The organism is Bradyrhizobium australafricanum, from assembly GCF_020329495.1.
Classification (GTDB): Bacteria; Pseudomonadota; Alphaproteobacteria; order Rhizobiales; family Xanthobacteraceae; genus Bradyrhizobium; species Bradyrhizobium australafricanum.
The window spans coordinates 1-55,039 of record NZ_JAGKJL010000049.1 but is presented as its reverse complement, the minus strand read 5'-3'; the positions used below and the strand labels follow the sequence as shown (position 1 = coordinate 55,039).

The following is a 55,039-nucleotide window of genomic DNA, read 5'->3' as shown; positions in this document are numbered from 1 at the left end:
ATCGGGCCTGACGGCAGCCCGTTAACGATTGCGGATTTGCCGGCCCCCGGTACCAAACGGTGGGTCATCCGCCGCAAGGCCGAAGTCGTCGCTGCGGTCCGCGGCGGCCTGCTCTCCCTCGAGGAGGCCTGCAGCCGCTACACGCTGACCGTCGATGAATTCCTTTCCTGGCAGTTCTCGATCGACCAGCACGGTCTGGCCGGGCTGCGCACCACCCGCATCCAGCAATATCGGCAGTAATTCGGCGCCGATCCTGTGGCATTTGACGAAAACCGGCCTCGCCTTGCGAAGCCGGTTTTTTTCATGTCCGCGATTTTGCCGCGGTCCTTAACCGGCGTTAACCATATGGAAACCATACCCTAGGCAATATTTGCCCAGTCGGACCCGCGCGGGCCGAATCCCTGGGGGCCGTTGGTGCAAAGTCTGGTTGCTTTCCTGAGAGGTCTTGGTGCGGCCCGCCTCGCGGCCATGATTGCAGTCACCGCGGCCCTGATCGGCTTCTTCGCCTTCGTCATCATGCGCGTCACCACGCCGCAGATGACCACCCTCTTCACCGATCTGTCGACCGAGGATTCCTCTGGAATCATCAAGGAGCTGGAGCGCCAGGCGATCCCGTTCGAGCTGCGCAATGACGGCGCCGCGATCATGGTGCCGAAGGACAAGGTGACGCGGCTCAGGATGAAGCTCGCCGAGGGCGGCATGCCCAAGGGCGGCGGCGTCGGCTATGAGATCTTCGACAAGTCGGACGCCTTGGGCACCACGAGCTTCGTCCAGAACATCAATCATCTGCGCGCGCTGGAGGGCGAGCTCGCCCGCACCATCCGTGCCATCGACCGCGTCCAGGCCGCGCGGGTCCATCTCGTGCTGCCGGAGAAGCCGCTGTTCTCGCGCGAGACGCCGGAACCATCAGCTTCGATCGTCCTCAGGGTGCGCGGCGCGCTGGAGCCGCAGCAGATCCGGGCGATCCGCCACGTCGTCGCCTCCGCGGTCAACGGACTGAAGCCGCAGCGGGTCTCGATCGTCGACGAGGCCGGGCAACTGCTCGCCGACGGCGCCCAGTCCGACGCCGACGCCGCGGTCGGCGACGAGCGCCGCGCCGCTTTCGAGAAGCGGATGCGCAAGCAGGTCGAGGACATCGTCTCCTCGGTGGTCGGCGCCGGCCGCGCCCGCGTCCAGCTCTCCGCCGACTTCGACTACAACAAGATCACCCAGACCTCGGACAAGTTCGACCCCGAAGGACGGGTGCTGCGCTCGACCCAGACCCGCGAGGAAAGTAGCCTCACCGCCGACAATTCCGGCCAGGTCACCGTCGCCAACGAGCTGCCGGGCAGCCCGAACCAGGACAACGCCGCCCGCGCCCGCGACCAGAGCAAGAAGAGCGAAGAGACCAACAATTACGAGATTTCCCGCACCACCAAGACCGAGGTGACCGAGGCCGGCCGCGTCAACCGCATCTCGGTCGCGGTGCTGGTCGACGGCAGCTACTCCAAGAACGAAAAAGGCGAGCTGGTCTATCAGGACCGCACCAAGGAGCAGCTCGACCGCATCGCCGCTTTGGTCCGCTCCGCGATCGGCTTCGACCAGAAGCGCGGCGACCAGGTCGAGGTCGTCAACCTGCGCTTCGCCGAGCCGCCCGCCGCGCAGCCGATCGCCGAGCCGACCGGCCTGCTCGGCATGCTGCAATTCACCAAGGATGACGTGATGTACGTCATCGAGCTCGGCGTCATGATGATGCTCGGCCTCGTCGTGCTGTTCATGGTGGTCCGTCCGCTGGTCAAGCGCATCGTGGCGGCCGACGTCATTCCGGCGCTGACTGGCGCGGGCATGCCCGCGCTGGCCGAAGCCCATGCCGAGAGCGCCGCAACGCCGGGTCAGGCGCTGATCCCGAGCGGCAGCGGCGCGGCGCAATTGATCGACGTCGCCCAGATCCAGGGCCAGGTCCACGCCCAGGCCGTGCACCGGGTCGGCGAGCTCGCCGAACGCAATCCGAACGAAACCGTCTCCATCGTCCGTCAATGGCTGAGCGAGCCGGTAGAGAACTGACATGGCCGCCGTACCCCAGACCACCAACGCCAACGACATCGCCACCGTCCTCTCGACACTGGCGAACCGGCAAAGCGCCCGGCCCAAGGGCAAGCCGCTGCCCGGTCCGAAGCGCGCGGCGATCCTGATGCTCGCGCTCGGCGAGCAGTATGGCGGCAAGATCTGGTCGATGCTCGACGACGAGGAAGTCCGCGAGCTGTCGGTCCACATGTCGACGCTCGGCACCGTCGAGGCCGACGTGGTCGAGGACCTGATGCTGGAATTCGTCTCGCGGATGTCGGCCTCCGGCGCGCTGATGGGCAATTTCGACGCCACCGAACGGCTGCTGCAGCAATACCTGCCGGCCGAGCGCGTCTCCGGCATCATGGACGAGATCCGCGGCCCGGCCGGCCGCAACATGTGGGAGAAGCTCTCCAACGTGCAGGAAGAGGTGCTCGCCAACTACCTCAAGAACGAATACCCGCAGACCATCGCGGTGGTGCTGTCGAAGCTGAAGCCGGAGCACGCCGCGCGCGTGCTCGCGATCCTGCCCGAGGACATGGCGCTCGACGTGGTCGGCCGCATGCTGCGGATGGAAGCGGTGCAGAAGGAAGTCATCGAGCGCGTCGAGCAGACGCTGCGCACCGAGTTCATGTCGAACCTGTCGCAGACCCGCCGCCGCGACGCCCATGAGGTGATGGCCGAGATCTTCAACAATTTCGATCGCCAGACCGAGACCCGCTTCATCACCTCGCTGGAAGAGGAGAACCGCGAATCCGCCGAGCGCATCAAGGCGCTGATGTTCACCTTCGACGATTTGATCAAGCTCGATACCGCCTCGGCCCAGACGCTGATGCGCAACATCGACAAGGACAAGCTCGGCGTCGCGCTGAAGAGCGCCAACGAGGAGGTGCGCAGCTTCTTCCTCGGCAACATGTCCTCGCGCGCCGGCAAGATGCTGATGGACGACATGGCCGCGATGGGTCCGGTGCGGCTGCGCGATGTCGACGAGGCCCAAGCGCTTCTGGTCAACCTCGCCAAGGACCTCGCCGCCCGCGGCGAGATCACGCTGACCAAGAACCGCGCCGACGACGAGCTGGTGTATTGATGGCCGCGCCCGCAAAATTCCTGTTCGACACCGATTTCTCGGCGCCGGACCGCGCGCGCGAACGCGCGCCGACGCCGGCCGAGGTCGCACAGAAGGTCGCCGACGCCGAGGCTCGGGCCTATCGCGCCGGCTACGAGGCCGCGCTGCGCGAGGCCAAGGTCGAGAGCGACCGCCGGGCCGCGCAGGCGCTGGAAGAGATCGGCACCGCGATCAAGGGCATCGCGGCGCGCTTCGCCGGCATCGAGACGCGGATGGAGACCGAGGCGGTGGACGTCGCGGTGGCGGTCGCCCGCAAGCTCTGTTCGGAGCTGATCGCGCGCGAGCCGCTCGGCGAGATCACCGCGCTGGTCTCCGACTGCTTCTCGCATCTGGTGGCGACACCGCATCTCGTGGTCCGCATCAATGACGCGCTCTACGAGGCGGCGCACGACAACATCGAGCGGATGGCGGCGCATTCCGGCTTTCAGGGCCGGCTGGTGATCCTCGCCGAGCCGACGATTGCGACCGGCGACTGCCGGATCGAATGGGCCGACGGCGGCGTCGTGCTGGAACGCGCCGCGATCGAAGCAAAGATCAACGAACTCGTCGGGCGCTATCTGGCGTCCCGCGGCCAGGCCGGCTGAAGGCGATTGAGGGCTGAACCATGACCGACACCGACACCCAAGTCCCGCTTCCCGATCTCAATTCCGTCGACGCGCCCACCATCGACGACATCGGCTACAACGAGGACGAACATGCCGCGCGCATCGCGGCCGATCTGGAGGCCGTGTTCGACGTGCCGGTGCAGGTCTCGGCGGTGCTCGGCCGCTCCAAGATGGACGTCGGCGACCTCTTGAAACTCGGACCGGGCACCGTGCTCGAACTCGACCGCCGCGTCGGCGAGGCGATCGACATCTACGTCAACAACCGCCTGGTGGCGCGTGGCGAAGTGGTGCTGGTGGAAGACAAGCTCGGCGTGACCATGACCGAAATCATCAAGGCAGAACGCTCTTAATAACTCAGGCGGTCACGCGCGGGACCTGCGCGACCAGACGAACAGGAGATCATCATGCGGCTTCTCATCGTTGGCACCCTGAAGGGCCAGCTCACGACCGCGACCAAGATCGCGATGGACAACGGCGCCTCCGTGACCCACGCCGAGGCCGCCGAACAGGCGATGAACGTGCTGCGCGGCGGCAAGGGCGCCGACCTCCTGCTGGTCGATGTCGGTCTCGACATCCGCGACCTCGTGATGCGGCTCGACGCCGAGCACATCCACGTGCCGATCGTCGCCTGCGGCATCTCCAACGACGCCCGCGCCGCGGTCGCCGCGATCCATGCCGGCGCCAAGGAATACATCCCGCTGCCGCCGGACCCCGAGTTGATCGCAGCGGTGCTGGCCGCGGTCGCCAACGACGCGCGCGATTTGATCTACCGCGACGAGGCGATGGGCCGGGTGATCAAGCTGGCGCAGCAGATCGCGGGCTCGGACGCCTCCGTCATGATCACCGGCGAGTCCGGCACCGGCAAGGAAGTGCTGGCGCGCTACGTCCATTCCCGCTCGGCCCGCGCCAAGCGACCGTTCATCTCGATCAACTGCGCCGCGATCCCCGAGCACCTGTTGGAATCCGAGCTGTTCGGCCATGAGAAGGGCGCCTTCACCGGCGCGGTCGCGCGCCGCATCGGCAAGTTCGAGGAAGCGACCGGCGGCACGCTGCTGCTCGACGAAATCTCCGAGATGGACGTTCGGCTGCAGTCCAAGCTGCTGCGCGCGATCCAGGAGCGCGTGATCGACCGCGTCGGCGGCACCAAGCCGGTCCCGGTCGACATCCGCATCATCGCGACCTCGAACCGCAACCTCTCGGAGGCCGTGCGCGAAGGCAGCTTCCGCGAGGACCTGCTGTTCCGCCTCAACGTCGTCAACCTGAAGATTCCGCCGCTGCGCGACCGCCCGGCCGACATCCTCGAGCTGGCGCAGCATTTCGCCAGGAAGTATGCCGAGGCCAACGGCATGCCGGTGCGTCCGATCTCGACTGATGCCCGCCGCGTGCTGACCGCGAACCGCTGGCAGGGCAACGTCCGCGAGCTCGAGAACACCATCCACCGCTCGGTCCTGATGGCGCAGGGCGACGAGATCGGCGCTGAGGCGATCCTGACCCCCGACGGCGACCGCCTCGACCTCGCCAAGACCGCGCCCGCGGTCGCGCACGCCACGCTGGCCGCCGAGCAGGTCACCCGCGCGCTGGTCGGCCGCACCGTCGCCGATGTCGAGCGCGACCTGATCCTGGAAACGCTGAAGCACTGCCTCGGCAACCGCACCCATGCCGCCAACATCCTCGGCATCTCGATCCGCACGCTGCGCAACAAGCTGAACGAATATGCCGACGGCGGCATCCCGATCACCCCGGCCGGCAATGGCGCGCCGGACTATCAACGCATGGCGAACGCCGGCTGAACACGGGAAGCGGCGGGATAAGTCCCGCCGTTTTCCGCGCCTCACGAATAGCTGGGTGCGTCGGGCTTGCGGAAGATCCGGATCGGATCGCCGGGCGTGATGTCGCGACCCGTGAACGTCACATAGGCATAGAGCGCGAGATAGGCGACGGCGATCGCACCGACGAGATAGAACAGCCAGGTTCCCACGCGCTTCATCCAACCGTCACCTCTCCGAAACATCCGCGCCATTTAATGCGCCGATTGGGAAAGCGCCACGGCCAACATGCCGCGCCGGCCTCGGCGCCGTTCATCCCTTGAATCTTGCGGCAGGTTGCCTTATTCAATCTCCTATTGCGTTTACATTCTTAGACAACTGGAGAGTGATATGGCCCTTTATGCGCAGACCAGCGGCACCCTGTCCACGACCTCCGCGACTTTAACGCCGATGCAAGGCCTCAACCTGACGATTCCGGAGGGCGTCGGCACCACCGCGATCATCACCCTTAACGTTCCGAATCCCTACGCCACGGGCAACGATATTCCGGGCGGCGTGTTCGGCGTCACCGTCAATGGCACGGTCTCGCCGGTCGTCGCAAGCTTCACCTATAACGAGACCCCGTCGAGCTTTGGCCGTATCCCGACCACGCTCGTCGTTGGCATTCCGCTGGCCAATGCAGCTCAGACCGTCCAGGCTGTATGGGCTGGCGTCCGCGGCAGCAATGTGATCATCGACAGCCCGGCATCGCTGAGCGCAGTTTTCTAAAGTCCGGTCCGGATAAGCACGGCGCGCTAGCGCGGCCCTCGAACATGAACATGACGCGACGGCAGGCTGACCTCAGCCAGCCGTGCGGCGTCTTCCTCATGGTCGATCGCGACATACTCGCCGCGCCAATATGCCAGCGCGGCGGTTCGCTCGGAGGCAATCACGTCGAGCACGCGACCGATGACGATCACGTGCGAATGCCGTTCGATGGTCTCCTCGACCTCGCAATCAACCGCGGCCAACGCGCCGACCAGCAGCGGGACGCCTGACGCGCGCGTCGTCCACTCGGCTCCGGTGAAGCGGTCCGCGCCCTTCAGGCCGCTCTTGCCGGTGAAGCGCTCGGCGATGTCGCGCTGATCCGCGGCCAGGATGTTGACGCCGAACACGCCGTGGCGCGCGATCAGCGGCCATGACGAGGCCGCGCGGTTGACGCTGACGATCAAGGACGGCGGCTCGACCGACAGCGACGACACCGAGGTCACCGTCATTCCCGAGATATCCTTGGCCCGACCGGCCGTGATCACGCTGACGCCGCCGGTGAGGTGACGCATCGCGCCGCGGAATTCGGCGGCCGCAACCGCGGGCTCGATCGAAACATCGCGGACGACGGAATTCATGGCGACCTCACAGACTGTCTTCGCTGCCTTCGAGCAGATGCTTCAGTATCTCGCCCTCCAGTGCGGCGAGTTCGGCCGAACCGCGCCGGCGCGGCCGCGGCAGGTCGATCGCGACATCCTCGGCGATGCGGCCGTCCTCGATGACCAGCACGCGGTCGGCGAGCGCGACCGCCTCGGCGACGTCATGCGTCACCAGGATCGCGGTGAAGCCCTGGTCGCGCCAGACCCGCTCCAGCAATTGCTGCATCGAGATCCGCGTCAGCGCGTCGAGCGCGCCGAGCGGTTCGTCGAACGCCAGCACGCGGGGCTGGCTGACCAGCGCCCGCGCCAGGGCCACGCGCTGCTTCTGCCCACCCGACAGCACCGACGGCCACTGGGTGCGCTTGTCGCCGAGGCCGACCTCGACCAGCGCACGCTCGGCGCGCGCCTGTGCGTCGGCGGAGGCGCGCTCGCGCCCCAGCCCGACCTCGACATTGGACAGCACGCGCGCCCAGGGCAACAGCCGCGGTTCCTGGAACATGACGCGGACGTCCTGCGCCCTCGGCTGTTCGCCGAAGGCGATGCTTCCCGCTGTCGGCGCGTCGAGGCCGGCGATGAGACGCAGCAGCGTGCTCTTGCCGCAGCCGCTACGGCCGACGATCGCGACGAACTGGCCGGCCGGGATGTGCAGGTCGATGCCGCGCAGCACCTCATTGTCGCCGAACGCCTTGCGCAGGCCGCGGATGGTCAGCGACAGGCCGCGGGCCGCGCCTTCCGGCACGCGCCGCAACTGCCGCGCCTTCACGACGATCTCGGTGCGGTCGACCGGCTCGGCTTCAGCGGTTTCGAAACGAAGCGCTTCTTGCATTCTCATTCTCACTTCTTCTGGAAGGCGGGATGCCACGACAGGGTCAGCCGCTCCAGCGCCCGCGAGGCGCTGTCGGCGAGCTTGCCGAGCAAGGCGTAGATCAGGATCGAGAGCACGACGACGTCGATCAGCATGAACTCGCGCGCCTGCATCGCCATGTAGCCGAGGCCCGACGAGGCCGCGATGGTCTCGGCGACGATCAGGGTCAGCCACATGATGCCAAGGGCGAAGCGCAGGCCGACGAAGATCGAGGGCAGCGCGCCGGGGAAGATCACCCGGCGGAACAGCTCACCGTCGGTCATGCCGTAGATGCGGCCCATCTCGATCAGCTGCGGGTCGACGGTGCGGATGCCGTGCAGCGTGTTGAGATAGATCGGGAAGAACACACCGAGCGCCACCAAAAACAGCTTTGCCGACTCGTCGATGCCGAACCACAGGATGACGAGCGGGATCAGCGCCAGATGCGGAATGTTGCGCACCATCTGCAAGGTGGTGTCGGTGAGCTTTGCCGACAGCTGCGACAGCCCGTTGGCGAGGCCGAAGGCGAAGCCGATGCCGCCACCGATCAAGAAGCCGATCGAGGCGCGCCAGAAGCTGACCCAGATGTTGCGGACCAATTCGCCGGACAGCAGCAGCTTCCATCCGGCCACCGCGACGTCAGTCGGCGCCGGCAACACCCGCGAGGGCACGTAGCCGGTGACGCAGGCAAGCTGCCACACCAGCACGATCGCCAGCGGCACGATCCACGGAATCAGACCGTCGACCTTTGGAAGTTTCGGGGCGCTGGAGCTGTTTCCGTTCCGATGGGATCGGAACGGAGCTCCAGATTTTTGTTTTGACGCGTTTTCTTCACGCGAACCGGCATCCACTTCGCTCGAAAACGCCTTGCGGCGCGGGAGACTGTCGATGAGACTCATGATTGCGATGCCTGCTTCTGCGGACGATAGTCGTTGCCGATGGTCTCACCGAACGGCCCGGTATTGACGCGGATCGGCGTCACGTTGCCGCCCTGCGCCAGCGACAACAGTGGGAACACCAATTCGGCGAAGCGATAGGCTTCCTCGAGATGCGGGTAGCCCGACATGATGAAGGTATCGACGCCGATCTCCTGATACTCCTTGATCCGCGCGGCGACGGTCTCGGGGTCGCCGACCAGCGCGGTGCCGGCCCCGCCGCGCACCAGGCCGACGCCGGCCCACAGGTTCGGGCTGATCTCGAGCTGGTCGCGGCGGCCGCCATGCAGTTGCGCCATGCGTTGCTGGCCGACCGAATCCATCCGCGCAAAGATCTTTTGCGCGGCGGCCACCGTGTCGTCGGTGACGTACTGGATCAGCTCGTCGGCGGCGCGCCACGCCTCCGCATTGGTCTCGCGCACGATCACATGCAGGCGGATGCCGAACGAGAGCTTGCGGCCGCGCTGCGCCGCCACCACCTTCACCTTGGCGATCTTCTCGGCGACCTGCGCCGGCGGCTCGCCCCAGGTCAGATATTTGTCGACGGTATCGACCGCGACGTCGATGCCGGCATCCGAGGAGCCGCCGAAATACAGCGGCGGCCGCGGCGACTGCACCGGATTGAACAGCAGGCGGCCGTCCTCGATCCTTATGTGTTCGCCTTCGACATTGACGGTCTTGCCCGCCAGGAGATCGCTGTAGACGTTGAGGAACTCGCGGGTCACCGCGTAGCGCTCGTCATGATCTAAGAAAATGCCGTCGCCCTTGTTCTCGATCGGATCGCCGCCGGTGACGACGTTGATCAGCAGGCGGCCGTTCGACAGCCGGTCCAGCGTCGCGGTCATGCGTGCGGCGACGCTCGGCGACTGCAGGCCGGGCCTCACCGCCACCAGATAGCGCAGGCGTTCGGTCCAGGGCGCGACGGCCGAGGCCACCACCCAGGAGTCCTCGCAGCTCCGCCCGGTCGGCAGCAGCACGCCGTAATAGCCGAGCTGATCGGCGGCCTGCGCGATCTGGCGCAGGTAGTTGAAGTTCACCTCGCGGCCGCCGATCGAGGTGCCGAGGTAGCGGCTGTCGCCGTGGGTCGGCAGGAACCAGAGGATGTTGGCGTTGGTTGGGGTGCTCACGTGCCCGGCCTCCATGCGACGTCGGAAATCTTGATTTGTTTCGGGATCAGGCCGAGCGCGAAGAACGTGTCGGCGACCTGCTGCTGGTCCGCGACCACCGCATCGGTGACCGGCTTGATGCCGTAGGCCTGCCGCTTCAGCGCGACCTCGACCACCGGCACCGACAGGCCGATGCTCGGCGCCAGCTGCTCGGCAACGGCGTGGATATCGCCCTTGGCCCAGTCATCGACCTCGCTCAGCTGCGCCAGCACGAGCTCGACGATCTTCGGATCGGCCTGCAGGAATTTCTTCGAGGCGAAGTAGAACTGATAGTTCGCGACGATGCCGGTGCCGTCGGCGACGGTGCGGGCGCCGGTCGCAGCTTCGGCCGCGGCCTGGAACGGATCCCAGATCACCCAGGCATCGACCGCGCCGCGCTCGAACGCCGCGCGTGCATCGGCCGGCGCCAGGAACACCGGCTCGATCTCGGAATATTTGACGCCGGCTTTCTCCAGCGCCTTCACCAAGAGATAGTGGACGTTGGAGCCCTTGTTCAGCGCGACCTTCTTGCCCTTCAGGTCAGTGACCGACTTGATCGCGCTGTCCTTCGGCACCAGGATCGCCTCGCCCTTCGGCGCCGGCGGCTCGTAGGCGACATACTGGATCGGCGCGCCGGCGGCCTGCGCGAAGATCGGCGGCGCCTCGCCGGTATTGCCGAAATCGATCGCGCCGACATTGAGCGCCTCAAGCAGCGGCGGCCCGGACGGAAACTCGGTCCACACCACCTTGGTGCCGACCGCCTTCAGCTTTTCCTCGAGCGAGCCCTTGCTCTTGAGCAGCACCAGCTTGCCGTATTTCTGGTAACCGATGCGGACCACCTTCTCCTGGCCGTAGGAGACGCCGACGGTTGCGGCGACGATGCTGAGCGACAGCACCGCGCGGGCGATCCAGCGTCGGAATAAACGCGTCATGGGACTATCCTCTGCATTGAAATGACCAAACGCGCGCCGATCAGGTCTGGGGATTGCGCCAGACGATGTCGCGGATCGCGATCTGCTTCGGGATCAGGCCGAGCTTGAAGAAGCGGTCGGCGACGCCCTGCTGGGTCGCGATGATGTCGTCGGTCACGGGTCCGACCGAGAAGCCCGCCCGCTTCGCCGCGATGGTCTGGATATCGAGCGGCACGCTGGTGACGGCGGCCAGCGATTTGGCGACCTCATCGGGATGCGCCTGCGCCCATGCCGCGCTCGACGTCGTGACATCGACGATCTGCTGCAGGATCGCGCCGCGATTGCGGGCGAAGTCGCGGTTGGCGATGTAGAACGAGTTGGTCTTGGTGATGTCGCGCGTCTTGACCAGAATGCGGCCGTTCTGCTTGGTCTCGGCGATCGCGAAATACGGATCCCAGATCGCCCAGGCATCGATGCCGCCATTGGCGAAGGCCGGCCCGGCGTCCGGCGGCGTCAGATAGACCGGCGTGATGTCGTCATACGTCAGCCCGGCCTTCTCCAGGGTCTGGATCACGACGTTATGGGCGCTCGATCCCTTGGTGAAGCCGACGCGCTTGCCTTTGAGATCGGCGATTGACGCGATTGCCGAATTCTGCGGCACCAGGATGCCGGACCCGTTGATGATGGGCTGGGCCGCGGCATAGACGATGGCGGCGCCGGCGGCCTGCGCGAAGATCGGCGGGGAATCGCCGACCGCACCGTAATCGACGCTGCCGACATTCATCGCCTCCATCATCGGCGGGCCCGAGGAGAACTCGACCCATTTCACGCTGATGCCCTGTGGCTTGAAATGATTTTCCAAGGCCTCGCGCTGGCGCGTGATGACGAGCACGCCGTTCTTCTGATAGCCGATACGAATTTCCTTCGCGTCCGCCTGCGCCTGCGCACCGCGTGACAGCGCAGCGGCGGCGGCTGTGACGAGCGACAGCTGGAGGAACTCACGACGCTTCATTCCAAAATTCTCCTGACGATCAAGCGCGCTATCGCGCTGCACGATCATGCGATGTCAGGATGATGGGGCGTACGAATGAAGCTGTCGAGCACCGCACAAAAATAGCGATGCCAGCACTTCGGTGCTGGCATCGCGCGTGCCGTTTCTTTTAAGGCGCGGATCGCGTGTAGCGAATTATTTTCCTCACGGAAACGCGAGGTCGCTGCACAGAAGCGTTTTCGAGCGAAGTGGGTACCGGTTCGCGTGAAGAAAACGCGTCCAACAAGAATCTGGAACATCGGCTCTGATTATCAGAGCCGATGCTGCAGCAATCGATCAGCCCGCAGCGGTGGCTTTCGATCCGACATTGACCGCGAGTTTACCATAGCGGTCCGTGAACGCCTGGGTGTCGATCTCCTCGAGCTGGATCGAGCCGTCGAGTACGCCCTTCTTCCAGGCATCGTGCTCGGGATCGCGCTGGAACTCCGGCATCACTTCCTTCGCGAACAGCTCGAGCGACTCGCAGATGTGCTCATGCGTGTTCTTGCCGGCCTGGTTGAGCAGGATCACCTGATCGATATGCGAGGAACGGAAGCGCCGCAGCTTCTTGCGCAAGGTCTCGGGCGAGCCGATCAGGCCGCCGCGCAGCGCGGCCTCCTGCGCCTCCGGATTGTCGCGCTTCCACTTGTTGTACTCGTCCCACATGTTGACGGTGCCGGGCGCCGGCCGCTGCCGGTTCTGCGCCTGGCCGTAATAGCGCAGCGCGAACTGGAAGAAGGTCGCGCCGTCGGCGCGCCTGCGCGCCTGTTCATCGGTCTTTGCGCACATGAAGAACGAGACCAGCGCCATGTTCGGATTGATCTCGTAGTCGGCCAGCTTCTTCAGCCGCTTGGTGATCGCGTTGTAATAGGCGTGCACCCAGGCATGTGCCGCCTCGGCGCTGACGAACTGAAAGCCGAGCGCGCCAAAGCCGTTCTGCCCGGCGCGTTCGATGGTCGGCAGTTGCGAGCACGCCATCCAGAGCGGCGGATGCGGCTTCTGCACCGGCTTCGGCACGACATTGCGCAGCGGGATATCGAAATATTGTCCGTGATGCTCGGTGCCGACCTTGCTGAACATCGGGAAGATCGCTTGCACGGCTTCCTCGAACACCTCGCGCTTGGTCTCCATGTCGCGGCCGAACGGCGTCAGCTCGGTGATCGAGGCGCTCTCGCCCATGCCGAACTCGCAGCGGCCGTTGCTCAAGAGATCGAGCACCGCGACCCGCTCGGCGACGCGGGCGGGATGATTGGTGGTGAGCTGGAAGATGCCGTGGCCGAGCCGGATGTCTTTGGTGCGCTGGCTCGCGGCGGCAAGGAAGGATTCCGGCGCCGGCGAGTGCGAATATTCCTCCAGGAAGTGGTGCTCCACGACCCAGGCGTAGTCGTAAGCCAGCCGGTCGGCGGTTTCCAATTGCGTCAGCGCATTCTGGTAGAGCCTGAGCTCGTCGCCGTCGTTCCAGGGGCGCGGCAGTTGCAGCTCGTAAAAGATGCCGAATTTCATGGAGTCACTCCCAAGGTCGCTTGCTCGACCACTTATCGTGGTCTCGACCGCTTGTTGTTTTGGGGCAGTCTAGTGGCGCTCCGGATCAAGTCTAGCCTCGGGGGCGAAACCCCAATTCCGCGCAGCGGGAGACGGCTTGATCGGAACGCATGAATGTTTAGCTTGTGCTGGCCTGAGTCGCGGCGCTATCGGTCGCGCGCTCACTCTTCCGAAAGCCCATGACCACCTTCACGCCGCATCAGGACACTGCGCTGAAAGCCGTCGCCGACTGGCTGAAGGCCAAGCCCGGCCAGAACGGCACGCCGCCGGTGTTCCGCCTGTTCGGCTATGCCGGAACCGGTAAGACCACGCTGGCCCGCCACATCGCCGAAGGCGTCGACGGCGAGGTGAAGTTCGCGGCCTTCACCGGCAAGGCGGCGCTCGTGATGCGCAACAAGGGCTGCGACAGCGCCTCCACGATCCATTCCCTGATCTACCGCGCCCGCGAGTCCGGCGTCGAGCAGCCGAGCTTCGAGCTCTGGGACGACGCGCCGGCATCGAAGGCGAAGCTGATCGTGATCGACGAGTGCTCGATGGTCGACGCCGAACTCGGCCGCGATTTGATGTCGTTCGACTGCCCGCTGCTGGTGCTCGGCGATCCCGCGCAATTGCCGCCGATCCAGGGCGGCGGCTTCTTCACCGATGCCGAGCCCGACGCGATGCTGACCGAGGTGCACCGCCAGGCGCAGGACGATCCGATCGTGCGGATGTCGATGGATATCCGCGAGGGTCGCGAGCTCGAGATCGGCCGCCATGGCGAGAGCGAGGTGGTGTCACGCAAGGAGCTCGATCCGGACCGCGTGATGAGCGCCGACCAGGTGCTGGTCGGCCGCAACAACACCCGCCGCGCCTACAACATGCGGGTGCGGCAGCGGCAGAACATCGAGGATCCGCTGCCGGTCGCCGGCGACAAACTGGTCTGCCTGCGCAACAACCGCAAGAAGGGCCTGTTCAACGGCGGCCTGTGGCGGGTCAAGGCGCGCGCGCAGTCGAAATCCAGGATCATCACCATGCGCGTGATGCCGGACGAGGATTTCGGCTACAAGGTCACCAAGGTCTCGGTGCGCGGCGAGTGCTTCGACGGCGGCGTCGAGGGCGTGCCGTGGGAGCAGCGCAAGCCCTATGACGAGTTCGACTACGGCTACGTGCTGACCGTGCACAAGTCGCAGGGCTCGCAATGGGACGACGTCGTGCTGTTCGACGAGAGCTTTGCATTCCAGGACTCGCGGGCGCGGTGGCTGTACACGGGGATCACGCGGGCGGCGAAGCGGCTGAGCATCGTAGTGTGATCGTCCCGCAGGCGCCGACGTCATCCTGACAGCAGATGGGTGTGTGACACCAACATTCAGCGTCGTCCTGGCGAAAGCCAGGACCCATTACCCCGGCTGCTTGTTGCTGCGCGACGCTGGGGCCACGATCTCCCCTAAAGTTACATTTCGTGGTTATGGGTCCTGGCTTTCGCCAGGACGACGGGCGTGGAGAGGCCGCAGGCAAGAATCCATCACCGTCATCCCTGAACCTCGCTGATTTCCCTCACGAAACCGTGTGGCCGGCGCCGTAACAAAGCATCCCCTCGCCCGTATTTTGAAGCGTCGGAGCCGCTCGGCCTGATTGGCCAAAGCCGGCTCCCGCTCTAGACTGGCTCCAATTGCGATCCCACGAGGAACCCATGCCCAAAAGCTCCCTCAGCCGCCTCTCGCTGTGCGCCGCCGCGATCGGCGCGCTGGCCGTCACAGCTTTTGCCGTTGCGCCCTCGCTTGCCGCCGAGGACGCCGTGATCATCCCGCCGCCGGCCGCGAGCGCGGCGGAATCCGGCATCAAGACCGCGGTGCTGGCCGGCGGCTGCTTCTGGGGTGTGCAGGGCGTATTCCAGCACACCGCCGGCATCGTCAGCGCGGTGTCCGGCTACTCCGGCGGCAGCAAGGCAAGCGCCGATTACGAGAAGGTCTCGACCGGCACCACCGGCCATGCGGAATCGGTCGAGATCAAGTACGACCCGCAGAAGATCTCCTACGGCAAGATCCTGCAGATCTTCTTCTCCGTCGTGCACGACCCGACCCAGCTGAACCGGCAGGGCCCGGATTCCGGCACGCAATATCGCTCGGCGATCTTCACCACCAGCGACGAGCAGAAGAAGGTGGCGGACGCCTATATCGCCCAGCTCAACGCCGCCAAGGTCTACAAGAAGCCGATCGTCACGAAGGTCGGCGCGCTGGAGGCGTTCTATCCGGCGGAGGGCTACCACCAGGACTATCTGACGCTGCACCCGAACCAACCCTATATTGCGTATAACGACATCCCGAAGGTCGAGAACCTGAAGAAGATCTTCGCGGAGAACTATATCGAGAAGCCGACGCTGGTGGGCAGCACCAAGGTCACCAACTGAGGCGACGCTTCCCGTCATTGCGAGCGAAGCGAAGCAATCCATGCCGCGGCAAGCGGAAAGATGGATTGCTTCGTCGCTTCCCTCCTCGCAATGACAACCAACAAGGGAGTTTCCATGTCCGATACCAAGACCGACGGCAAGGTCCGCAAGAGCGAGGCCGAGTGGCGCAAGGAATTGACGCCGATGCAGTACGCCGTGCTGCGCGAGAAAGCGACCGAGCGGCCCTTCACCGGCGAATACGAGCATGATCCCCGCAAGGGCACCTATGTCTGCGCCGGCTGCGGGCAGACGCTGTTCGAGTCCGATCAGAAGTTCGATTCCGGCTGCGGCTGGCCGAGCTTCTCCAAGCCCTCGGTCGAGAGCCATGTCGACGAGGAGCGCGACATGAGCCACGGCATGATCCGCACCGAGGTGCTGTGCTCGAAATGCGACGGCCATCTCGGCCACGTCTTCAACGACGGCCCCGGCCCGACCGGCCTGCGCTACTGCATCAACTCGGCGGCGCTGAAGCTCGACGAGAAGAAGTGACGGCGCCCCCACCACGCCGCGCCCCACGCGACCAACAGGCCGGTCGCGCGGGGCTTTGTTTTGGCTCCGGCCCCCGGCAACATCCTCGTGATCGGCTGATGGCCTTAACGACTCGTAGGCCGGAATGTGCTTTGCTCGGTATTCGCGGGGCCGTAGGCGTCTCGCCGTGCGGCTGCCGCCTGTTCTGAGGAGGGCGCCATGTCGCTTGGACTGATCCTCATCATCCTTCTGCTGATTATCCTGCTCGGCGGCTATAGCGGCCGAATTCGCGGCTATGGCTATGGCCTCGGCCACTCCGGAATGGGCCTTTTCGGGGTGATTTTGATCGTGGTCGCGATCCTGGCCTGGCTCGACAAGATTTGAGCACCATAAACCATTGAAATAAAAGAATTTATCTGACCGCCCCCCGTGCTATGCGCGGATTCAGCATGTGCCCTGTCAGGGGCTCTTCTGGGGTCGCATTTTTGTCAAAGAGGCCTATATTAGGGGTCGAAATGACATGTACGGCGCGCCGCCGATAATAGGCCGCCGTCCCCCAAAATCCCTTTCGCAACGCCAACTGAAAAGAACACAAGAGGTCGTCGACCATGCGTCCCCTGCGTCCGTTCAACTATAACACATCCGCCGAACTGTTCCCCGCCGCGATCCGCAAGAAGAAGCGGGCGGGTTTCGCCTACCGCCGTTTCGGCACCGCTGCCGAGGCCGTGCAGTTCGCGATGGAGCAGCTGCCGGCGGACTCGCTGAACGGCGCCTATCTCCAGGTCGAGGAAGCCCGTTTCGACCAGAACGGCATCCGCTCGCTCTATGAGAGCGAGGCCTTCCCGCTGCCGCGTCGTCCGCGCCCGGCCGCCAGCCAGACCGACGCTGACGCCGCATAAGCTTTCTGCTCTTCGCTCAACGAAAAGCCCTCGGATCGATCCGGGGGCTTTTGTTTTGAGAGTTAAAATCTCGGCTGCTTGTCGAGCCAGCGCCGCAGCATCCGCACATTGCGGATATTGGCGCGGAACATGACGTCGAAGGCATCGCCCGCCACCGGTACCATGCCGATCACGCCGTCGACGGCGACGTTGGCGAGCATCCGCGCGGTGATGTGCCAGGGCGCGCCCAGCAAACGGGCCTCGCGCACCAGCCACAGCGAGATCGCGGTGGTGATGATATCCCCGACCACGGGGATCAGGCCGATCAGCCCGTCGATGCCGTAGCGCACATTGGTGCCCGGCACGATGAAGGCGACGTCGAGCAGCTTTGCGATCATCTCCAGCCGCTGCAGCCGCTGCTCGCGGGTGAGATTGCCGAACGGGTTGGCGGTGGAGTTGCGGAAGTCGAACTGGAAGCCTTCCTGAAAGGCTCCCTGAAAACCTTGGAACTGCGGATGCAGCGGACCGTCGGCGAGCTCGCGCCCATCCTGGTCGATGACCTTGCCGCGCGCCTGCGCACCGCCAAAGGGCGGCCGTGATCGCGCGGCGTGGGGCGTGAAGATGTCGTCCTCGGGCATGGCCATCACATGGTAACGCAGGCAGGCGGTTCAAGTTGCGTCACATTACCACTGTGTCACCTTCAAGGCCTGTTACTTCGAGGCTCCGCCGTGCTCGCTTCAGTAGACGCCCTTGTTCATGGTTCTGAGCCGCTGCGCCAGCGTCCTCATGACCTTCAGGGCAAAATGCGGCGTCTGACTCACGAGGAAGAGAAACTGCTTTTCCGAGACCGGGACGAGCTCGACATCCGTGAGCGCCGTGGCGGTTGCGCTCCTCGGCTCGTTGTCGATCAACGCCATCTCGCCAAAGATCGTGTCAGGCGCCAGGTCCGCCATGGTCTTGTTGCCGACCTGAATGCGCACATAGCCGCTCTTGATCACGAAGAGCTCGTTGGCCTGCTCGCCCTCGCGAAAAATAATGCCGCCGGCTCGGACCAGGCGCGTTTCGATATTGTTGCCTGTCAGAAGGCTGAAGCTTGCATCTGCCACTCGAAATTCCTTTCCCCGAATCCGGACGCAGATCCCGTACGTCCCGGTCGTCTGCAGCGACGGCTGAAATAAATGCGCGAACACAGAATAGAGCAGGCCCGAGATCGGCATCGCCACTGCCCCGGGCGGCCGCGGGTCGCGAGGACGAACGCGGACATGACATTGGGACTACGTTTGCATGACGATGATATGACAGTTGTATGAAGGTAGCCGGACCTCCGGCATCTCGCGCGCTGATACGATTACTGCAAGGGGCGATCTATTCCGCGCCGGGCGTTGAGCGCGGCCCTTGTCCGATCGCGACGTGCTCATTTCGCGGTTGGGTCAGAAGTCGCCGAACACGACTTCTGCTTTTCCCTTGGTACTGAGCGCCTGCCCTAATGCTGGGAAGCCGGCTGCGCCGGCGCGTGCAGCTCTTCGGCATATTTGTGCGCCAGCCAGGACGTGATCACGCCCGGGATGAAGCCGACCATTCCGTACAGGATGAACTGCACCGCGCCGCTCTCGGAGCCGTGCGAGGCGTAGGTCAGCGCCGCGCCAACGAACGCCACCGCGCCGACGAGCAGCATCCGCACCACCGGCGCGATCCGCCTCACATGCATCAGGATGTCGTCGATCGCACCGAACATCAGCGACGGCACGATACCGAACAGATAATTGTATTGCAGCGACTTCACGAACACGACGAGCAGCTTGGTCACCTCGCCGCCGCTGGTCTCAGTCCAGTAGCCGGACTGATAGGTGGTCATGAGCAGCAACAGGAAGCCGCCGATGAACGGCCCGATGGCTGCGAAGATCAGATAGCGTTTCATGGCGTGCCCTTGCCCGACGTCGGCCAAGTGTAACGCGGTCGCGCGACGGTTCTAGGGAAAAATCGAAAGCCGGGGCGATGTTCCGGAGCTCGGCGCGCCGAATGCGCTGCAACAGCTGCTGATCTTGCTGCGATACGGAATCGCCCGGACGAAGCCGGGCGATGACATTGCTGGCAACCTGGGCGAGCTAAGGCCGCTACTCACCCCACGCCGCGAACGCCTCGTTGAAGGCTCGCTCGCCGGGGGCGCCCTTTTCGATCGCGATGATGGCGCGGCGCTGGTTGGTGTAGACCAGCGGCACGTCGAACCAGGAGCGCTCCTTCAAGAGTTGCAGATTGCGCGAGCGGTCCGCGTCGACATTGGAGAGGCCGACCAGGAAGAAGCCGTCGGTGACCTTGACCGCGAGCCCGGCCAGCGGTGTGCCGCGCGCCTGCTCGTTCGACTTCATCAGGATGCCCGGCACGTTGCCGACGCCGCCATTGGCGAAATCCTGCGGCAGGATGAAGGTCAATTCCGCGGTGTGGCTCGCCGGCAGCGATGAATCGGTGTTGCGGCGGAACGACATCGTCATCTTGAACTTGCGATCGGGAATGTCGATGTCGGCGCGCACGGCGATGTCGGGCTTCTGGTTGCCCGATCCCTTGACCTGCTCGGTGCGCCAGACCACCGAACCGACATACTGCTTGCCCTTCGGATCCGACGGATCCTCGTCATACAGCACCACGCGCTGCGCCACCGGGGCGACCGTCTCGCCCGACGACGAGGGCTGGCCGACGCGGTCGGTGATCTTCTTGCTCGCAGGCGTCGACGCGGCATCCTTCGGCGCCTCGACCGGGGCCGAGGATTTGAACAGGCTGCTGACAAGGGTCACGGCCTGCTGCCGGAACAGGATGCCGGTGCCGACCAGGATCAGCAGGATGCCGATCACGATCGCGGTCTTGAACGGGAACATCGACCCGACGCGCGGCGGCTTCTTCGGCTCGCGCTCGCCGTTGCCGGCCCGCGACCGCTGCGGCGGCGGACCCTGCGGCGGCTGCGGGGTGTAGCGCTCGGCCTCCTCGATCGACTCGTCGTAGGAATACGGCGCCTCGGGATCGCCGCCGCGATTCTCCAGGCTCGGCTCGAGCCGGTCGAATTCCGGCGAGGGCGACGGCACGTTGGCGTAGGTCTTGCGCGCGTTGCGGCTGGCTTGCGCCGCGGCACGGCCGAGATCGTCGGCATCGGCGGTGATGTCGCGGAAGCCGCGCACGCCCGGCGCGGCCGGCGGCACCGGCGGCGGCGGGCCTTCCGGACCGCGGCGGGGCGGGCCCGGCCGGGCCGGCGGCGCCTGGGTCTCGGGCGGGACCGGCGGGTTCTGCGGCCGCGGCGGGGCCGGCGGCGGCGCGTCGGGGCGCAGATTGCGCGGCGGACGGGGTTCGGCCGGGGGCCGCGGGCGCGCGGCAGTGTCGGCGGGACCGGGCTCGGGCGGCCGGGCATTGGCGCGGCTGCCGCGGGCAGCGGCAGCGCCGCCGGGACGGGAGGCCTCGCGGGCGCGCTGCGCGGCCTCGGACTCGACCTTGCGAACCGCCTCTTCCAGCGACAGCCGTTCGCGGGTGATCTCGGACTCGGAGAGCGGCGGCTGCACGCCGCGGAGCTGCTGGATCAACGCCGTTCGCGCCCGCGCATACAGCGCACGGCGGGCTTCGCCGGGGGCGTTGGGGTCCAATCCGGCGATGGCGCGGGCGATCAGCGGGTAGTAGTCAGCCATTTCCACACAATTGGAGGGATATAGGTAATATCCCGTTAAGCCTCGAACGGATTCTGTACCAGAATAGTATCTTCACGTTCCGGGCTGGTGGACAGCAGGGCGATCGGACACCCCACCAATTCCTCGACCCGGCGAACGTACTTGATGGCCTGGGCCGGCAGGTCCGCCCAGGACCGCGCATTGGCCGTCGGCTGCTTCCAGCCCTCGATGATCTCATAGATCGGCTCGACCCGGGCCTGCGCGCCCTCGCCCGCCGGCAGATGGTCGATTTCCTTGCCGTCGAGCCTATAACCGATGCAGACCTTGATGCTGTCGAACCCGTCGAGAATATCGAGCTTGGTCAGCGCCAGCCCGGCAATTCCGCAGGTGCGGACAGTCTGTCGCACCAGCATGGCATCGAACCAGCCGACCCGGCGCTTGCGCCCGGTATTGACGCCGAATTCCTTGCCGCGACGGCCGATTTCCTCGCCGATCTCGTCGTTCAGCTCGGTCGGGAACGGACCCTGGCCGACGCGGGTGGTGTAGGCCTTGCAGATGCCCAGCACATAGCCGACCGCACCCGGGCCGAGGCCGGTGCCGGTCGCGGCCTGCGCCGCCACCGTATTGGACGACGTCACATAGGGATAGGTGCCGTGGTCGACGTCGAGCAGCGCGCCCTGCGCGCCCTCGAACAGGATGCGCTTGCCCTCGCGGCGCTTGAGGTCCAGCAGCCGCCACACCGTCTCGGCATAGGGCAGCAGCTTCGGCGCCATCGCCGACAGCTCGCTCAGGATGCTCTTGCCGTCGATCTCCGCGAGGTTGAGGCCGCGGCGCAGCGCATTGTGATGCGCCAGAAGGCGTTCGATCTTGTGCGGCAGGGTGTCGAGGTCGGCGAGGTCCATCAGGCGGATGGCACGGCGGCCGACCTTGTCCTCATAGGCCGGGCCGATGCCGCGGCGGGTGGTGCCGATCGAGGTGATGGCGTTGGACGATTCGCGCAAGGCGTCCAGCTCGCGATGCAGCGGCAGGATCAGCGTGACGTTCTCGGCGATCCGCAGATTGTCCGGTCCGACCGCGACGCCCTGCCCCTTCAGCTTGGCGACTTCGTCGAGGAAGGCCTGCGGATCGAACACCACGCCATTGCCGATCACCGCGAGCTTGTTCGGGCGCAGCACGCCGGAGGGCAGCAGCGCCAGCTTGTAGGTCTCGCCATTGATCACGAGCGTATGGCCGGCATTGTGGCCGCCCTGGAAGCGCACGACGATGTCGGCCTGTTCCGACAGCCAGTCGACGATCTTGCCCTTCCCTTCGTCACCCCATTGGGCGCCGACGACGACAACATTGGCCATTGCGAAGATGTTCCCTTCAGGTGTTTCAGACCATGATCGCGGCGAAAACGCGTCCGCCCACAGCGACCTGCATTGATATGCCCAGCCTAAATCGCGGCGCCCGGCCGCGCGCACGCAAGGCGCCTACCGGATAAAGGAAGCGGCTCGGCTGCGCAAGCAAGAAGGGGCTCGTTTACGCCTTTTAGACGACCTACAACCCTTTGATATCCCCATTAAATTCCATGCTGCGCCCGGGCGCGCCGGGCTGGCGGGAATTTAATGTTACGGCAACGTGACGCCGGACCTGCTGTGGATTGATCGCAGCTCCTATTACGGCGATCATTCACCTAGATTAACCGGCAGGGTCCATGCCCAATTCCACACAAGCGACGATGGCGCTGCGCAAGCTGGGCATTGCCTTCAAGCTTCACACCTATGTCTACGATTCCAGCGCCGAGAGCATCGGGCTGCAGGCGGCCGAGGCGCTCGGCGTCGACCCGAATCGCATGCTCAAGACGCTGATGGCGGAGGTCGACGGCAAGCCGGTCTGCGCCGTGGTGCCGTCCGACTGCGAGGTCAGCATGAAGAAGCTTGCCGCCGCCCTCGGCGGCAAGTCGGCCAGGATGATGCGCCCGGCCGATGCCGAGCGGCTGACCGGCTATCATGTCGGCGGCATCAGCCCGTTCGGCCAGAAGAAGAAGGTGCCGACCGCGATCGACGAGACCGCCCTCACCCACGTCACGGTCTTCGTCAATGGCGGCCAGCGCGGCCTGCAGATCGAGATCGATCCGAACGACGCCGCGCTTGCCGCCGGCGCCACGATGAAGGCGCTGGTGGCGACGCAGGACTGATCCTACGCAAGGCTGAGCCTGCGCGAGACCGATCCTGCGCGAGACTGATCCGAAGACCGGTCGCCGCGATCAATGCGAGGATTTGTCCCTCATGAACTCCGCGCCGACGAAGTCGGACAGGCCGGATAATTCCTCCGCCGTAATATCGTTGACGTTGAGCCGCAGCTGCATGATCGCGAGGTCGAGCAGATGCGCGGCGAAGCTCGCGCCGGCCGCCCTCACGATGCTGCGCTGCTCGATCAAGACAGCGATGACGTCGCGCAAACTGCGCACTTGCACTTGATCCATGGCCCTTTGCCCGGCGCTGGCCGTTGTTAGCTGAGTTGTCATTGGGATACCGATTGTAGTGTGCTGATGGACGCCGCACCCACGGGTGGGATGTACGGCAGATGCCCGGCTTCGTCGCCGAGATGCGGGATGCGCGAGCGCGTCTCGCGGATTTCGATGTCGATGGTCATCGGCGGCGGAATCAGCGTCACCGAGGCTTTCGGCCATGGCGCCGGATTCGGGCTGACGCCGGTGAAGCGATAGGCCGCGGCGATCTCGAGCGCGAGCAGTTGCAGCTCGAGCATCGCAACCCCCATCCCGGCGCAGGCGCGCGGACCGGCACCGAACGGGATGTAGGCATCGGTGTTGTAGCGCCGCGTCATCAGGAAGCGGTCCGGATCCTCGAAATGCCGGGGATCGCGCTGCAGCTGCCAGGGGCAGATCAACAGCGAGGTGCCGACCTTGAGGTCGCGCCCGCCGATCGTCACCGGCTGCATCACCTCGCGCGAGAACCACCAGGCGCTGGGATAGAGCCGGCAGACCTCCTTGACCAGCGTCGCGCTCAGATTGGCGCGCTTCACCGCGTCGAGCCGCAGCTCGCCGTCGTCGCCGAGGCACTCCGCCGCCTCGTCGGCAATCTCGTCCATCAGGGCGGGATCGGCGGCCATCTGGTAGAACATCCACGCTGCAGTCGAACCTGTGGTGTGGTGGCCGGCCAGCAGCAATGTCAGGATCTCGTCCTCGAGATCGCGGTCGGTCAGGCCGAGCGCCTCGAGATCGCGCAGCGCACTGCTCGAGCCGGACTTGCGGCGCAGACGTTGCACCACCGTCGACATCGCAAGCTTGGCACAGACCCGGTTCTTGCGCCGCCGATACCAGGCCACCGGACCGAACGGCAACGCGCGGAACATCTCTTCCGCCAGATCGTCCTCGATCGCGCCCACCGCCTGAACCAGGGCTTCCTCGTCGCCGGAGGACATCACCTGGGAGCCGAAGATCGCGACGCAGATCGTCCGAAGCGCCAGCATCGCGGTGACATGGTGCGGATCGAACGATCCGAGCCGCGCCAGGCTGGCGCCGACCGCGCGGATCTCGGCGCACATATGCGGCAGGAATTTCTCGACGCTGCCCTTGGCCATGTGCTTCTGCAGCACCGCTCGCCGCCGCTTGTGCTCCTCGCCGCTCAGCATCAGCGAGCTGCGGCCGAGCACCGGCGTCAGCTTCTTGATCAGCTTGCCCTTTCCGATGTCGGTCTCCGGCGCCTTGAGGATCGGGCGCAGCAGATCCGGATCGTTCACCAGGAACACCGGCGCGGGACCGAGCTGCAACGGCACCAGCCCCAGCGCGGACTCGTTGCCGCGCGTCAGCAGCAGACGCAGCGGATCACGCTGGAATGCTCGAACGTCCGAGAACATGTGAAGCATCGTGGATCTCCAATTGCCGTCCAAGGTCGAGGAATTTGGTCAGGCCGGGATTGGCGGCGAGACCGAGCGGGATTTCTCCGGCGAGCGCCGTCAGCGGGCGGCCCATGCGATCATTGCCGATCACCTGCGGCGGGCCGTAGCGGCGGGTGCGGATGTCCATGCGGGTAAGAAAACGCTCATAGGAGAGGTCGGCCAGCGCGACGAGCGCCTTCGCTCCGCGCAGCTCGGCGAAGCGGAACATCAGCGCGTAGTTCACGCGTGCGGCCTGCGATCTCGCAACGTTCGGCAGCACGCCGAAACGGCTGATCTCCCAGGCGTCGCGGCTGGTCGGAAAGCGACGCAGCGCAAGCTGCGGGAAGACCGACTTGGTGAGATAGGGATAATCGGTGCGGATAGCCCGGAAACCGCCGACGAGCTCGACGCCGGAGAACAACAGGCAATGCTCGGTATACCAGCAGTCGAACTGATCGCGCTCGACATCCCCGACCGTGGTCAGGAGCCAGCCGCAATGGTCGACGAACAGGCGCTTGCGCAGCCGCAACATCGCCCCGACATGCGCCGGATCAAGCTCTTCCCTGGTAATGAGGGCGTGGTAGCCGTCCAATGAATGAAGCATTTGTCCCTTCCTCCAAATGCGGGAACATCTGGAACAAAAGGGGTTAACTGTGGTACCCCCTAAAACCGGGGGTTTTCGTCAATGGGCCTGGTAGACGCGATTTCGACCATCGAGGCGTCGGATACCATCGACGAGCTCAGCTCGTCATTGCATCGCGTTGTCCAGAATTACGGCTTCTCGGGCTTTGCCTTTGTCGATGCCGGCCGGCCCGACCTTGATCTGCCCTATCATATCGGCACATTTCCCGATGCCTGGAAGCGGGCGTATGTGCAGAACGAGTTCGTTCATGCCGATCCGGCGCTGGCGCGGTCACGACGCACCAACACGCCGTTCAGCTGGAGCAGCCTGAAGCTGCCGGAGCGAAGCGGACGCAAGCGACCGCCCGAGGTCAAGACGATGGATGCCGCCCGGGAGTTCGGATTCAAGGACGGCTTCGTCGTTCCCTTCCATTATCGTGACCGGCTCGGCGCGGTGCATTCGAGCTCGACGGTGTTCTTCTGGGAAGACGAGCCGCGCGACTTCGACAAGCTGTTCGTCTGCCATCGCCATGAGCTGCATCTGTTGATGATCTACTGGGTGCAGCGGGCGATGGACATCGTCAACCGCGACCAGCGCAACGCACCGACCATCCTCAAGCCCGCGGACGCCGCCGAAACCATCAAGCTCACCGGGCGGGAGAAGGAAGTGATCGCCTGGGCGGCGCGCGGCAAGACCGTGGCCGACACCGCGCAGATCCTCGGCATTTCACCGGAGACGGTGGAAGGCTTCATCAAGCAGGCGCTGCGCAAGCTCGAGGCATCCAACAAGACCCACGGGGTGGCCAAGAGCATCGCGCTCGGGATCATCGATTTGTGAGCGGCGCCGCGCAGCCATGGCGGCGCTCCCGGGGCTGCCGCCATGCCGACCGCATCGCCCTGCCAGGACCAGACACCGTGATATGTGGCGCGGTCACACATTCGGTTGGGTTCATCTCCCCGGTCGCCCCCTGATTGCATTCGCGGACGGTCTTGATAATAAGGGCCGTGGCCGGATGACGCCGATGCGAGCATCCCAGACCAGGGTGCGCACTCCGGTGCCCGTCCGGCGCGACTGCCCGGCTGGCGTAGAGGCGCGGATCATCCTGCACGTTGCCCGGTACGGCAGGACCCGTTGTCCAGCCGCATGATCCGTAGAAGTCCCATCGCGACGAACCGCCGGTTCATTTGCTACCAACTTTTGTAGCGAAAATGCTGTCCACGGACCTAGCTGGAGATGGTCTGAACGCATCATGAGCACATCACAGGACGACCAGATCGACCAATTGGTGCAGGCGCGCTGGCGCGCCATCGGGCTGTCGCAGGCGGATCTCGCCGAGATCCTGTGCGCAGGGGCCTCCCTGCAAAAGAACGGCGTCGACGGCACGGTGAAGATCGATACCGGTCGCCTGGCGACCGTAGCCGAGATGCTCGGAATCGCCGCCGACATCCTCAACCGCCGGCCGGTCACGGCAGCGCCGACGCAAGCCGGCCAGACAGCGGAATCGCTGCAGTCCCTGCTCGAACTGCGCATGCTGCGGGTGTTTCGCGACGTGCAGGACCCCGACACCAAGCGGATCCTGATCGAACTCGCCGAGCAGATCGTCAAGCGCCAGACCACGCCGCCGGAGACCGGCTAGGTGGTGTGTCTCTGACGTATGATTTCACTCAGTGTCATTCCGGGGCTCGCGAAGCGAGAACCCGGAATCTCGATCCACGACCTCTGGATTCCGGGTTCGCGACTTCGTCGCGCCCCGGAATGACGGAAGGGCACTTCGCGCATGGTCGCGATGCGTCTATCCCCATTGATGGAATGACGAAATCCGTGTCTGTGATCCGAGCCGGGGAGATCCATACCGGCCCGGCGGTGCCAGCCGGGCAGGCCGCGGCGTCGTGAACCCGGGCCCTCTTCATGTCTGCCTCCGATTCCACCACATCAACGCCTGCGGCCGGCTCCTGGATCGCCAACCAGCCCTATCTGCTGCTCTGCATCACCGCGACATGCTGGGCCGGCAATGCGATCGTCGGCCGCCTCGCCGCCGGCCACATTCCGCCGGTGACGCTGTCGTTCCTGCGCTGGTCGGCGGCATTCCTGATCATCCTGCCGTTTGCCTGGAAGCACCTCGTCCGCGACTGGCCGGTGATCCGCAACAATCTCGGCATCATGGTGCTGATGTCGATCACCGGCATCAGCGCCTTCAACACGCTGCAATACTGGGCGCTCGAGCACACCCAGGCGCTCAACACGCTGCTGCTGCAATCCGCGGCACCGCTGGTGGTCGCGCTGTGGTCGCTGATCCTGCTCGGCGCGCGGCTGACACTGGCGCAATTGTTCGGCGTGCTGCTGTCGCTCGCCGGCGTGCTGGTGATCCTGTTGCACGGCGATCTCACGACGCTGTCGAAGATCGAGTTCAACAAGGGCGATCTGATCTTCATCGTCGCATTGGTGATCTTCGCGCTGTATTCGGTGCTGACCCTGAAGCGGCCCAAGATCCACGGCCTGTCGGTCGCCGCCTTCACCTTCGGCTGCGGCGCGCTGGTCCTGATCCCGCTCTACATCTGGGAACTCGGCGCGCGCCCGGTGATGCAGCTCACGATCAACAATCTGCTGTCGCTGTTCTATGTCGCGGTGTTCCCCTCGACACTGGCCTATCTGTGCTTTAACCGCGGTGTGCAGCTGATCGGCGCCAACCGCGCCGCGCCGTTCTTCCACATGGTTCCGGTGTTCGGCACCATCATGTCGATCGTGTTCATCGGCGAGCATCCGCAGGCCTTCCACTTCATCGGCTTCGCGCTGGTGCTGGCCGGCGTGTTCGCGGCGTCGCGGAAGCAGAGCGCGTAATTCTCCTCTCCCTCTCCCCGTTCTTACGGGGAGAGGGTTGGGGTGAGGGGCTCGCTCCGCGAGGACGGCGAGAGACGAATGCGCGGAGACCCCCCTCACCCGGACCGCATTCCGCTGCGCTGCATGCGATCCGACCTCTCCCCGCAAGCGGGGCGAGGTAAGGAAAGCCCGCGGTGACTATCGGCGGCAAATCCGCTATCTCTTCAGGTCTGCTTCGCAGACGGGTTTTACGCATGGCGCGCGCCAGCAATCTCTTGATCGGCACCCTGACGCTGGCCCTGGTCGCCGGCTCGCTCGGCGGTTGGCTGGGCTATCAGCGCTATGCCGGCATCAAGCGGATGGTGCCGTTCCGCGTCATCTTCGAGGGCTCGGCCTCCGGTCTACGCCGCGGCGGCAGCGTCAACTTCGCCGGCGTGCGGATCGGCGAGGTGGTCTCGATCAGGCTCGACCGGCACCGCGTGGTGGCGATGACGCGGATCGAAGGCAACGCCCCGATCAAGAAGGACACCCAGGCCGGCCTCGAATTCCAGGGCCTGACCGGGATCGCTTCGATCTCCTTCACCGGCGGCACCGACGATGCGCCGCCGCCGACGCTCGGCGCCGACGGCATTCCCGAGCTGACCGCCGACGCCGAAGGCACGATGGGGATCCAGGAGAAGCTGCGGGTCGCGCTGCGCAATGTCGACCGCGTCATCAGCGAGAACGAGGCCGACATCAAGGACTCGCTGCTCGGGCTCGAGAACTTCACCAATTCGCTGTCCGGCAATGGCGAGCTGATCGCCGGCTTCATCGACGCCGCCGACGACGGCATCAGCGCGGTCGACGCCAAGATGAACTCGGCCGACAAGTTCCTGAAAAGCTTCGGCAGCGACAAATATGGCGGCGAGCTGCTGCCGACCGTGATCTCGCTGCGCGAGCTGATCCAGAGCTTCGACAAGAAATCCAGCGCCATGATCGCCGAGACCCGCAAGACGCTCAGCGACGTCAGCCAGTCCGTCAACAAGTTCAACGAGAAATTTGTCGGGCCCGCCGGCAGGCGCTAGATCATGATGCGTTTCCATGGAATCGCATCATGATCTCATCTCTTTGTTTGAGCATGATCTCCGCGCAAACGCGTTCCGCGTTGTCGCGAGGGAAAACCGGTTTCCACTTTTCCGGATCATGCTCTAGTCTGGCCTTCCGACCAAGAACCAAGAACAACGGAAACGCTCAACGTGCACGATCGGACCGCAGCCCCCTCTCCGCCTCCCGTAACCGTCAACCGCGCAGCACCCGCCGTACCCCGGCATCTGCGGCGCTATCTCACGCTCGACGATTTCGAGCCGCAGGCGCGCCGGCTGCTGCCGAAATTCCTCTACGGCTACATCTCCGGCGGCGCCGAGACCGATATGGCCCGCACCGACAATCGCCGGGCGTTCGAGGAATACGGCTTCGTGCCGCGGGTGCTGCAGGACGTCTCCGGCCGCGACCAGACCACGACGCTGTTCGGCAAGAGCTACGCCTCGCCGTTCGGCATTCCGCCGATGGGCTCGTCCGCGCTGTGCGCCTATCGCGGCGACATCGTGCTGACGCGCGCCGCTTCTGCCGCCAACATCCCGATGATCCTGTCGGCCTCCTCGCTGATCACGCTGGAGGACGTTCGCGCCGCCAATCCTTCGGCCTGGTACCAGGCCTATCTCGCCGGCCTTCCCGAGCGGATCGAGCCGCTGGTCGATCGCGTCGCCGCCGCCGGCTACGACACCTTCGTCGTCACCGCCGACGTGCCGGTGCCGCCCAACCGCGAGAACAATATCCGCAACGGCTTCCAGGTGCCGCTTGAGATCACGCCGCGGGTGTTCTGGGACACCATCACCCATCCCGACTGGCTGCTCAACACCTGGGCGCGCACCGTGTTCAATCACGGCATGCCGCATTTCGAGAACATGGACGCCAAGCAGGGCCCGCCGGTGCTGTCCAAGAACCTGATGCGCAACATCGGCAGCCGCGACCAGCTGGCCTGGAAGCATGTCGAGCTGATCCGCAAGCGCTGGAGCGGCAAGCTCGTGGTCAAGGGACTGATCGCGCCGGAAGACGCCCGGCTGGCGCGCGAGCATGGCTGCGACGGCGTCATGGTCTCCAACCATGGCGGCCGCCAGCTCGACTACACCGTCTCCGGCTTGCGCACGCTGCCGGAGATCGCGGCGCAGAAGGGCAACATGACCGTGATGGTCGACGGCGGCATCCGCCGCGGCACCGACGTGATCAAGGCACTGGCGCTCGGTGCTGATTTCGTCTGGGTCGGCCGGCCGTTCCTCTATGCCGCCGTGGTCGCCGGCGAGGCCGGCGTGGCGCGCGCGATCTCGCTGTTGCATGCCGAGATCGACCGCGACCTCGCGCTGCTTGGCATCCGCAGCCTGAAGGAGATCACTCCGGACCTGGTGCGGAAGTTCTGAGACGATTGCATCCGCAACGGGACTACGTCCCCTCTCCCGCTTGCGGGGGAGGGCTAGGGCGGGGGTATCTCTGCTGGCGAGAGAGTCGTTGTGTGGCGAAAGCCCCCACCCGCTGCGCCCTTCGGGCACAGCGACCTAAGAGCGAGCTTCGCTCGTCTCGACCCCCGCAAGCGGGAGAGGTAAGAAACCATCACGCATAGCGCGCCGCGCCCATGCACAGCGCGGTGATCGCGAGCAGCCCGGCGGCGATGCGCTGGGCAACCGCCAGCCGCGCGCGCGCGGCTGACGTATCGTCTGCGCTGCTGCGCAGCTGCCGGACCGCGCCGCCGCCGACGATGACCTGCACGGCGATCGCAGCCAGCGCTGCGATCGCGCCACCGGCCAGAATCTGCTCCGACAGCCCGAACGAGCCTTCATGGACCAGGCGCCAGAGCGTGGCGCCGGTCACGATCGCGACCGTCGCGGCGCCGATTTGCGGAAGCAGCAGCTTTTCGCCGCCGAGGCCACCGGTGCGCGCCAGGGTGAAGCTCGAGCCGGCCCAAAACACCGATGACAGGACGTGAAGGGACAGCGCTATGATGAGGGCGGTCTGCATGATGTCGCTCCAGATGGGCCTTGGAAATTAGATATACATAATGTATAGTCAATCTGACGAAAGCAAGGCAAACCGATGCCGCCGCGCAGCTATGTGAGCCCGGCGCGCAGCGCCGCCGCCGCCGAAACCCGCGAGCGCGTGATCGAGGCCGCCTCGCGCACATTGCGCGACGAGAGCATCGCCCGCTTCTCGCTGGATACGGTGGCCAAGGCGGCGGGCGTGACCCGGCTGACGGTCTACAACCAGTTCGGCTCGCGGCGCGGGCTGCTCGAGGCGGTGTTCGACGAGATCGCGCGCCATGGCGGGCTGCACCAGCTCGCCGACGCCATGACGATGGCCGATCCGCGCGCCGCGCTCGACCGGATGGTGGAGATCTTCTGCGGATTCTGGAGCCGGGATTCCGCGGTCGGCCGGCTGCATGACGCGATGGCGACCGATCCCGAATTCGCCGAGGCCGTGCGCGAGCGCAACGAGCGCCGCCGCCGCGGCGTCACCGCATTGATCGACCGCATCGCGGGCAAGAGCGCATCACAGCAGGCGCGCAGCGACGCCGTCGACCTGATCTTCGCGCTGACGAGCTATCCGACCTTCGCGTCGCTGAGCGCGGGGCGGTCGAGCGATGATGTCTGCCGTGTCGTGCAGAGCGCCTGCCACGCGGCATTGAAGCCGCTCGCGCCGCTTTCAGACCCGTCATCCTGAGAGAATGTGCATGTATTCAGCGTCGTCCTGGCGAATGCCAGGACCCATTACCCCAACCGCTTGTTGTTGTGCGAGGCTGGGGCCACCATCGCACGCTCAATCGAATTCGGTGGTTATGGGTCCTGGCTTTCGCCAGGACGACGGCGGGGGGAGGCCGCTCGCTACAATTCTCACCCCGTCATCCTGAGGCGCGAGCCTTGCGACGCAATTGCGCCGCTGGGCGAGCCTCGAAGGATGAATCGGCCACAGTCGGGCCGTCGCCCTTCGAGGGCCGCTGAAGAAGCGACCACCTCAGGGTGACGGGGTCAGCGCTCGGTAGACTTGAACTTGCTGTAGGCCTCGCGCGTCGCGATTATGACGTGCTCCTCGCAGCCGTTGCGGCGATGCGGGTCGCAGCGGTCTTCGTAGTCGGCCGAGGTCATCATGTCGATGAAGGCGGCGACGCTCGGGTAGTAGACCAGCGCGAGATAATCCCAGCGCTGGCCGGCCGGCTCGCCGAGGGCGACAGTCTCGGCGCTGCCGGTCCACAGCAGCGTGCCGCCGCGCGCCTTGATCATCGGGACGGTGAGCGCGCTGTAGCGCAAATAGGCATCCCAGCCCGAGCCGTCGCCGTCGAGCGACCGCGCGCGAAACCGCATCAGATTGACCATCACGACCGGCGCCTCGCGGTCCAGCTCGTTCAGGCCTTTGACGTTCAAGAGATCGACACCCATCACCCGCTCCCGCCCAAGGCACATCGGTCTAGCCGCAACGATTATGTCACATCGCGGGACTAGCCTGAAATACCGCCGAGCCGTAAGCTCAGGTCAGCTCTCGGAGGTCAAGGCCGTGATGACCCTTCCAGAACTAGCGGCCGACGCGCTCGGCAAGTTCCTCGGCGAGTACATGCAGCGCCGGTTCGGCTCTTCGCAGACCCAGCTGGTGGAAATGGTGCCCTCGATCGCCCGGATCGCGCTCGAATGCATCGGCAACAGCGACGCGCTCTATCACAATGTCGAGCACACCATGCTGGTGACGCTGGCCGGCCACGACATCCTGCGCGGCCGCGCGCTGCACTCGCATATGAGCGCCGAGGATTATGCCCATGTCATCATCGCCTGCCTCACCCATGACATCGGCTATGTGCGCGGGCTGTTCGAGGCCGACGGCCAGGACGGCTATCTGGTCGATGCCGATGGTCGCAAGATCATCCTGCCGCGCGGCTCGTCGGATGCGGCGCTGATGTCCTACCACGTCGACCGCTCCAAGATCTTCGTGATGGAGCGGCTCAAGGGCGTCACCCTGCTCGACAAGGAGCGCATTGTGCGTGCCATCGAAGGCACCCGCTTTCCGCTGAGCGCCCCTGATGACGACGAGGATTTCGGTGAAGAGGCCACCCTGCTGCGGGCCGCCGATTTGATCGGCCAGCTCGGCGATCCCCACTACATCCGCAAGGCCAACGCGCTGTACATCGAATTCGAGGAGGCCGGACTGAACCGCCAGCTCGGCTACGATTCGCCGGCCGATCTCGTCGACCGCTATCCGCGCTTCTACTGGGACAGCGTCGCCCCGCATGTGCAGAAGGCGATCCGCTACCTCAACATCACCTCGAGCGGACGGCAATGGATCGCCAATCTCTACAGCAACGTGTTTCGCGCCGAGCGCGACATCTCGCTGTCGGGGCCGCAGAAATAGGCGGCGGGCCGACGAAGACCCATCCCCGTCATCCTGAGGTGCGAGCGGAGCGAGCCTCGAAGGATGAATCGGCCACAGCCGGGCCGTGCATCCTTCGAGACGCGCTCCTCAGGATGACGGAATTGAGCTGCCGTAGCGCTGCGAACAACAACCGGTGTGACCACGCATGGCTCCAATCCGCACTTTCGTCTTGTCGCCGTGCCGGATTCGGGCACAACATCCATCAAATAATGACCGACCTTCGCGCTTTGCCCGCACCTGCCACAACGCCACGCCGCTCGCCGCTCAACTGGCTCAATAATCAGCCCTATCTGCTGCTCAGCCTGACGTCGCTGTTCTGGGCCGCCAACATCGTGCTGGCGCGGCATGTCGGCAGCCATGTGCCGCCGGTCACGCTGACCACGATCCGCTGGTTCGGCGTCTTCCTGATCCTGTTGCCGTTCGCCTGGCCGCATCTGAAGCAGGACTGGCCGAAGCTGCGCGGCGCCCTGCCGCTGATGCTGCTGCTGTCCGCGGTCGGCTTCGCGTTCAACAACGCGATCTCCTACTGGGCGATGCAGTATACCGAGGCGCTCAACGCGCTCTTGATCCAGTCGGCGGGGCCGCTGTTCGTGGCGCTGTGGTCACTGATCCTGTTCGGCGTGCGGCTGACGCCGGCGCAACTGGCCGGCATCGCGATCTCGCTGGCCGGCGTGCTGACCATCATCCTGCGCGGCGACTTCTCCGCGCTCGCCGGCATCAGCTTCAACCGCGGCGACATCATGTTCGGCGCCTCGCTGGTGTCGTTCGGGCTCTATTCGGCGCTGATCCCGCGGCGGCCGAAAATCCACCAGCTCTCGCTGATCTCGTTCACCACCTGCTGCGGTGCGCTGATGCTGCTGCCGGTGGCGGCCTGGGAGTTCGCCAACGGCGTGACGCTGAAGTTCGACTTGCTGACCGGCGCAACGCTCGCCTATGTGCTGATCTTCCCGTCCACGCTCGCCTATCTGTTCTTCAACCGCGGCGTCGCGCTGATCGGCCCGAACCGCGCCGCGCCGTTCTTCCATCTGGTGCCGGTGTTCGGCTCGGCGATGGCAATCCTGCTGCTCGGCGAGACGCTCGCGCCGTTCCATCTGATCGGCTACGCGCTGGTGCTCGCCGGCGTCATCATCGCCTCGCGGCAAGGATCGGCCAAGACGTCGGCGAAGCACTAGTCTAGCCTACCTTGCGCAAGCCGGCGGATTTGCGTGGCGAATGCGACTTTGCCGCCAGCGTTTCCGTGATGAAGTCGATAAACCGCCTCACCTTGGCCGGCACGTGGTTACGCGAGGCGTAGTAGACGTAGAGCGGAAAACGTTCGTCGGGCCAGTCCGGAAACAGCTCGATCAGCGCGCCGCTCCTCAGGTGATCGTCGAGGCCGAGATCGATCACCTGCGCGATGCCGAAGCCGGCCAGGCAAGCGCCGAGCTTGGTTCCTGAATCGGTCACGGTGAGCCGCCCGTTGACCGCGACCGGCACGACCTCGTTGCCGCGCCGAAACTCCCAATCGAAGGGACGCCCGGTCGACGCGTCGATTGCATGGATGCACTGATGGTCGCGGCTTGCCAGCTCCCGCGGATCAAGCGGCCGGCCGTGTCGTTCGAGATAGATCGGCGAGGCCACGGTGAGGACGCGCGTATCGAGTACGCGGCGCGCAATCAGCGCCGACGGCACCGGCTCGCCGAAACGCACCGCCAGATCAAAACCGTCGCTGACCAGATCCGCGATCCGGTCGCGGGTCTCGATACGCAGCTCCATGCCTGGATTCTGCAGCAGGAACTCGCTCAGCTTCGGCGACAGCACCATGCGGGAGAACAACGGGTCGACATTGACCCGCAGCCTGCCGCGAACCGCATCGCGCGATTTCGAGGTCTCCGCCGCCGCCTCGCCGATCCCGGCCAGATGCGCGGCAACCCGCTCGTACAGCGCGCGTCCTTCCTCGGTGAGCTCGACGGCGCGGCTCGTGCGGTGAACCAGCCTGGCATCGAGGCGCGCCTCGAGCTTCGCGATCGCCTTGCTGACCCCGGATTGCGTCATGCCGAGCCGTTCGGCGGCCCGGCCAAAACTGCGCGCATCCGCCAGCGCCGCGAGGACCACCAGGCCGCCAACCAGCCGACCATCAACTTCGTCCATGCCGATGCCTCTCAGTCATCCAAGAGATGACCGCCTAGTCGTAGCACTCCGCCACCATATCGGCCACTGTCGGCGCAGATCACCGGTTCGATCCGGTGCGGCCACCGCCACATCAACCGCTAGGGAGATTTTGCAATGAGCGACATCGAGGCCATCGCATCCGCGATCGATGGATATTTCAACCTGATGTATGACGTCGACGATAGCCGGTTCTGCGACGTCTTCTCTGATGCCTGCATCGTGCACGGCATCCGGGACGGCAAGCACACGGTGCGGTCGGCCTCAGAATTCCGCGACTTCATCCGCAGCCGTCCCTCGCCGGCGTCGATGAAATCGCCGCGCGAGGAGGCCATCATCAGCATCGACCAGACCGCGTCCGATCTGGCCATCGCCAAGGTGCGCGTCAGGGCCGGCCAAACCGGCTTCATCGATCATCTGGTGTTTCATCGCATCGACGGCCGGTGGCTCATCACCACCAAGGCGTTTCACGTCGCGCAGGTCTTCCCGGCGGGATCGTAGCGGCCCCCACGCCAGATTTCTGACTATCGGAATAATGCCACTGATTTGCCCGACGTGTCAAGTTGTCTGGTCGGGCGGGCCGCCACCGGCTCCTTTGCATGGGGTTGTTTTCGATATTTTTGGCAGCGTGCCCCTGCGACGGCCCGGGAGTGGCCATGCGGCGAAAGGCTGCTCCCGGCACGGCTTCCGCAGCCATGGCGGCCGGGTTAGCTTCGGCCGCAATGGGCCTGTTCAGGCCCTGCGCGGGGGACGACGACATGGTCATGGGATTGAGACGATATTGCTGCCCGGCGGCTGCGGCCGCCGCCGCGCTTGCGGCGATATCCGGGGCGGCACTTGCCCAGACCTATCCCACCCGCAACATCACGCTGGTGCTGCCGTTTGCCGCCGGCAGCGGCACCGACACCACGACGCGGCTGATCTCCAAGGAGCTCGGCGTTGCGCTCGGCGTCGGCATGGTGATCGACAACCGGGCCGGCGCCAACGGCTCGATCGCGGCGAACTATGTCGCCCGCTCCGCCCCCGACGGCTACACGCTGTTCGTCACCACGAACACGACGCACTCGGCCAATCCGTATCTGCTCAAGACCATGAACTACGATCCGATCAAGGATTTCACGCCGATCGCGCGCACCGGTGACCTGCCCTTCATGCTGGTGATCCATCCGGACATCCCGGCGAACTCGGTCGCCGAGCTGATCGCGCTCGCCAAGAAGGAGCCGGGCAAGTACAGCTACGCCAGCGGGTCGTCATCGGCGAGCGTCTCCGGCGCGACCTTCGCGCGCCTCGCCGGCATCGACCTGCTGCATGTGCCCTACAAAAGTTCACCGCCGGCACTGACCGACGTCATTGCCGGGCGCATCTCGATGATGTTCATCGACGTGCCGACCGGGCTGCCGCACGTCAACGCCAAGGTGCTGAAGCCGCTCGCCGTCACCACCAAGCGGAAGTCGGCGCTGCTGCCGGACCTGCCGACGATGGACGACACCGTGAAGGGCTTCGACATCACCTCCTGGCAGGGCTATCTCGGTCCCGCCAACATGCCGAAGGACGTCGTGGTCAGGCTGAATGCGGAGATCCGCAAGATCGTCGAGCGGCCGGACATCAAGAGCCAGCTCGCCGAGCGCGGCATGGAGGCATTCTCCGGCACGCCCGAGGAGTTCGAGGCATTCCTCAAGGAGCAGCTCGTGCTGTGGGAAAAGCTGATCGCCGACGCCAGGATCGAGAAGCAGTAGAAGACACCCGTCATTGCGAGCGAAGCGACGCGACGAAGTCTGCCAACTCCGTCATCCTGAGAAGGCCGCAGCGCGGCCGTCTCGAAGGATCGACGGCCCCACTGGTGGCCGTGCATCCTTCGAGACGCGCGCAAGAGCGCGCTCCTCAGGATGACGGGCGATGCGGAATCGTAGGGTGGCGTAGCGTCGCTACCCACCCTACGCGGCTCGCTTACGCCGCGCGCACCTTCTGCAGGAACTCGTCGACCGCATTGCGCAGCATGCCCGATTGCGTGTCGAGCTCGCGGGCATTCGACAGCACGTCGCCGGCCGCGGTGCCGGTGGCGGCGGCCGCTGACGTGACGCCGCCGATATGGGCGGAGATCTCGCTCGAGCCGGCCGCGACCTGCTGGATGTTGCGCGCGATCTCGCGCGTCGCATCGCCCTGCTGGTCGATCGCGGTCGAGATCGAGGCGGTGATCTCGCTCATCTGCGCGATGGTCGCTGTGATGCCGCCGATCGAGGTCACCGCCTCGCCGGTGGAAGCCTGCATCGCGGCGACCTGCGCCGAGATCTCCTCGGTCGCCTTCGCGGTCTGGTTGGCCAGCGCCTTCACTTCGGAGGCGACCACCGCGAAACCGCGGCCGGATTCGCCGGCGCGTGCCGCCTCGATCGTGGCGTTGAGCGCGAGCAGGTTGGTTTGGGCTGCGATCGAGTGGATCAGCTTGACCACCTCGCCGATCTTCTCGGCGCCGGTGGAGAGCGCCTGCACGGTCGCGTTGGTGCGCTCGGCGTCTGCCACCGCCTGGCTCGCGACCTCGCTGGAGCGCGCCACCTGGCGGGAGATCTCCGCAACCGAGCTGGAGAGCTCCTCGGCGGCGGCGGCGACGGTGCCGACATTGTTGGAGGCGCTGTCGGACGCGGCGCCGACGGTCGCGGCCCGCGCGCTGGCGTCGCTTGCGGTCGCGGTCATCGACTGCGCCGTGGTCTGCATGCCGGCGGCGGCGGAGGCCACCGTGCGGACGATGCCGTTCACGCTGCGCTCGAAATCGTTGGCGATATTCTCCATCGCACCACGGCGCTCGGCCTCCGCGCGTGATTTGGTCTCGGCCTCGGCCTGTTCCAGGCCGCGGATGCGAACCGCGTTGTCCTTGAAGACCTGAACCGTGGCCGCCATTCCGCCGACCTCGTCACCGCGGCCGACGCCCGGGATGTCACCGTCGAGCTTGCCGTCGGCGATGTCGCGCATGCGGGCGCCGAGCAGGTTGAGCGGACGGGAGATGCTGCGGCCGATCAGCCAGGCGACCGAGCCGGAAACGACCCCGATGCCGAGGATCGCGAGGCCGAGCAGCCAGGCAATCGGCCGCATCTTGGCATCGATATCGTCGAGATAGGCGCCGGTGCCGAGATACATATCAAAGCCGGGGACCGCGACGGCATAGCCGAGCTTGCGGATCGGCGTCTCCTGGCCGGGCTTCACATAGTCATAGAACAGCAGGATCTCGCCCTTGGCCTTCACGCCGTCCATCAGTTCCTGCGAGAGCTTGCGACCATTGGTCACGACGTCCATGCGATTGGTTCCGACCTGCTTCGGATCGGGCGCCAGCACCGTGATGCCGCTGTAGTCGGTGCCGAACAGATAGCCGGCGCCGTTGTCGTAGGTCAGGGTGTTGGCACGCTTGCCGAACTCGGCCAGTGCCGCTTCCCTGGTCAGCTTGCCGGCATCGACATCCTTCTTCAGGCCCGCCGCCATGTTCTTCGCCATCTCGACGATGGCCTTGGCCTGGTCGATGCGCGCATTCAGCATCTCCCGCTGCATCAAGTGACCGGCGAGGATGCCGGCCGTGCACAGGCCAAGGAGGGTCACCCCCACCAGAATGCCGAGCTTGGGGGTGATCTTCAGATTTGACAGCTTCACGGGGGTCTCCAGAAGAGGCGGGGAACGCGACGCGATTGGCGGATTGATTCCGCGCACCGTAATGTGAGACCCTTTACCTGATGGTTACGGAGGTTCCCCGTAGAAGCCCGGAGAATCAGGCCGCGGACCAACCGGCAATTGTGGAGAGAACAGCGCGGCTCGCGTACAAGCATGGGAAGGCGGCGACCCCAGCCGCGCTCCAAGAAGCAAGAAGAAGCAAGATCAAGAAGCAAACCAGCAAGAAGCAAGAACAGCAGACTCACATCGGGAGCAGACAATGTCGAAATTCAGGGTGGTCACGCCGAAGGGCGCGAGCTTCACGGTCGCCGGCGGCGGCTACGATTATGAGCGCGAGGCGCTCGATCCGATCGGCGCCGAGATCATCGAGGCGCCGGCCAATGAGGCCGAATTCATCGCCGCGGCACGCACCGCGGACGCGATCTATGCCAAGGGCATGCCGATCACCAAGGCGGTGATCGACGCGCTCGAGAACTGCAGGGTGATCACGCTCGGCAGCGTCGGCGTCGACTCGGTCGACGTCAAGGCCGCGACCGCCCGCGGCATTCCTGTCACCAACATCCCCGACACCTTCATCGAGGAGGTCGCCGACCACGCCATGATGCTGCTGCTCGCCGGCTTCCGCCGCCTGATCGAGCAGGACAAGATGGTGCGCACCGGCCGCTGGGCCGAGGGCCGCCCGGCGCTTTTGAAGATTCCGCGGCTGATGGGCCAGACGCTCGGCTTCATCTCGTTCGGCCGGGTCGCGCGTGCGGTCGCCAAGCGCGCCGCGCCGTTCGGCCTCAGGATGGTGGCCTACGATCCCTTCATCCAGGAAACCCTGATGTACGACCACGGCGTGGTCCCCTCGACGCTGTCGGAGGTGCTGTCGCAGTCGGATTTCGTCTCGATGCACGCCCCGGCGCGGCCCGAAGTGCACCACATGCTGACCGAGAAGCATTTTCGCCAGATGAAAAAGTCGGCGATCTTCATCAATACCGGCCGCGGCGCCACGGTCGACGAGGAATCGCTGATCAAGGCGCTGCAGGAGGGCTGGATCGCCCACGCCGCGCTCGACGTGCTGGAAAGGGAGCCGCCGTCGCACAACAATCCGATGCTCGGGATGGACAATGTTACCTTGACCGCCCATGTCGCCTCGGCGTCGGCACGTTTTGACGAGGCACGCAAGCGCCGGGTGGGCTACGAATTGTCACTAGTGCTGCAAGGCATGTGGCCGGTAAGCTGCGTCAACCCGTCGGTGCTGCAAAACACCGCGTTGCGCCGCTGGCAGCCCGTCAGCATGGATCGCGGTCCGAACAGCTAGGGCGGGAATGCGTTTTTCGTGCGGGGCCCGTCTCTTGCGGGCCCTTTGCGCGGCTGGCGCCGAGACCAAGACATCTTCACCGGCGGCCAAACGCCGGGAAGGAAAAACAACAACGAAACAATAAGAACGGGAGTGCGAACGACATGAAGTACGAGATCACGCGTCGCGACGCGCTGGTGCTGGGGGCCTCCGCGGCGGCGCTGGCGGTCACCGGCGCATCGGCGCAGGAGGCGTCGAAGGTGAAGGCAGCCGACGTGGCGGCGCCGTCGCTGCCGATCGAAAAGGACGCCACCTTGCGCATGCTGCGGCCGGTGCGCTTCGTCCAGGCCGACGAGGACGTGTTCCGCGCCAATGCCAAGAAATTCACCGACAAGACCGGCGTCGAGATCAAAGTCGACTTCGTCGGCTGGGAGGACATCAACCAGCAGACCGCCGTGACCTCGAACTCCGGCGCCGGCCCCGACATCATCATCGGCTTCGGCGACGCGCCCCACATCTATATCGACAAGCTGATCGAGCTGACCGATGTCGCCGATTATCTCGACAAGCGCTATGGCGGCTGGCTCACGCTGGCGCGCCGATACGGCATGCGCTCGAAGTCGAAGAGCTGGGTCGGCCTGCCGTTCGGCGCCTCGGGCGGCCCGCTGGTCTACCGCAAGTCGCTGGTCAACGCCGCCGGCTTCGACAAGGTGCCGGAGGACCACGCCGGCTTCCTCGACCTCTGCAAGAAGCTGAAGGCGGCCGGCAAGCCCGCGGGCTTCGCACTCGGCAACGCAGTCGGCGACGGCAACGGCTTCGCTAACTGGCTGTTGTGGTCGCACAACGCCGCGCTGCTCGATGAGGAAGGCAACATCATCATCAACAGCAAGGAGACGATCGCGGCGCTGAAATATCTGAAGGAACTTTATCCGACCTTCATCGCCGGAACCCCGTCCTGGAACGACGTCTCCAACAACCGCGCCTACTCGTCGCAGGAGATCGGCCTGACCGCAAACGGCGTCTCGCTGTATTTCTCGCTGAAGAACGATCCCGCGACCAAGGCGATCGCCGACGACACCGCGCATCAGTTCCTGATCAAGGGGTTGGCTCCCACCTCTCCGATGTCCGGCCTGACCTTGAACGCAATGGTGTTCAAGCACAGCAAGTATCCGAACGCCGCGAAGGCGTTCCTGCAGTTCATGCTCGAGCACGAACAGTACGAGCCGTGGCTCAACGCCAACTCCGGCTACTGGTCGCAGCCGCTGGCGGCCTATGCCGACGCGGCGGTGTGGTCGAGCGACCCCAAGGTCGCGATCTTCAAGGACACGATGCGGAGCCCGTACTACAACGGCTACAAGGGGCCGATCTCGACCGCGACCGGCGCCGTCAACGCCGACTATGTGCTGGTGCAGATGTGCGCCTCGGTCGCGACCGACGCCGCAACGCCCGAGGCCGCCGCCGCGGAAGCCGAACAGCGCGCCAAGCGGTACTTCCGGCGGCAAGGCCGGTAAGATCGACCTCAAGCCGCTGTCATTCCGGGGCGATGCGTAGCGTCGAACCCGGAATCTCGAGATTCCGGGTCTGGTGCTAACGCACCATCCCGGAATGCCCCTGGAAGTCGGACCGAGACAAGAACCTGATGTCTGTCACCACCCTCCCCTCACGCGGCGCGGCGCTGCACCAGCCGGGCTGGCTCGCGCGCCTGTTCGACTACAAGCCGTTCCTGATCGTGATGTGCCTTGCGCCCGCGATCGGCCTGCTGCTGGTGTTCCTCACCTATCCGCTGGGCCTCGGCATCTGGCTCGCCTTCACCGACACCACGATCGGCCAGCGCGGCATCTACATCGGACTTGAGAACTTCCAGTACCTGCTCAAGGATCCCTTGTGGTGGAACGCGGTGTTCTATTCGATCTTCTACACCGCGATCGCAACTTTCGGAAAGTTCGCGCTCGGCTTTTGGCTGGCGCTGCTGCTCAACAACCATTTCCCGTTCAAGAGCCTGATCCGCGCCATCGTGCTGCTGCCTTGGATCGTGCCGACGGTGCTCTCCGCGCTGGCATTCTGGTGGATCTACGATCCGCAGTTCTCGATCATCTCCTATCTCCTGGTCGACGTGCTGCACTGGCGTGACAGCAATGTCGACTTCCTCGGCTCGCCCTGGCCGGCGCGGTTCTCGCTGATCGCCGCCAATATCTGGCGCGGCATCCCGTTCGTCGCGATCTCGCTACTGGCAGGGCTGCAGACCATCTCGCCCTCGCTCTACGAGGCGGCGATGCTCGACGGCGCCACCTCCTGGCAGCGCTTCCGCTACATCACCTTCCCGATGATGATGCCGATCCTGGCGATCGTGATGACGTTTTCGATCATCTTCACCTTCACCGACTTCCAGCTGGTCTACGCCATCACCCGCGGCGGCCCGGTCAACTCGACCCATCTGCTCGCGACACTGGCGTTCCAGCGCGGCATCGCCGGCGGCGAGCTCGGCGAGGGTGCCGCGATCGCCGTCTCGATGATCCCGTTCCTGGTGTTCGCAACATTGTTCAGCTACTTCGGCCTCGCGCGCCGCAAATGGCAGCAGGGAGAAGCCAATGACTGACGTTGCAGCCCAATCCTCCAACGTCGCCAGCGCCACGCCCGATACGATGGCGTGGGACTCCCGCGCCCGCCGCGTGGTGATGATCTATCTGCCGCTCGCCTGCTTCATCCTGATCCTGCTGTTTCCGTTCTACTGGATGGCGGTCACCTCGTTCAAACCGAACGCGGAGCTGCTGAACTACAAGGAGCACAATCCGTTCTGGATCACCTCGCCGACGCTCGCGCATATCAAGCATCTGTTGTTCGACACGGCGTATCCGCGCTGGCTGAAGACCACCATGCTGGTCGCGATCGGCTCGACCTTCCTGTCGCTGTTCGCCTCGACGCTCGCCGCCTACGCGATCGAGCGGCTGCGCTTCCGCGGCAGTCCCTATGTCGGCCTCGGCATCTACCTCGCCTATCTGGTACCGCCGTCGATCCTGTTCATTCCGCTCGCCACCGTGATCGTGCAGTTCGGGCTGTTCGACTCGCCGCTGGCGCTGATCCTGGTCTATCCGACCTTCCTGGTACCGTTCTGCACCTGGCTGTTGATCGGCTATTTCAAGTCGATCCCCTACGAGCTCGAGGAATGCGCGCTGGTCGACGGCGCGACGCGGTTGCAGATCCTGTGGCGGATCACATTGCCGCTCGCGGTGCCCGGCCTGATCTCGGCCGGCATCTTCTCCTTCACGCTGTCCTGGAACGAGTTCATCTACGCGCTCGCCTTCATCCAGAGCGGCGCCAACAAGACGGTGCCGGTCGCGATCCTGACCGAGCTCGTCACCGGCGACGTCTACCAGTGGGGCGCGCTGATGGCCGGCTCGCTGCTCGGCTCGCTGCCGGTCGCGCTGTTCTACTCGCTGTTCGTCGACTATTATGTGTCGTCACTGACGGGGGCGGTGAAGGAGTAACGGGGCCTGGACGGAAAATCGAGGCGAGCTCACTCCATCCCCGTCATCCTGAGGTGCGAGCCTCTTCGGCGAGCCTCGAAGGATGCACGGCCCCGCCGGTGGCCGATTCATCCTTCGAGGCTCGCTCCGCTCGCACCTCAGGATGACGGGGTAGGAAGCGCGGCCTGGATCAACAGGAATCTGACGCTACCGCGGCACAAACGCGACCGGTACGGAAAAGCCCATCGAGCCCTGCGTGATCTCGGACGGAAACGCCGGAAACGGCTGGGCCTGGCGCACCATCGTCAGCGCGCGCGCGTCGAAGGTCGGATTGCCGGAGGAGCCGCCGAGATGGCTCGACAGCACCTGCCCGCCGCGGCCGAGCGTGAACGCGAGGCGGACCACGCCGCGCTGGCCGTTGCCGCCGGCGGGATAGGAATGGAAGCGCAGCAGATGCGCGCGGACGCGGGCGTTATAGGCCGCGATCGCTGACGCGGCTGCGCCGGCGCTGATCGCGGACGCAGCCGGCGCCTGCCGTTCGGCACGGCTCGGCGCGCTGGTGCGCGGTGCCGGCGTTGCCTCGGACGGCTTCTTTGCTTCCCGACGAACCACCTTCGGCTTGACCGGTTCGGGCTTCCTCTCCGGAACGACTTTCGCGGGCTCGGGTTGCGGCGGCGTGATCTGCTGCTTCTGTTCCGGCGGTGCGACGACGTCGGGCTTCTCCTGCATCGGCGTCGGCGCGATCTCCTGCGGCACGGTCTGCGCGGCGGCAGGCTCCGGCAGCGACGCGTCGGCCTCCTGCATCGCCGGCCCCGGCGGCAGCTCGGTCTCCGAAATGTCCGGGGCCGAGGTGATCGGCGTCAGGTCGACCAGCACCGCCGGCACCGCAACGCCCGGCGGCGGCGCTAAGACCCATGTCATCCCGAGCGCGAGCAGCGCCGCATGCGCCGCCAGCATCGCTGCCGCCGACAGGCCCCAGCGCCTCAGCCAGATCTCGCCGCCCGCATCATGAAGCGCGTACGCATTCATGGATCAGCTACGCCCGTCGAGGCCGACCAGCGCGATCTTGAGATAGCCGGCGTTGCGCAGCAGGTTCATCACCTCCATCAGATCGCCATAGCTGACCGCCTTGTCGGCGCGCAGGAAGATGCGCTCGTCCTTCCTGCCTTGCGTGGCGCCATCGAGCGTCGACGTCAGCGTCTCGCGCGCGATCACGTCCTCGCCGACCGCGACGGAGAGATCGGGCTTCACGGTGACGAACACCGGCTTGTCCGGCCTCGGCTGCGGCTCGGCGGTCGAGGCCGGCAGATCGACGCCGAGATCGACGGTCGCGAGCGGCGCCGCGACCATGAAGATGATGAGCAGCACCAGCATCACGTCGATGAACGGCGTAACGTTGATCTCGTGCGCCTCGACCAGATCGTCGTCGCCGCGACGCCGGCCGCCGAATGCGCCGCCAGTGCCAAGCTTCGCGCCCATCGCCTACTCCGCAGCGCGTGCCAGCCGGAACAGGCTGCGATCGCCCTCGCGGCTGACCAGCAGCATCACCATGGCGGAGGCGTCGCCGAGCAATGCGCGGTAGGACGCGATCGAACGGGTCAGGTGATTGTAGATCACGACCGCCGGGATCGCGGCGACCAGGCCGAGCGCGGTCGCAAGCAGCGCCTCGGCGATGCCGGGCGCGACCACCGCGAGATTGGTGGTGTGGGCCTCGGAGATGCCGATGAAGGCATTCATGATGCCCCACACCGTGCCGAACAGGCCGACGAACGGCGCGGTGGCGCCGATCGTCGCCAGCACACCGGTGCCGCGCGCGATCTGCCGCGACATCGCCGCCTCGACCCGTTCGAGCCGCAGCGCGATGCGCTCCTTGAAGCCGTCGTCGAACATCCCGCCGGACAGCGCAGCCTCGCGCGAGGCCGATTGCACGATCTGCGCTACCGCATCGTTGCCGTCGCGGCTCGCCTGCTCGACTTCGGCAAGCTGGGTGTCACGCTCAAGGAGGCCGATCCGCTGCCGGGCGAGCGCTGTCTTGCGGCGGATCTCGACGGTCTTGGCGAGCCAGACCGTCCAGGTGACGAGCGAGGCGAAGGCGAGCCCAACCATCACCGCCTTCACGACGATGTCGGCGCTTTCGAACATGCCCCAGGGCGAGAGGTTGCGCGGCAGCAGTGCGGCGTCGGATGCGGCAAGGCTCGCGCCCGGCAGCATGCCGAGCCCGGCCGACGCCGCCATCCAGATGCTTCGCCCAAGCCAACGCTGCGACATGATCGCCTCCCGTCCTTCGTTGGTGTCAGCCCGCCTGCGGCGCGACGCGGTCCGCCAGCGCGTGAAAGCGCGCCAGCTGGTCGCCGCGCAGCGCGCGCGTCTCGTCGCGGCCGACGAACACCTTGAACATGATGCCGCCGTCGCGATTGATGAAGGCGATGAACGCCGACACCTTGCCCATGAAGGGCCGCTCGACGAAGGCGATCGCCGCGCAGCGCTCGTGCCTCAGGTGGCCATGCAGCCCCTTCGGTTGCATCAGGTTGAAATAGCCGCGGCCAACCTCGCCGTTCGGAATGGCGCCGGTGAACTCGAAGATCGCGTCATCGGTGTGCACGATCAGCGTCACCTCGCCCCACTCCGCGATGTCCTGCATCGCGGCGGCAAATTCACCGGCGCCGATCCGCACCATGCTCTCGGGGAGCGCCTCGAGCACCGCGCGCGGCGTCACCTTGCGCTCACGCGCGACGTCCTCGATCACAGCGCCGGGATTGTCGGCCATATGGGCCTTCAATCCCGCAAGCTCCGCGTTCTGCACCGCCGCCTCCGTCACGCCGGGCTCTTCGCGCGCTCGGTGATCAGCACCTCAAAGCCCTCGAATTTGGGATGGCCGAGATAGAGGCTGCCGCCGGTCTCGTTGCCGGCGCGCGAATGGGCGCGGCGGAACGCATCGGATTTCGTCCAGTCCTCGAACGCCGCCTTGCTGGCCCAGACGGTATGGGTCGCATAGAGCGTGTGATCCTCGGCCTCGGGGCCCTTCACCAGATGAAACTCGATGAATCCAGGCAGATCGCCGAGATAGGATTCGCGCGTCTTCCAGACCGTTTCGAACGCCTGCTCCTTGCCCTTGATCACCTGGAACCGGTTCATTGCGATGAACATGAAAACTCTCTCCTGTTTGACGGCAGATGCCTGGATCCTGCCGGTTGATCTCGTTAATAACATGAACGCGCCAAGGAATACGCCAAGGCCGCGCTGGGGGCACCAGCGCGGCCGGAGCAACCTGGATGGAATGATCGGCGTCTCGCGTTACGCTCCACCTAGGTGAATCCTGAGTCCGGCCTTGTAGACGGTGCCCGGACCGGGGCTCGAGAACAGCACGTCGTTCTGCGTCGTGCCGTCGGTCGAGGAGCCCGGGATCGCATAAGGCCGGTAGTACTGGTTCAAGAGGTTGTCGACCGACGCCGTGAAGGTGATGTCCTTAGTGGCGTTCCAGGTCAGATAGAGGTTGACGAGCTCGTAGCCGGTCGAGGGCAGATAGCCCGCCGGCAGGTCGTTGTTGGCGCCGAACGAGGACCATTGCGCAGCAATGATCAGCGAACGGTCGAGCAGGCGCACGCCGCCCGTCGTCGTCACCTTGCGCGGCGTGATGGTGGCGAGCCCGACATTGGTCTGGGTGTTCCGGCCGCGCATCAGATGGCCGGCGACGCCGACGAACCAGTCGCCTGCGTCATACATCGTCTCGAGCTCGAAGCCCTCGATGCGGGCGTGGGCGATGTTCTGGTACTGGTAGAACTGGCTGAACCGCCCGAACGGCGTCAGGGTCGGCGCCGAGGCGACAAGGTCGATATAGCCGTCAACGTCGTTGCGGAACACGTTGACCTTGCCGCGGAACGAGTCGTTCGCGGTGAAGATGCCGTCATATTTCAGGTTGATGCCGGCTTCCTTGTTCTTGCCGACCTCCGGCCGCAGCGCTGCATTGGGCAGGAAGCAGAACAGGCCGCTGGTGCCGTCGGGGCAGTTGAACAGCGCCGGCCCGCCGCCGGTGGCGTGGCCGCCCGCGATCAGCGTCTCGGTGATGGACGGCGCGCGATAGCCTTCGGCATAGCTGACATAGGGCGTGAAGCCGGCAACCGGCGTGACGCCGAGCGTGATCTTCGGCGATAGCCGGTCGCCGCTGGTCGTGGTGTTGATCGAATTGAGCTCGTAGTGATCGTAGCGGACCGCGCTGATCAGCTCGAGCCAGGTCGAATAGTTCTGCTTCAGCTGCACGAAGCCGCCGGACACCGTGCGCTGTCCGCCTGGCGTCGTGATGTTGGAATTGCCGCGCGAATCGAACGTCTCGACATCGTCGCGGAAGGCGTCGAAGCCGTAGGTCACGGCGTTGCGCCAGTCGCCGAAATTGAAGCGCGAGGTGTTGTTGACGTCGACACCAACCGTATCCAGCAAATAGCCGCGCTTGTCGCCGACGCAGCCGGAGATGTTGTTGCCGGGATTGGCGAGCGTGCAGACCCCGCCGCCCGTGGTGATGCGGTTATTGTAGGTCTTGACCTGGTCGTTGTCGGTGCGGTTGCCGTAGACCGAGATGTTCCAGTCGAACAGCATGTCGTCGGGCTTGGAATATCGCCAGCTCAAGGTGCCCGTGTAGTTCTTCGCGTCGGAGGCGTAGACCGAGGAGCCCGCGATGGCGGCGAGCGGCGCCGCCGTCGTGGTCGGGCCGCGGTTCGGCTGACCGATATTGTACTGATAGTCCTGGAAGATGCCGCCGATCTTGAATTCGTGGCCTTCGGCGGGGCGGAACGTCACCTTCATCAGGCCGGCCGCGATATCGTTGCCGGTGTTGCCGATCTCGGTGCCCGCGCCGTCCTTGTAATTGCTCTGGGTGCGATAGACCGCGCCGCCGAACACATCGACATTCGGATCGACGCGTACGCCGCCGAACACCGAGCCCATGCCGCGGTCCGTGTTGGTGCCGTAGGAGCCCGACATGTCGACACCCCAGCGCTCGCCGGGACGCACCACGTCGTCGATATCCTTGGTGCGGAACGAGACCACGCCGCCGATCGCGCCGGAGCCATAGATGTTCGCGGTCGGGCCGCGCACCACGTCGACGCCGCCGATCAGTTCGGGATCGAGGAAGAACGAGCCGTTGGCGTTGTGGCCGGTGCGCTGATAGTTCTGCCGCGCGCCGTCGACGACAACAGCGACACGGCCGAAATCCTGCAAGCCGCGGATATTGATGACGGTCGCCGGATCGTCGCCGCGCTCATGAACCGAGACACCGGGCACGTTGTAGAATATGTCCGAGAGCCGGTTCGGCTGCAGGCCCTGGATCTTCTCGAGGGTGACGGAGCTGACCGGCGCCAGCGCATCGATCGCGCGCTCCTCGGTCTTGGAGGCCACCGCCGTGATGGTGTCGAGCGATTGCACCGGCACCGCGCCGATCTGCGCCCGCGCGTTCATCGCCGCCGGCGCCTGAGCTTCGGCCGCCGGCTTCGGCTTCCGCTTGGCCTGCTTCAGCCGCTCGGTCGAAGGACGCGCGGCCGACGGATCGGCGGTCTGCGCGAAGCCGCGTTCCGGCAGTGCTGCCACAAATGAAAATACCGACGCGCCCAAAATCAGGGCGCGCGAAACCCTAGCCCCGTCAGCCATTCTAGCCCCAGCCTGATCATCGCTTTTCTGGTTTGGCTGGCGTGCGCTCCGACGAGCGGCTTGCTGGCTACGTCGCGATGCAAGCCACCCGCCTGCATCGCGTGATGATTGGTTACGAGCCGGCAACAAAACGGTCAAGAATGCGGCGGCGCTGTTTATATCGATTGTAAAGTGCGGCCGTTGGAATGCGCCTTCGCCCGCTTATACAAGCAAACACCATTTGAAAATTTTCGCAGGCGCAGCACCGTCACATGTCCGCAGCTTCCGGAGACAATATCGGCGCAGCCGGAAAGCAGACCGACCCTGCATCCGCAGCGGCCAAAACGCTGATCATGCGCGGTAATCGTCTCGACAGTCGCGACCTGTTCGCTGCGGAGCGCGAGATCATCATCATGCACGGCGAAGAACATTACCGGTTGCGGCTGACCTCGCAGAACAAGCTGATCCTCACCAAGTGACGGCCCCGATGACAATTTGTCGCACGCTCGCTTTGCTCGCCTTCTCCTGCCTGCTGCCGATCGAAGCCGTGACGGCCGAGGGCATCACCGTGCATGACGCGCGCGACCGCGACGTCGTGATCGACAATCCGTCGCGCATCGTCTCGATCGGCGGCGCGATCACCGAGATCCTCTATGCCCTCGGCTTCGAGGACCGCATCGCCGGCGTCGATGCGACCAGCCTCTACCCGCCGGCTGCGCTGCGCGAGAAGCCCGACGTCGGCTACATGCGCCAGCTGTCGCCGGAGGGCGTGCTCGGCCTGCACCCGTCGCTGGTGCTCGCGGTGCAGGGCTCAGGACCGAAGGAGACCATGGACGTGCTCGAGGCGGCCAAGTTGCCGCTGGTGCTGGTGCCGGAGACGTTCTCGGAGGCTGGGCTGGTCGAGAAGATCAGACTGGTGGGCCACGCCATGGGCGCCGATCCGCGCGCCGCCTGCCTGACCACGGCGGTGGAGAGCGATCTCGCGCAACTGCGCGCGCTGCGTGCTCGGGTGACCAAGCCGGTGCGCGTGATGTTCGTGATGTCGCTGTTGAATGGCCGGGCGATGGCGGCGGGCCACAAGACCGCGGCCGACGAGATCATCCGGCTTGCCGGCGGCGTCAACGCCATCGACGGTTACGACGGCTACAAGCCGGTCAATGACGAGGCCATCGTGGCGGCGAAACCGGATGTCGTGCTGTCGATCGATCGCGGCAAGGACTCGCTGACGTTGGAGGCCGTGTTCGCGCATCCGGCCTTCGCGCTGACGCCGGTCGCGGCCAACAAGGCCTTCATCTCGATGGAAGGCCTTTATCTGCTCGGCTTCGGGCCGCGGACCGCGGCCGCGGCACGCGACCTCTCGGTCAAGCTCTATCCGGCGCTGGCGCCGGAGGCCGATAACTTCAGGCCGGCAGCGCTGACCGCGAATTGCCGGCAATGAGCGTGCTGGCCGAACGCCGCCGGCGTGCGAAACAACGGCGCGCCGGCATGTCGCTGCGGCCGGCCGCGACACTCACCCTGCTCTGCCTGCTTGCGGCGCTCGCAGGCACCGCCCTGGTCGCCCTGACGGTCGGGGCCGCCGGCATTCCAATGGCGCGGCTTCCGGCAGCGCTCGGGCTATGGGCTGATCGTGTCGCCAACCCGCTGCTCGCACGCGACCAGCTCGTGGTGTGGTCGATCCGCATCCCGCGGATCGCAGCGGCGGCGATGGTCGGCGGACTCCTTGCCTTATCAGGCTCGATCATGCAGGGCCTGTTCCGCAATCCCCTCGCCGACCCCGCGCTGGTCGGCGTCTCCTCCGGCGGCGCGTTTGCCGCGGCGGCGGCGATCGTGTTCACCGACAGCCATCTCGGCGAAAGCCTGCGCTTCCTGCAACACCAGCTGCTGCCGATCGCGGCCTTTGCCGGCTCGCTGATCACGACCATCGTGCTTTACGGCATCGCCAGCCGCGGCGGCCGGACATCGATTGCGATCTTCCTGCTGGCCGGGCTTGCGATCGCCGCGATCGCCAATGCCGGCATCGGCCTTCTGGTGTTCGTCGCCGACGATCGCCAGCTTCGCGACATCACCTTCTGGCTGCTCGGCTCGCTCAGCGGTGCGACCTGGAGCAAGCTCACGGCGCTGGCGCCGGTGCTAGCGGTCGCGCTGGTCGCCTGCCTCTCGATCGCGCGCGGGCTCGACGTGCTGGTGCTCGGCGAGGCGGAGGCGTTCCACAGCGGCGTCGACGTCGAACGGCTGAAGCGGATTTCGATCGTGCTGGTGTCGGCGATGACCGGGGTCGCGGTCTCGGTCTGCGGCGTGGTCGGTTTCGTCGGCATCGTGGTGCCGCATCTGTTGCGGCTGGTGATCGGGCCCGCGCATCGGCTGCTGCTGCCGGCCTCCGCGCTGCTCGGCGCCATCCTCCTGGTCGGCGCCGACACCGTGGCGCGCACCATCGTGGCACCCGCGGAAATGCCGATCGGCATCCTGACGGCAGCGATCGGCGCGCCGTTCTTCCTCGCCATGCTGCTGCGGCAGCGCGGGCTGGTGTCGCTATGACGGCCCTGCTCGAAGCACAGTCGGTATCGATGACGGTCGGCGGCGCGACGCTGGTCGATGCGGTGTCGCTGCAGATCGGTGCCGGCGAGATGGTCGCGATCGTCGGTCCCAACGGCGCCGGCAAATCGACCCTGCTGCGGATGCTGTCGGGCGACCTGCGTCCGTCGCGCGGGGCGATCAGGCTGAGGCAGCGCGACCTGCAAACTTACGGACCACGCGCGCTGGCGCAGCACCGCGCGATGCTGTCGCAGCACGTCAGCGTCACCTTCCCGTTCACCGTCGAGGAAATCGTCAGCATGGGCGCCGGCGAAAGCCCGCGTGCCGTGGCGCGGGCGCTGGTCGAGGCGGCGCTCGACGAGGTCGGGCTCGCGCGTTTCCGTTTCAGGCAATTGCCGACGCTGTCGGGCGGCGAGCAGCAGCGGGCGCATTTCGCCCGCGTGCTGGTGCAGCTCGCCTGCGGCGAAGCGCTGCATGGACCGGGACTGTTGCTGCTGGACGAGCCAACCTCGAGCCTCGATCTGCGGCATCAGATCGATCTGGTCGAAACGGCGCGGCGGCGCGCCGCGCGCGGCACCGCCGTGATCGCGATCCTGCACGACCTCAACCTCGCGATGCGGTTCGCCGACCGCGTCCTGCTGCTGCATCGGGGACGCATTGCCGTCGACGGCGACCGGACGGCGGCAATGAAGGCCGAGACGCTGCGTGAGATCTTCGAGATCGACGCTGCGATCGCCTATACCGGAGGTGGCGTGCCGTTCCTGCTGCCGCAGACGATGCAGCCGGCGGGCAAGGCGACGTAACGCCGCAAGCCTTATCCCGCCGCAACATCCGCGGTTCACAAAACTGTCAGGCGGCTGTAACAGGCGGCTCGGAGAACACCGCATCGTTTATCCTTTGGGAGATCAACCATGCGCCTGTCCCTGCTCTGCTCCGTCGCCTCGATCCTGCTCGCCACATCGGCGTTCGCGCAGGGTGAAGGCGAATTCCCGGCGACGCTGGCGGGACATGCCGTGATGCCGGCCGAGAGCTTCATCGACGCGCCCGCCGACGCCCCTGATGATCTGAAGATCTCGGGCAAATACACCACCGGCAAGCGCGTTGACGGCATCGGCACCGTGATGGGTAAATCCTATGAGCGGCCGACCGGCGTGTCGCTGCCGTTCAAGGGTCAGCCGCTGCAGGGCCATTCCGGCATCAAGGTGATGCCCGACGGCTCGTTCTGGGTGATCACCGACAACGGCATGGGCTCGCGCTACAACTCGGCGGACTCGATGCTGTACCTGAACCGGCACAAGATCGATTGGGCGAGCGGCAAGATCGAGCGTCAGGAGACCGTGTTCCTGCACGATCCCGACAAGAAGGTGCCGTTCCGCATCGTGCATGAGGACACCGCCAAGCGCTATTTGACCGGCGCCGATTTCGACACCGAGGGCTTCCAGATCATCAACGACATTTTCTGGATCGGCGACGAGTTCGGGCCCTACATCCTCAAGGCCGACAAGACCGGCAAGATCCTCGCCGTGTTCGAGACCGTCGCCGACGGCAAGCCGGTGCGTTCGCCGGATCATTGGGCGGTGCAGTCGCCCGGCGCGCCCGGCGCCAGCTACACCAATGTCAACCTGCGCCGCTCCAAGGGCTATGAAGGCTTTGCGTCCTCCAAGGACGGCAAGTTCCTCTACGGCCTGCTCGAAGGACCGCTGTGGGATGCCGACAAGAAGGATTGGGAGAAGGTCGACGGCAAGGAAGCCTCGCGCATCCTGGAATTCGACGTCGCGGCGGAGAAGTTCACCGGGCGCTACTGGCAGTATGTGTTCGAGCAGAACGGCAATGCGATCGGCGACTTCAACATGATCGATCCGGCCCAGGGCCTCGTGATCGAGCGCGACAATGGCGAAGGCACCGCCGACAAGGCCTGCCCGCAAGGCCAGCGCGGCGAGAACTGTTTTCCTGACCTCGCCAAGTTCAAGCGCGTCTACAAGATCGAGCTGTCCGATGCCAATGTCGGCAAGCCCGTGCGCAAGATCGCCTACATCGACCTGATGAAGATCCGCGATCCCAACAAGAAGGCGCGCAAGCCGCTCAACGACGGCATCTACACCTTCCCGTTCTTCACCATCGAGAATGTCGACCGGGTCGACGAGACCCACATCATCGTCGGCAACGACAACAACCTGCCGTTCTCCTCGAGCCGCGACCCGAACAAGGCCGATGACGACGAGTTCGTACTGCTCGAGGTCGGCGACTCCCTGAAGGCGAAGTGAGGCGGCGCTCGCCACCCACAACAGTGTCGTCGCCCGGCTCGACCGGGCGACCCAGTATTCCAGAGGCGCCCGAGCTCAACGGACAAGCCGCGGCGTACTGGATGCCCCGCTCAAGTGTTTAGTCCGGGGACATGGCTGACACCTGTTCGGACACATCACTGACAGGTTGGCGGTTGGTCAAGTCGATTGATGCGACCTGCCAGCTGGCGAAGAAGACGCCGTAATGGCCGCCGCCCTTCGAGACGGCCGCTTTGCGGCCTCCTCAGAGTCTGACTCATAAATCACCCAACCTTAGCTGCAGCCGCGAGTCTGCGGGTCAGGAGCCTGATGTGTGCAATCAGCAGCCAGGCAGCTTCGGTTGCCACCGTCGCCTCGAAGTCCTTGGCGAGGCGGCGGCATCTGCCGAACCAAGCGAATGTGCGTTCAACCACCCACCGCCTCGGCAGAAGCTGGAAGCCTTTGACGCCTTGAGGCCGCTCGACGATCTCGACAGTCCATGGACCGCAGTCTGAGAGCGCGTCGAGGAGTTGATTTCCGCGGTAGACCCGGTC

General features: G+C 65.4%; 60 protein-coding genes (1 of these 60 cut by a window edge). 32 read left to right on the top strand and 28 right to left on the bottom strand.

What is annotated here, in order from left to right:
- The 6 genes from sciP to flbD all read left to right on the top strand — a co-directional run.
- Positions 1-240: the 3' portion of a CtrA inhibitor SciP gene (gene sciP, locus J6525_RS33310; RefSeq protein WP_002714638.1), read on the top strand. 36 nt of this gene lie to the left of the window's left edge; 240 of the gene's 276 nt are visible here — the last part of the coding sequence; its start codon lies beyond the left edge, outside the window; it ends in the stop codon at positions 238-240.
- A 174-nt stretch (positions 241-414) separates the two neighbouring features.
- Positions 415-2,043: a flagellar basal-body MS-ring/collar protein FliF gene (gene fliF, locus J6525_RS33305; RefSeq protein WP_225647854.1), complete on the top strand. Its 1,629-nt coding sequence runs from the start codon at positions 415-417 to the stop codon at positions 2,041-2,043.
- A gap of 1 nt (position 2,044) precedes the next feature.
- Entirely contained in the window at positions 2,045-3,130 is a 1,086-nt protein-coding gene (gene fliG / locus J6525_RS33300) for a flagellar motor switch protein FliG (RefSeq protein WP_225647853.1), read from the top strand.
- Positions 3,130-3,753 (top strand): FliH/SctL family protein, encoded by a 624-nt coding sequence (locus J6525_RS33295; RefSeq protein ID WP_092089185.1) that lies wholly within the window; start codon positions 3,130-3,132, stop codon positions 3,751-3,753. Before fliG ends, J6525_RS33295 begins: the two co-directional genes overlap by 1 nt.
- A gap of 20 nt (positions 3,754-3,773) precedes the next feature.
- Positions 3,774-4,124: a flagellar motor switch protein FliN gene (gene fliN / locus J6525_RS33290; RefSeq protein ID WP_225647852.1), complete on the top strand. Its 351-nt coding sequence runs from the start codon at positions 3,774-3,776 to the stop codon at positions 4,122-4,124.
- Between the two features lie 54 nt (positions 4,125-4,178).
- The gene (gene flbD, locus J6525_RS33285) at positions 4,179-5,564 is read left to right on the top strand and encodes a sigma-54-dependent transcriptional regulator FlbD (protein ID WP_225647851.1); all 1,386 of its coding nucleotides are present in this window, start codon (positions 4,179-4,181) and stop codon (positions 5,562-5,564) included.
- 41 nt (positions 5,565-5,605) lie between these two features.
- Here the strand turns inward: flbD and J6525_RS33280 are convergent, their stop codons facing one another.
- Positions 5,606-5,761 (bottom strand): hypothetical protein, encoded by a 156-nt coding sequence (locus tag J6525_RS33280; protein WP_016844338.1) that lies wholly within the window; start codon positions 5,759-5,761, stop codon positions 5,606-5,608.
- A 169-nt stretch (positions 5,762-5,930) separates the two neighbouring features.
- Between J6525_RS33280 and J6525_RS33275 the strand changes: the two genes are divergently transcribed.
- Complete coding sequence (locus J6525_RS33275; RefSeq protein ID WP_225647850.1) at positions 5,931-6,308, top strand: hypothetical protein; 378 nt, start codon at positions 5,931-5,933, stop codon at positions 6,306-6,308.
- Positions 6,309-6,334: 26 nt separating this feature from the next.
- Here the strand turns inward: J6525_RS33275 and J6525_RS33270 are convergent, their stop codons facing one another.
- From J6525_RS33270 to J6525_RS33235, 8 genes are all read right to left on the bottom strand, one after another.
- Entirely contained in the window at positions 6,335-6,925 is a 591-nt protein-coding gene (locus tag J6525_RS33270) for a flavin reductase family protein (RefSeq protein ID WP_225647849.1), read from the bottom strand.
- A gap of 7 nt (positions 6,926-6,932) precedes the next feature.
- The gene (locus J6525_RS33265) at positions 6,933-7,772 is read right to left on the bottom strand and encodes an ATP-binding cassette domain-containing protein (protein ID WP_092089209.1); all 840 of its coding nucleotides are present in this window, start codon (positions 7,770-7,772) and stop codon (positions 6,933-6,935) included.
- An 8-nt stretch (positions 7,773-7,780) separates the two neighbouring features.
- Positions 7,781-8,527 carry an ABC transporter permease subunit gene (locus J6525_RS33260; protein ID WP_057017321.1) on the bottom strand — a complete coding sequence of 249 codons (747 nt, stop codon included), beginning with the start codon at positions 8,525-8,527 and terminating at the stop codon, positions 7,781-7,783.
- Positions 8,528-8,685: 158 nt separating this feature from the next.
- On the bottom strand, positions 8,686-9,867 hold the full coding sequence (ssuD, locus tag J6525_RS33255) for an FMNH2-dependent alkanesulfonate monooxygenase (protein WP_225647848.1): 1,182 nt from the start codon (positions 9,865-9,867) through the stop codon (positions 8,686-8,688).
- A complete protein-coding gene (locus tag J6525_RS33250; protein ID WP_225647847.1) occupies positions 9,849-10,802 on the bottom strand; it encodes a sulfonate ABC transporter substrate-binding protein in 954 nt (317 codons plus the stop codon). The genes ssuD and J6525_RS33250 overlap by 19 nt, the downstream gene beginning before the upstream one ends.
- A 40-nt stretch (positions 10,803-10,842) precedes the next feature.
- Entirely contained in the window at positions 10,843-11,793 is a 951-nt protein-coding gene (locus tag J6525_RS33245) for a sulfonate ABC transporter substrate-binding protein (RefSeq protein ID WP_225647846.1), read from the bottom strand.
- 44 nt (positions 11,794-11,837) lie between these two features.
- Positions 11,838-12,071: a hypothetical protein gene (locus J6525_RS33240; RefSeq protein ID WP_225647845.1), complete on the bottom strand. Its 234-nt coding sequence runs from the start codon at positions 12,069-12,071 to the stop codon at positions 11,838-11,840.
- Between the two features lie 37 nt (positions 12,072-12,108).
- The gene (locus J6525_RS33235) at positions 12,109-13,314 is read right to left on the bottom strand and encodes an LLM class flavin-dependent oxidoreductase (RefSeq protein ID WP_225647844.1); all 1,206 of its coding nucleotides are present in this window, start codon (positions 13,312-13,314) and stop codon (positions 12,109-12,111) included.
- 218 nt (positions 13,315-13,532) lie between these two features.
- Here J6525_RS33235 and J6525_RS33230 point away from each other — a divergent pair, with 218 nt between their 5' ends.
- The 5 genes from J6525_RS33230 (at position 13,533) to J6525_RS33210 (ending at position 17,145) form a co-directional block, all read left to right on the top strand.
- The gene (locus tag J6525_RS33230) at positions 13,533-14,642 is read left to right on the top strand and encodes an ATP-dependent DNA helicase (RefSeq protein ID WP_028333467.1); all 1,110 of its coding nucleotides are present in this window, start codon (positions 13,533-13,535) and stop codon (positions 14,640-14,642) included.
- Positions 14,643-15,022: 380 nt separating this feature from the next.
- Positions 15,023-15,739, top strand: coding sequence for a peptide-methionine (S)-S-oxide reductase MsrA (gene msrA, locus J6525_RS33225; protein ID WP_225647843.1), 717 nt, complete (start codon positions 15,023-15,025; stop codon positions 15,737-15,739).
- Between the two features lie 114 nt (positions 15,740-15,853).
- A complete protein-coding gene (gene msrB, locus J6525_RS33220) occupies positions 15,854-16,267 on the top strand; it encodes a peptide-methionine (R)-S-oxide reductase MsrB (RefSeq protein ID WP_028343489.1) in 414 nt (137 codons plus the stop codon).
- A gap of 198 nt (positions 16,268-16,465) precedes the next feature.
- Complete coding sequence (locus J6525_RS33215) at positions 16,466-16,630, top strand: DUF3309 family protein (protein ID WP_016844323.1); 165 nt, start codon at positions 16,466-16,468, stop codon at positions 16,628-16,630.
- A 224-nt stretch (positions 16,631-16,854) separates the two neighbouring features.
- Positions 16,855-17,145, top strand: a complete 291-nt coding sequence (locus tag J6525_RS33210) for a hypothetical protein (protein WP_016844322.1) — start codon at positions 16,855-16,857, stop codon at positions 17,143-17,145.
- A 62-nt stretch (positions 17,146-17,207) separates the two neighbouring features.
- Here J6525_RS33210 and J6525_RS33205 read toward each other — a convergent pair whose 3' ends face one another.
- The 5 genes from J6525_RS33205 to J6525_RS33185 all read right to left on the bottom strand — a co-directional run bounded on the left by J6525_RS33205 (position 17,208) and on the right by J6525_RS33185 (position 22,117).
- Complete coding sequence (locus J6525_RS33205) at positions 17,208-17,768, bottom strand: DUF4112 domain-containing protein (protein ID WP_225647842.1); 561 nt, start codon at positions 17,766-17,768, stop codon at positions 17,208-17,210.
- Between the two features lie 93 nt (positions 17,769-17,861).
- Positions 17,862-18,341, bottom strand: coding sequence for a Crp/Fnr family transcriptional regulator (locus J6525_RS33200; RefSeq protein WP_225647841.1), 480 nt, complete (start codon positions 18,339-18,341; stop codon positions 17,862-17,864).
- Positions 18,342-18,607: 266 nt separating this feature from the next.
- Positions 18,608-19,042, bottom strand: a complete 435-nt coding sequence (locus J6525_RS33195; RefSeq protein ID WP_028343492.1) for a DUF5413 family protein — start codon at positions 19,040-19,042, stop codon at positions 18,608-18,610.
- Between the two features lie 196 nt (positions 19,043-19,238).
- Positions 19,239-20,789 carry a hypothetical protein gene (locus tag J6525_RS33190; RefSeq protein WP_225647840.1) on the bottom strand — a complete coding sequence of 517 codons (1,551 nt, stop codon included), beginning with the start codon at positions 20,787-20,789 and terminating at the stop codon, positions 19,239-19,241.
- Between the two features lie 35 nt (positions 20,790-20,824).
- Positions 20,825-22,117 (bottom strand): adenylosuccinate synthase, encoded by a 1,293-nt coding sequence (locus tag J6525_RS33185; protein WP_225647839.1) that lies wholly within the window; start codon positions 22,115-22,117, stop codon positions 20,825-20,827.
- A 347-nt stretch (positions 22,118-22,464) separates the two neighbouring features.
- On the opposite strand from J6525_RS33185, the gene ybaK reads away from it, so the two are divergent.
- On the top strand, positions 22,465-22,947 hold the full coding sequence (gene ybaK, locus J6525_RS33180; protein WP_028333475.1) for a Cys-tRNA(Pro) deacylase: 483 nt from the start codon (positions 22,465-22,467) through the stop codon (positions 22,945-22,947).
- A 69-nt stretch (positions 22,948-23,016) separates the two neighbouring features.
- Here the strand turns inward: ybaK and J6525_RS33175 are convergent, their stop codons facing one another.
- Genes J6525_RS33175 through J6525_RS33165 form a run of 3 tightly spaced genes read right to left on the bottom strand, consistent with a single transcriptional unit; the run spans position 23,017 to position 25,254 of the window.
- Positions 23,017-23,235: a hypothetical protein gene (locus tag J6525_RS33175; RefSeq protein WP_016842680.1), complete on the bottom strand. Its 219-nt coding sequence runs from the start codon at positions 23,233-23,235 to the stop codon at positions 23,017-23,019.
- 38 nt (positions 23,236-23,273) lie between these two features.
- A complete protein-coding gene (locus J6525_RS33170) occupies positions 23,274-24,638 on the bottom strand; it encodes a cytochrome P450 (RefSeq protein WP_225647838.1) in 1,365 nt (454 codons plus the stop codon).
- On the bottom strand, positions 24,598-25,254 hold the full coding sequence (locus J6525_RS33165; RefSeq protein ID WP_168857556.1) for an acyl-homoserine-lactone synthase: 657 nt from the start codon (positions 25,252-25,254) through the stop codon (positions 24,598-24,600). Before J6525_RS33165 ends, J6525_RS33170 begins: the two co-directional genes overlap by 41 nt.
- A gap of 81 nt (positions 25,255-25,335) precedes the next feature.
- Here J6525_RS33165 and J6525_RS33160 point away from each other — a divergent pair, with 81 nt between their 5' ends.
- From J6525_RS33160 to J6525_RS33140, 5 genes are all read left to right on the top strand, one after another.
- Positions 25,336-26,109, top strand: coding sequence for a helix-turn-helix transcriptional regulator (locus tag J6525_RS33160; protein WP_016842683.1), 774 nt, complete (start codon positions 25,336-25,338; stop codon positions 26,107-26,109).
- 412 nt (positions 26,110-26,521) lie between these two features.
- Positions 26,522-26,908 carry a hypothetical protein gene (locus J6525_RS33155; protein WP_028343499.1) on the top strand — a complete coding sequence of 129 codons (387 nt, stop codon included), beginning with the start codon at positions 26,522-26,524 and terminating at the stop codon, positions 26,906-26,908.
- 272 nt (positions 26,909-27,180) lie between these two features.
- Entirely contained in the window at positions 27,181-28,110 is a 930-nt protein-coding gene (locus tag J6525_RS33150) for a DMT family transporter (RefSeq protein ID WP_028343500.1), read from the top strand.
- 233 nt (positions 28,111-28,343) lie between these two features.
- On the top strand, positions 28,344-29,153 hold the full coding sequence (locus J6525_RS33145; RefSeq protein WP_225161409.1) for an MlaD family protein: 810 nt from the start codon (positions 28,344-28,346) through the stop codon (positions 29,151-29,153).
- A gap of 171 nt (positions 29,154-29,324) precedes the next feature.
- On the top strand, positions 29,325-30,542 hold the full coding sequence (locus tag J6525_RS33140; RefSeq protein WP_312010018.1) for an alpha-hydroxy acid oxidase: 1,218 nt from the start codon (positions 29,325-29,327) through the stop codon (positions 30,540-30,542).
- Positions 30,543-30,732: 190 nt separating this feature from the next.
- On the opposite strand, the gene J6525_RS33135 is transcribed toward J6525_RS33140, so the two are convergent.
- Positions 30,733-31,137: a hypothetical protein gene (locus tag J6525_RS33135; RefSeq protein WP_225647837.1), complete on the bottom strand. Its 405-nt coding sequence runs from the start codon at positions 31,135-31,137 to the stop codon at positions 30,733-30,735.
- A gap of 75 nt (positions 31,138-31,212) precedes the next feature.
- Between J6525_RS33135 and J6525_RS33130 the strand changes: the two genes are divergently transcribed.
- Positions 31,213-31,836 (top strand): TetR/AcrR family transcriptional regulator, encoded by a 624-nt coding sequence (locus J6525_RS33130; protein ID WP_225647836.1) that lies wholly within the window; start codon positions 31,213-31,215, stop codon positions 31,834-31,836.
- A gap of 305 nt (positions 31,837-32,141) precedes the next feature.
- Here J6525_RS33130 and J6525_RS33125 read toward each other — a convergent pair whose 3' ends face one another.
- Positions 32,142-32,549 (bottom strand): DUF1330 domain-containing protein, encoded by a 408-nt coding sequence (locus J6525_RS33125; protein ID WP_225647835.1) that lies wholly within the window; start codon positions 32,547-32,549, stop codon positions 32,142-32,144.
- Between the two features lie 115 nt (positions 32,550-32,664).
- Here J6525_RS33125 and J6525_RS33120 point away from each other — a divergent pair, with 115 nt between their 5' ends.
- Both J6525_RS33120 and J6525_RS33115 read left to right on the top strand, forming a co-directional pair.
- Positions 32,665-33,510 (top strand): metal-dependent phosphohydrolase, encoded by an 846-nt coding sequence (locus J6525_RS33120; RefSeq protein WP_092085207.1) that lies wholly within the window; start codon positions 32,665-32,667, stop codon positions 33,508-33,510.
- Between the two features lie 230 nt (positions 33,511-33,740).
- A complete protein-coding gene (locus J6525_RS33115; RefSeq protein WP_225647834.1) occupies positions 33,741-34,703 on the top strand; it encodes a DMT family transporter in 963 nt (320 codons plus the stop codon).
- A gap of 1 nt (position 34,704) precedes the next feature.
- Here J6525_RS33115 and J6525_RS33110 read toward each other — a convergent pair whose 3' ends face one another.
- Positions 34,705-35,661, bottom strand: a complete 957-nt coding sequence (locus J6525_RS33110; protein WP_225647833.1) for a LysR family transcriptional regulator — start codon at positions 35,659-35,661, stop codon at positions 34,705-34,707.
- A 135-nt stretch (positions 35,662-35,796) separates the two neighbouring features.
- On the opposite strand from J6525_RS33110, the gene J6525_RS33105 reads away from it, so the two are divergent.
- Together J6525_RS33105 and J6525_RS33100 are read left to right on the top strand one after the other, a co-directional pair.
- Positions 35,797-36,180, top strand: a complete 384-nt coding sequence (locus J6525_RS33105) for a nuclear transport factor 2 family protein (protein ID WP_225647832.1) — start codon at positions 35,797-35,799, stop codon at positions 36,178-36,180.
- A gap of 263 nt (positions 36,181-36,443) precedes the next feature.
- Positions 36,444-37,415, top strand: coding sequence for a Bug family tripartite tricarboxylate transporter substrate binding protein (locus J6525_RS33100; RefSeq protein ID WP_376708588.1), 972 nt, complete (start codon positions 36,444-36,446; stop codon positions 37,413-37,415).
- A 211-nt stretch (positions 37,416-37,626) separates the two neighbouring features.
- Here J6525_RS33100 and J6525_RS33095 read toward each other — a convergent pair whose 3' ends face one another.
- Positions 37,627-39,312, bottom strand: coding sequence for a methyl-accepting chemotaxis protein (locus tag J6525_RS33095; RefSeq protein WP_225647831.1), 1,686 nt, complete (start codon positions 39,310-39,312; stop codon positions 37,627-37,629).
- Between the two features lie 277 nt (positions 39,313-39,589).
- Here J6525_RS33095 and J6525_RS33090 point away from each other — a divergent pair, with 277 nt between their 5' ends.
- The 4 genes from J6525_RS33090 (at position 39,590) to J6525_RS33075 (ending at position 44,097) form a co-directional block, all read left to right on the top strand.
- Entirely contained in the window at positions 39,590-40,633 is a 1,044-nt protein-coding gene (locus J6525_RS33090; RefSeq protein WP_225647830.1) for a C-terminal binding protein, read from the top strand.
- Between the two features lie 143 nt (positions 40,634-40,776).
- Positions 40,777-42,123 (top strand): ABC transporter substrate-binding protein, encoded by a 1,347-nt coding sequence (locus J6525_RS33085; protein ID WP_057015596.1) that lies wholly within the window; start codon positions 40,777-40,779, stop codon positions 42,121-42,123.
- Positions 42,124-42,251: 128 nt separating this feature from the next.
- A complete protein-coding gene (locus J6525_RS33080) occupies positions 42,252-43,208 on the top strand; it encodes a carbohydrate ABC transporter permease (protein WP_026193343.1) in 957 nt (318 codons plus the stop codon).
- 46 nt (positions 43,209-43,254) lie between these two features.
- Positions 43,255-44,097, top strand: a complete 843-nt coding sequence (locus J6525_RS33075) for a carbohydrate ABC transporter permease (protein WP_016840579.1) — start codon at positions 43,255-43,257, stop codon at positions 44,095-44,097.
- 186 nt (positions 44,098-44,283) lie between these two features.
- Here J6525_RS33075 and J6525_RS33070 read toward each other — a convergent pair whose 3' ends face one another.
- The 6 genes from J6525_RS33070 to J6525_RS33045 all read right to left on the bottom strand — a co-directional run bounded on the left by J6525_RS33070 (position 44,284) and on the right by J6525_RS33045 (position 49,713).
- Positions 44,284-45,105, bottom strand: a complete 822-nt coding sequence (locus tag J6525_RS33070; RefSeq protein ID WP_225647829.1) for an energy transducer TonB family protein — start codon at positions 45,103-45,105, stop codon at positions 44,284-44,286.
- Positions 45,106-45,108: 3 nt separating this feature from the next.
- Positions 45,109-45,555, bottom strand: coding sequence for a TonB system transport protein ExbD (gene exbD, locus J6525_RS33065; protein ID WP_028333496.1), 447 nt, complete (start codon positions 45,553-45,555; stop codon positions 45,109-45,111).
- A 3-nt stretch (positions 45,556-45,558) separates the two neighbouring features.
- Positions 45,559-46,311 (bottom strand): tonB-system energizer ExbB, encoded by a 753-nt coding sequence (gene exbB, locus J6525_RS33060; protein ID WP_225647863.1) that lies wholly within the window; start codon positions 46,309-46,311, stop codon positions 45,559-45,561.
- Positions 46,312-46,369: 58 nt separating this feature from the next.
- Positions 46,370-46,843, bottom strand: a complete 474-nt coding sequence (gene hutX, locus J6525_RS33055) for a heme utilization cystosolic carrier protein HutX (RefSeq protein ID WP_249796251.1) — start codon at positions 46,841-46,843, stop codon at positions 46,370-46,372.
- Positions 46,844-46,890: 47 nt separating this feature from the next.
- A complete protein-coding gene (gene hmuQ / locus J6525_RS33050; RefSeq protein ID WP_021080657.1) occupies positions 46,891-47,223 on the bottom strand; it encodes a heme-degrading protein HmuQ in 333 nt (110 codons plus the stop codon).
- Positions 47,224-47,370: 147 nt separating this feature from the next.
- Positions 47,371-49,713 (bottom strand): TonB-dependent hemoglobin/transferrin/lactoferrin family receptor, encoded by a 2,343-nt coding sequence (locus J6525_RS33045; RefSeq protein ID WP_225647828.1) that lies wholly within the window; start codon positions 49,711-49,713, stop codon positions 47,371-47,373.
- 251 nt (positions 49,714-49,964) lie between these two features.
- On the opposite strand from J6525_RS33045, the gene hemP reads away from it, so the two are divergent.
- The 5 genes from hemP to J6525_RS33020 all read left to right on the top strand — a co-directional run bounded on the left by hemP (position 49,965) and on the right by J6525_RS33020 (position 54,488).
- Positions 49,965-50,171 (top strand): hemin uptake protein HemP, encoded by a 207-nt coding sequence (hemP, locus tag J6525_RS33040; protein ID WP_092085183.1) that lies wholly within the window; start codon positions 49,965-49,967, stop codon positions 50,169-50,171.
- An 8-nt stretch (positions 50,172-50,179) separates the two neighbouring features.
- The gene (locus J6525_RS33035) at positions 50,180-51,130 is read left to right on the top strand and encodes a heme/hemin ABC transporter substrate-binding protein (protein ID WP_225647827.1); all 951 of its coding nucleotides are present in this window, start codon (positions 50,180-50,182) and stop codon (positions 51,128-51,130) included.
- Entirely contained in the window at positions 51,127-52,227 is a 1,101-nt protein-coding gene (locus J6525_RS33030) for a FecCD family ABC transporter permease (protein ID WP_225647826.1), read from the top strand. Before J6525_RS33035 ends, J6525_RS33030 begins: the two co-directional genes overlap by 4 nt.
- On the top strand, positions 52,224-53,027 hold the full coding sequence (locus tag J6525_RS33025; RefSeq protein WP_225647825.1) for a heme ABC transporter ATP-binding protein: 804 nt from the start codon (positions 52,224-52,226) through the stop codon (positions 53,025-53,027). Before J6525_RS33030 ends, J6525_RS33025 begins: the two co-directional genes overlap by 4 nt.
- Before the next feature lie 108 nt (positions 53,028-53,135).
- Positions 53,136-54,488, top strand: coding sequence for an esterase-like activity of phytase family protein (locus J6525_RS33020; RefSeq protein ID WP_225647824.1), 1,353 nt, complete (start codon positions 53,136-53,138; stop codon positions 54,486-54,488).
- A gap of 281 nt (positions 54,489-54,769) precedes the next feature.
- On the opposite strand, the gene J6525_RS33015 is transcribed toward J6525_RS33020, so the two are convergent.
- Positions 54,770-55,039 (bottom strand): transposase (locus tag J6525_RS33015; protein ID WP_225645042.1); only part of this gene is annotated, 270 nt, incomplete at its 5' end.

Bases quoted from the DNA above. Each gene is read 5' to 3' on its own strand.
- fliG (WP_225647853.1), top strand. From the start codon at position 2,045: ATGGCCGCCGTACCCCAGACCACCAACGCCAACGACATCGCCACCGTC.
- J6525_RS33295 (WP_092089185.1), top strand. From the start codon at position 3,130: ATGGCCGCGCCCGCAAAATTCCTGTTCGACACCGATTTCTCGGCGCCG.
- fliN (WP_225647852.1), top strand. From the start codon at position 3,774: ATGACCGACACCGACACCCAAGTCCCGCTTCCCGATCTCAATTCCGTC.
- flbD (WP_225647851.1), top strand. From the start codon at position 4,179: ATGCGGCTTCTCATCGTTGGCACCCTGAAGGGCCAGCTCACGACCGCG.
- J6525_RS33280 (WP_016844338.1), bottom strand. From the start codon at position 5,761: ATGAAGCGCGTGGGAACCTGGCTGTTCTATCTCGTCGGTGCGATCGCC.
- J6525_RS33275 (WP_225647850.1), top strand. From the start codon at position 5,931: ATGGCCCTTTATGCGCAGACCAGCGGCACCCTGTCCACGACCTCCGCG.
- J6525_RS33270 (WP_225647849.1), bottom strand. From the start codon at position 6,925: ATGAATTCCGTCGTCCGCGATGTTTCGATCGAGCCCGCGGTTGCGGCC.
- J6525_RS33265 (WP_092089209.1), bottom strand. From the start codon at position 7,772: ATGCAAGAAGCGCTTCGTTTCGAAACCGCTGAAGCCGAGCCGGTCGAC.
- ssuD (WP_225647848.1), bottom strand. From the start codon at position 9,867: ATGGAGGCCGGGCACGTGAGCACCCCAACCAACGCCAACATCCTCTGG.
- J6525_RS33250 (WP_225647847.1), bottom strand. From the start codon at position 10,802: ATGACGCGTTTATTCCGACGCTGGATCGCCCGCGCGGTGCTGTCGCTC.
- J6525_RS33245 (WP_225647846.1), bottom strand. From the start codon at position 11,793: ATGAAGCGTCGTGAGTTCCTCCAGCTGTCGCTCGTCACAGCCGCCGCC.
- J6525_RS33240 (WP_225647845.1), bottom strand. From the start codon at position 12,071: ATGTTCCAGATTCTTGTTGGACGCGTTTTCTTCACGCGAACCGGTACC.
- J6525_RS33235 (WP_225647844.1), bottom strand. From the start codon at position 13,314: ATGAAATTCGGCATCTTTTACGAGCTGCAACTGCCGCGCCCCTGGAAC.
- J6525_RS33230 (WP_028333467.1), top strand. From the start codon at position 13,533: ATGACCACCTTCACGCCGCATCAGGACACTGCGCTGAAAGCCGTCGCC.
- msrA (WP_225647843.1), top strand. From the start codon at position 15,023: ATGCCCAAAAGCTCCCTCAGCCGCCTCTCGCTGTGCGCCGCCGCGATC.
- msrB (WP_028343489.1), top strand. From the start codon at position 15,854: ATGTCCGATACCAAGACCGACGGCAAGGTCCGCAAGAGCGAGGCCGAG.
- J6525_RS33215 (WP_016844323.1), top strand. From the start codon at position 16,466: ATGTCGCTTGGACTGATCCTCATCATCCTTCTGCTGATTATCCTGCTC.
- J6525_RS33210 (WP_016844322.1), top strand. From the start codon at position 16,855: ATGCGTCCCCTGCGTCCGTTCAACTATAACACATCCGCCGAACTGTTC.
- J6525_RS33205 (WP_225647842.1), bottom strand. From the start codon at position 17,768: ATGGCCATGCCCGAGGACGACATCTTCACGCCCCACGCCGCGCGATCA.
- J6525_RS33200 (WP_225647841.1), bottom strand. From the start codon at position 18,341: ATGCCGATCTCGGGCCTGCTCTATTCTGTGTTCGCGCATTTATTTCAG.
- J6525_RS33195 (WP_028343492.1), bottom strand. From the start codon at position 19,042: ATGAAACGCTATCTGATCTTCGCAGCCATCGGGCCGTTCATCGGCGGC.
- J6525_RS33190 (WP_225647840.1), bottom strand. From the start codon at position 20,789: ATGGCTGACTACTACCCGCTGATCGCCCGCGCCATCGCCGGATTGGAC.
- J6525_RS33185 (WP_225647839.1), bottom strand. From the start codon at position 22,117: ATGGCCAATGTTGTCGTCGTCGGCGCCCAATGGGGTGACGAAGGGAAG.
- ybaK (WP_028333475.1), top strand. From the start codon at position 22,465: ATGCCCAATTCCACACAAGCGACGATGGCGCTGCGCAAGCTGGGCATT.
- J6525_RS33175 (WP_016842680.1), bottom strand. From the start codon at position 23,235: ATGGATCAAGTGCAAGTGCGCAGTTTGCGCGACGTCATCGCTGTCTTG.
- J6525_RS33170 (WP_225647838.1), bottom strand. From the start codon at position 24,638: ATGCTTCACATGTTCTCGGACGTTCGAGCATTCCAGCGTGATCCGCTG.
- J6525_RS33165 (WP_168857556.1), bottom strand. From the start codon at position 25,254: ATGCTTCATTCATTGGACGGCTACCACGCCCTCATTACCAGGGAAGAG.
- J6525_RS33160 (WP_016842683.1), top strand. From the start codon at position 25,336: ATGGGCCTGGTAGACGCGATTTCGACCATCGAGGCGTCGGATACCATC.
- J6525_RS33155 (WP_028343499.1), top strand. From the start codon at position 26,522: ATGAGCACATCACAGGACGACCAGATCGACCAATTGGTGCAGGCGCGC.
- J6525_RS33150 (WP_028343500.1), top strand. From the start codon at position 27,181: ATGTCTGCCTCCGATTCCACCACATCAACGCCTGCGGCCGGCTCCTGG.
- J6525_RS33145 (WP_225161409.1), top strand. From the start codon at position 28,344: ATGGCGCGCGCCAGCAATCTCTTGATCGGCACCCTGACGCTGGCCCTG.
- J6525_RS33135 (WP_225647837.1), bottom strand. From the start codon at position 31,137: ATGCAGACCGCCCTCATCATAGCGCTGTCCCTTCACGTCCTGTCATCG.
- J6525_RS33130 (WP_225647836.1), top strand. From the start codon at position 31,213: ATGCCGCCGCGCAGCTATGTGAGCCCGGCGCGCAGCGCCGCCGCCGCC.
- J6525_RS33125 (WP_225647835.1), bottom strand. From the start codon at position 32,549: ATGGGTGTCGATCTCTTGAACGTCAAAGGCCTGAACGAGCTGGACCGC.
- J6525_RS33115 (WP_225647834.1), top strand. From the start codon at position 33,741: ATGACCGACCTTCGCGCTTTGCCCGCACCTGCCACAACGCCACGCCGC.
- J6525_RS33110 (WP_225647833.1), bottom strand. From the start codon at position 35,661: ATGGACGAAGTTGATGGTCGGCTGGTTGGCGGCCTGGTGGTCCTCGCG.
- J6525_RS33105 (WP_225647832.1), top strand. From the start codon at position 35,797: ATGAGCGACATCGAGGCCATCGCATCCGCGATCGATGGATATTTCAAC.
- J6525_RS33100 (WP_376708588.1), top strand. From the start codon at position 36,444: ATGGGATTGAGACGATATTGCTGCCCGGCGGCTGCGGCCGCCGCCGCG.
- J6525_RS33090 (WP_225647830.1), top strand. From the start codon at position 39,590: ATGTCGAAATTCAGGGTGGTCACGCCGAAGGGCGCGAGCTTCACGGTC.
- J6525_RS33085 (WP_057015596.1), top strand. From the start codon at position 40,777: ATGAAGTACGAGATCACGCGTCGCGACGCGCTGGTGCTGGGGGCCTCC.
- J6525_RS33080 (WP_026193343.1), top strand. From the start codon at position 42,252: ATGTCTGTCACCACCCTCCCCTCACGCGGCGCGGCGCTGCACCAGCCG.
- J6525_RS33075 (WP_016840579.1), top strand. From the start codon at position 43,255: ATGGCGTGGGACTCCCGCGCCCGCCGCGTGGTGATGATCTATCTGCCG.
- J6525_RS33070 (WP_225647829.1), bottom strand. From the start codon at position 45,105: ATGAATGCGTACGCGCTTCATGATGCGGGCGGCGAGATCTGGCTGAGG.
- exbD (WP_028333496.1), bottom strand. From the start codon at position 45,555: ATGGGCGCGAAGCTTGGCACTGGCGGCGCATTCGGCGGCCGGCGTCGC.
- exbB (WP_225647863.1), bottom strand. From the start codon at position 46,311: ATGGCGGCGTCGGCCGGGCTCGGCATGCTGCCGGGCGCGAGCCTTGCC.
- hutX (WP_249796251.1), bottom strand. From the start codon at position 46,843: ATGGCCGACAATCCCGGCGCTGTGATCGAGGACGTCGCGCGTGAGCGC.
- hmuQ (WP_021080657.1), bottom strand. From the start codon at position 47,223: ATGTTCATCGCAATGAACCGGTTCCAGGTGATCAAGGGCAAGGAGCAG.
- J6525_RS33045 (WP_225647828.1), bottom strand. From the start codon at position 49,713: ATGGCTGACGGGGCTAGGGTTTCGCGCGCCCTGATTTTGGGCGCGTCG.
- hemP (WP_092085183.1), top strand. From the start codon at position 49,965: ATGTCCGCAGCTTCCGGAGACAATATCGGCGCAGCCGGAAAGCAGACC.
- J6525_RS33035 (WP_225647827.1), top strand. From the start codon at position 50,180: ATGACAATTTGTCGCACGCTCGCTTTGCTCGCCTTCTCCTGCCTGCTG.
- J6525_RS33030 (WP_225647826.1), top strand. From the start codon at position 51,127: ATGAGCGTGCTGGCCGAACGCCGCCGGCGTGCGAAACAACGGCGCGCC.
- J6525_RS33025 (WP_225647825.1), top strand. From the start codon at position 52,224: ATGACGGCCCTGCTCGAAGCACAGTCGGTATCGATGACGGTCGGCGGC.
- J6525_RS33020 (WP_225647824.1), top strand. From the start codon at position 53,136: ATGCGCCTGTCCCTGCTCTGCTCCGTCGCCTCGATCCTGCTCGCCACA.